We start from the raw sequence: 57671 nt of genomic DNA on the forward strand, positions 1-57671 counted from the left end.
CCTCCGATCAGCGGGCCGCCTGATCTTCACCCAACGCCATCATAGCGCTCTCGAGACCCGCGCGCATGCTTCGATCGGGCGGCCCTCGTCGTGTGCGTACTTTGTTCGTCCCCGGAGGTCTGTCTCTTCGAAAAGGTCACGTTCGGGCAGAATGTCCTGAAGAGGCTCGCGAAAGGTTACGTCATGGATGGTTATTCGACGTTCGCCTCGCTGCCGTTGAGTCCGGTTGCTTTGCAAACGCGGCACAGTTGATCGTGTTGGGTTGCGTTTCTTGAGCAAAAGCAGCAGTCGAATTTCCGGATTGAAACGTGTGCTCAGGTTGGACCGCGGTCGCGAGCGTGCAAGCAGTAACATGCCCGTAAGATCGTGGTGACGCGTTCCACCCGGGGAAGAGCGCGAAGGAGCAGCATCGTTAGCGTTTGCTAAAGCGGCGTCATAGGACTCGGGCGTGCAAAATGAAGACCACGTATATTGTCCCTCGTGTGCATTTTGTCAGGTAAGCGTCCATTACGATCGCTACTAAAAGTGCGATTATAGCCAATATCGATATCGGACCGATCCAATTCATTCTTGCAGACGAATTAGTCGCGTCGCCCTCGTCCTCTCCTGAATCAGGCAAATCTAGCAGTGCGGCCATCAACGGCGACTGCAATGACAACAAAATGCATCAAAAAGACCCGACCGCAGCCCTCGATCCATTAGAGTTTGCGTAGCTCAATTGTCGTGGCCCATTTGGGCTATAAGCTCGAATTCTCAGCTGGCCGGCGCGCTGTGCTTCCCCCAATGGCCGAAGTAACCTAGGTTGTTGACGGTATTGTTCCGCACTTGGTGTGCTCATATAGAGACGTTTCATTTTGCGGTCACAAAGGGGGCGACCGAGGTGTTTGTTGAGTTATTCTTGCCGGCGGCGGCCGGCGTTGGGCTGGGTTACTGGCTGGGTTATCGACTTGGATACACGCGCGGCATCCATGCCGCCGCCTGCATCTTCTCGAACAAAGTTGTCCGATCGAATGATGCCACATAGTCTGTGAAGCACGCGGCTGTCTGGTTGCAGGTTTGTTCGTGACCGGAGCGGTCAGCCCAGTCTTCTTGAATCATGGCCTAAACGGCGTATGACGCACAGAGGTCGGATCTCTATCGTTGCCGCGTTGCGAGCGACACAGACGTTCTCTTGGGTATGGTGTTGGTGGCACTGATCTGTTCGACATATCGAATTTCGGAAAGGGGCCAACAGCACTGAACCTCGGATAGCCACGCAGTTTGGGCCGGTAGCGATCTCTGACAACGTTGATGCGCGATGAGCTATTGCACCAGTTCGAATGATCGAGCATGCCCCCTTGAGCTTGTGTGCGAAAAGCCGTTGCAAGGCCGAGAAAGCGAAGGCAGATTTCAGTTAAACATTGAAAAGAGCAGGGCTTCTGATGAAGAATATTTTGGGTGGCGATCTTTTCATAGCCGATGGTTTTGGCTCGGCTGATCTGGGTGATCCCATATCAAGCCCAACGTCTGACAAGACGATCAGCCAAGCGGGTATCCAGATCACCCGAGATAACTATCACTGGGGCACCACCCTTGGAGTCGCAACCGGCCCCATTACATTCGGGTTCGCGCCGTCCGCAGCTGGCTATTCCGTTACTGGCCACAACGTCAGTGGGTTTTCCGCGTTTACGGCTTCAGAACAGGCGGCCGCGCGAGCAGCTTTGGCATTTTGGTCCAGTGTCTCCGGAATCACGTTTTCCGATCAGGGCAACACCAACAACGCAACTATTCTCTTCCGGAATTATAACGATCCAAATGATAGCTCCGAGGCTTTCGCGTTTTACCCTAGTTCAAACAACCAGGTGGCTACGAGTTCGGACGGCGACGTCTTCTTCAATCTAGCTTTCGCAAACGCGAATGCCATCAACCCAGGTACGTACGAATGGGAATCGATGATCCACGAGATCGGTCATGCGCTCGGGTTGGAGCACCCAGGGGCGTACAACGCGGGACCTGGCCAAACAATTACCTACAATAGCAATGCGGCATACATTGAGGATACCCGACAATACTCGGTGATGAGCTATTTCAGCGAAGTTAACACAGGGGGGGCGTTTTCTGTCTACAACGAAACGCCCGCTCTTGATGATATTGCGGCGATCCAGCGGCTCTACGGCTCAAATTATTCCACTCGAGCCGGCGACGACGTGTATGGATTCAATTCAACTGTCGGAGGCGTGTACAGCATCACATCGTCAAGTCAGCATACCGTCTTCGCGGTATGGGATGCGGGCGGTACTGATACCTTCGACTTTTCGGGTTATTCGCAAAATCAAGTCATCGATCTACGAGTAAACAACAGTACTGATATTGGTTATTTTTCGAGTACTGGCGGCGACACTGACAACATTGCCATTGCCGCGGGAGTGCTCATTGAAAACGCGGTAGGCGGAAGCGGAAACGACACGCTCTATGGCAACACAATCAACAATATACTTTCGGGAAACGGCGGATTCGATGCCGTCGTTTTTGCCGGGTCACTGAGTCAGTTCGCGATCACTGAAGGCGATAATCACCACTATGCGGTCTCTGGCAATGCCCAAGGGACTGATACGTTGAATAGCATCGAAGAGTTCATCTTTAGCGACGTTACTATCGTGGATGACGGAGTTGGCGGTCCTAGTACAACAGCGTCCCTAAACTCGAATAGCGCATTCTTAATCGGCAGCACGCAATTCGTTGGCGATCATGATTGGTTCAGCACTACGTTAAGCGCAGGACAGTCCTACACAATCCGTGAGAGCGGCACGGCAACCGGGACGGGCACCTTGTCGGACCCACTCCTAAATCTTCATGATGCGTCAGGGATCTTGGTTGCGACAGATGATGACAGTGGACCCGGGCTAAATTCCCGTATCATCTTCAATCCAAGTACAACCGGACTATACTACGTCGATGCGAGCGCGTTTGGTTCGAATACAGGCACCTACGGCGTATTCGTCGAGCCTACGCAATTTCACTACGGTGGCGCGTGGACGTCAGTCGACAATGATGGTCGTTGGTACGTCGGTGATTTCAATGGCGATAGTCTAGACGACATCTTTTCCTACTCTGCAGGGGTATCAGGGGCGGAAGTTCAGTTAAATGCCTCAGCGAACTTTGGAAGCGCAAAAAGTTGGACGCCGGCGGGTAATGGCAGCGAGGGATGGTTCGTTGGTGATTTTAACGGTGACGAAAAAAGCGACGTGCTCCGGTATGATCCAGGCATCTCCGGTGCTGAGGTTCTGCTCTCCAATGGCAGCTCGTTTGGTAGTCCGACCAATTGGACGCCAGCGGGCAATGACGGGAAATGGTACGTTGGCGACTTCAACGGCGACGGCAAGGACGACATATTCCGATACGAAGCCGGCGTCTCGGGAGCGGAGGTGCTGCTTTCAAACGGTACCGATTTCGCTAATCCGATCGATTGGACACCCGCTGGCAACGGTAGTGAGGGATGGTTCGTCGGCGATTTCAATGGTGACGGTAAGTCGGATATTCTCCGGTACGAGCCGGGAGTATCCGGCGCACACGTCTTCTTGTCGACTGGTTCCTCATTCGTCGACGCTGGTAGTTGGACTGGTGCCGGAAATAGCGGAAAGTGGTACGTTGGCGATTTCAGCGGTGATGGAAAGGACGATATTTTCAGGTATCTCCCCGGAGTATCTGGGGCAGATGTGTTTTTGTCGACCGGCTCCTCGTTCGTGTACGCCGGCAGCTGGGCGACCGCTGGCGTCGATGTGCAAGGTTGGTACGTTGGCGACTTCGATCAGGAGCCAGGTGCCGACATCTTGAGGCATGGAGGAGTTGGCGTGGGCGATATGTTTCATATTTGAGGCGTACCAGAAATCCATCGAATCTCTGGTCTGGAACAACACACTAAGTAATCTAAGCAAGGGATCGTCGTTTCGGAGAACCCTTCCAATTGAGAGACGAAGCTCCGCATAAAACAGAAATGCCGTCGCTGGTCTTGATGGGCAGCTCAAGTTAACAGTTTTGATTTAGCTCATTTCGTCACCTGGCCGCGGATCTCACCGCCCGGGTTGGCCGCGGTGTGAACGTTGACATAGTACTTGCCGGCGAGGAGATCGGCGGCCTGCGCGTCGGTCAGTGTTGCGCTGCCTTCGACAGGGCTCGACGTCGCGTTCGGGATCGCGACCGCGACACCGGAATTCTTGCCGGCCTCGGCGGGGCCGTGGAAATGCGCGGCGGTGACCGGGCCCGAGAGGCCGGAATAGGTCAGCTTCCAGCTCAACTTCTTGCTGGCGGCATCGTAGTCGATGTCGGCGGTGCCGGTGCCGGCGCTGGTATTCGGCGGCACTTCGCTCTTGCTATCCAGCTTCGCCGTGAACTTCTCGGCAAAGGCCGGACCGGCGAGGGCGATGGCGGCGCCGAGCGTCAGCGTGGCAAGCAAGGTCTTGTTCGACATGGTTCTCTCCCCTTTGACGTCACAGGATGGTTGCAATCTTCAAACAGCGGCTTTTCGGATTTATTCCCCAAATGATCGTGGGTGCGGCAAATTTGATGCGAGCTTGTCCGACTGGTTGCCATCATACTGGTCCATGAACTGACGCGACCAATGACGGATCGGTGAATGCTGCGACGAATTTTCCTCCTGGCGATACTGGCCGGCGTAATCGGCGTCGGCGTGTTCTGGTGGCTGACGATCCCCGCGACCGTTGCCGCCGGCGCGCTGCCAGCCTATCAGCCTGACCTGGCCAACGGCCTCACAACGTTCAATGCTGGAGGATGTTCCTCCTGCCATGCCGTGCCGAAGCAGGACGACCGCACGAGGCTCGGCGGCGGGCTCGCGATCACCTCGCCGTTCGGTACATTCTATGCGCCGAATATCTCGCCCGACCCGAACGACGGCATCGGCCGCTGGAGCGAGGCCGATTTCGTCACGGCGGTCATGAAGGGCACCTCGCCATCGGGCGCGCACTATTTCCCGGCGTTTCCGTACCCGTCCTATCAGCACGCCAAGGTCAGCGATGTGCGCGACCTGTTCGCCTATCTGAAGACCTTGCCGCCGGTCGCCGGCAAGGTGCGCGACCACGATTTGCCGTTTCCGTTCAACATCAGGCGCAATGTCGGCGTCTGGAAATTCCTGTTCATGAACGGCAAGCCGTTCATCGCGGATGCAAGCCGCTCGGCGCATTGGTATCGCGGCGCCTATCTCGTCAACAGCTTCGGCCATTGCGCCGAGTGCCACAGCCCGCGCAATGTCCTCGGCGGCATCGTCACCGCGCAGCGCTTCGCCGGTGGTCCGAATCCGGAGGGCGAAGGCTGGGTGCCCAACATCACGCCGAGGGGGATCTCGGACTGGAGTGTGAAGGATATCGCCTATTTCCTCGAGAGCGGCCAGACGCCGGACGGCGATAGCGCGGGCGGATCCATGGTGCGCGTGATCCGCAATACCTCGCAACTCTCGTCGTCCGACCGCGACGCGATCGCCGAGTACATCAAGTCGCTGCCGCCGGTCGAGGGACCGCCGAAGCCGGTGAAGAAGGAGAAGGAGTCAGCGGGATGAGCTTTGGTTGAACCGGCTCGCCGCGGTTTCGGTTCACCTCTCCCAAGGGAGAGGTGAACTTTCGACGCCGTTCAAGCTCGACCCAATCTCATCATGCTCTCGTGGGCGCGATCTACTTCGCGCCGAACGCCTTGAAGGTGATGATGGTGAGAGTGTCCTGGATGCCCGGGATCACCTGAACCTTCTCGTTGATGAAATGGCCGATGTCGGTGTCGTGGTCGACGTAGAACTTGACCAGGAGGTCGTAGTTGCCCGCGGTGGAATAGATCTCGGACGCAATCTCGGCCTCCGCCAGCGCGTTGGCGACGGTGTAGGACTGGCCGAGCTTGCATTTGATCTGGACGAAGAAAGGAACCATCAAAGTCGTCTCCGGGGATTTCCGCGACTATAGGCCAAAAACGGGCGGCCAAGGCAAGGGGACAAGAAGGGGCAAGGCAGCGTCAAGGCAAGGCCAACCCGCGGTAAAGTCAGGCGAACTTGCCGTCGATCCGCGGCCGGGCTAGGACAGGCCATGGTCTTGTTCGCGATGGTCGCATTCGTATCAACCGCCGGTGCTGCACGATGACGCCGGTCGCGCTCACCATTGCCGGCTCGGACTCCTCGGGCGGGGCGGGCATCCAGGCCGACCTCAAGAGCTTTGCCGCGCTCGGGGTCTATGGCGCCTCCGCGATCACGGCGCTGACCGCGCAGAACACCACGGGGGTCAGCGGCATCCATCCGGTGCCAGCGTCATTCGTCACCGCCCAGATCGATGCGGTGTTCTCCGACCTCGAGGTCGGCGCGGTCAAGATCGGGATGGTGGCACAGGCCGAGACGATTGCGGCGATCGCCGATGGGCTGACGCGCTGGGCGCCGCGCCATGTCGTGCTCGATCCGGTGATGGTCGCAACCTCGGGCGATCGGCTGCTTGCCGCCGAGGCGGTCGATGCGCTGAAGACCCTGCTGTTTCCGCTGGCCTCGCTGATCACGCCGAACCTACCTGAAGCGGCGGCGCTCTTGAGCGAGCCGGTCGCCGAGAGCGAGGCCGACGTCGAGCGACAAGGCAAGCGATTGCTGGCGATGGGATGTCGCGCGGTGCTGGTCAAGGGCGGCCACGGCCACGGCGCCGACAGCATCGACTATCTGATCGACGCCGGGCGCAGCATCGCGCTGGCTGCGCCGCGGATTGCGACCGCCAATACGCATGGCACCGGCTGCTCGCTGTCCTCGGCAATCGCAGCAGGGCTCGCGAAGGGCGAGAGCATGGAGACCTCCGTACGCCACGCCAAGGCCTGGATCACCGAAGCAATCGCCGCTGCCGATCGTTTTGCCGTCGGCCACGGCCATGGGCCGGTGCATCACTTTCACAAATATTATTGAGGCTCTTGTAGCCCGGATGGAGCCAACGGGTCGCGCGAACGCGCGCCCGATGACAGGCTCCGCGAAATCCGGGGCTGCACTTTCCGCGGATGCAGAACCCCGGATTACGCTTCGCTTCATCCGGGCTACGCATTCATCGCCGCTTCGAATTCGCGTCGTTCCATCGCGTTACGCAGGCAACACAACGCCTCTTCCACACAGCCGCGGCCGCCGATGTCGCCAGATTGTCGCACGCTGCTGTTATCCGCAGGGCAGGGGCGTACTGCTGATTCTCGTTAACTGTTTGTGGGGCCTTGGGTCGCGGGGATCGTCATCGCCTTGTCACAGGAATCTGTTAGGTGCACAGGCATGGGAAGTGACTCCTTGAGTGAAGAAAGTCCCGAGCGGCACTTTCGCACTTTGTTTATCTCCGATGTCCATCTCGGAGCCCGCGGTTCGCAAGCCGACCGCCTGCTGGACTTCCTCCGCTTCCACGATGCCGACACGATCTACCTCGTTGGTGATATCGTCGACGGCTGGGCGCTGAAGTCGAACTGGTACTGGCCGCAGACCCATAACGATTTCGTGCAGAAGATGCTGCGCAAGGCGCGCAAGGGCGCCAAGGTGATCTACGTCCCGGGCAACCACGACGAGTTCCTGCGCAAATATTACGGCACGCATTTCGGCGGCATCGACGTGGTGGAGAACACGGTCCACACCGGCGCCGACGGCAAGCGCTACCTGGTGATCCACGGCGACATTTTCGATCTCGTGGTGCAGAACGCGCGCTGGCTCGCCCATCTCGGCGACAAGGCCTACGACTTCGCGATCCAGATGAATCGCTTCGTCAACTTCTTCCGCAAGATGTTCGGCGTGCCGTACTGGTCGCTGTCGCAATGGGCAAAGCTGAAGGTCAAGAAGGCGGTGAACTATATCGGCGCGTTCGAGGCGACGCTTGCCGGCGAGGCACGACGCCACGGCTGCGACGGCGTGATCTGCGGCCACATCCACTACGCGACGATTCATGACGAGCACGGCATCCGCTACATGAATTGCGGCGACTGGGTGGAGAGCTGCACCGCGCTCGCCGAGCATGAGGACGGCCATTTCGAGATCATCACCTGGACCGACCCGGTGCGCCGGATCGCGCCGGTTCAGCGAGTGACGGCACGCGCTGCATGACGCATATCCTGGTCGCGACCGATGCGTGGCATCCCCAGATCAACGGGGTTGTCCGCACGCTGACCATGATGGCACAGGCGGCGAAATCGCTCGGCGTCGAGGTGAGCTTCCTGACGCCGGACGAGTTCCGCACCTTCGCGATGCCGAGCTATCGCGATCTCCGGCTGGCGCTGCCCTACCGGGCCAAGGTCGCAAGTCTGATCGAGGCGGCGAGGCCCGACAGCATCCATATCGCGACTGAGGGCCCGATCGGGCTTGCGGTGCGCCGCTATTGCCGCAAGCGCGGCCTGCCGTTCACGACGAGCTTCCATACCCGCTTCCCCGAATACGTCTCGGCGCGGACGCCTGTCCCGGAAGCCTGGGTGTGGCGGGCGCTGCGCTGGTTCCACAGGCCGAGCCGGGCGGTGATGGCGGCGACCCCGGCGCTGGCGGCCGAGTTGCGTCAGCGCGGCTTCCGCAACGTGGTGCTCTGGTCGCGCGGCGTCGATACCGCGCTGTTCCATCCGCGCGACGTCGATCTCTGCCTGCCGCAGCCGGTCTATCTCAGCGTCGGCCGGGTGGCGGTGGAGAAGAACCTGGATGCCTTCCTCGATCTCGATTTGCCGGGAACCAAGGTCGTGGTCGGCGACGGCCCGGCGCGGGCGGCACTGGAGCGGAAATATCCGGACGCCGTGTTCCTCGGCGCCCGCCATGGAGAAGAATTGGCTGAGATCTATGCCGCGGCCGATGCGTTCGTTTTCCCGAGCCGGACCGATACGTTCGGTCTGGTGCTGCTTGAAGCGTTGGCGAGCGGCCTGCCGGTTGCCGCTTTTCCGGTCACCGGTCCCCGCGACGTGATCGGCGCGGCGCCGGTCGGTGTGCTCGACGAGGATTTGCGCCATGCCTGCCTCAAGGCGCTCAGCATCCCGCGGCAGGCCTGCGTCGATTTCGCCGCGCTCCACACCTGGCAGGCGTCGGCCCGGGTGTTCATCGACCGTTGCATGAACGTCCGTCCTGCGCCGCCGGATGGCGAGGGGGAGGCGTTCGAATTTGGTGCCGAAGAGCACCATTTCGCCGTCCTGCCGACACCTCAGCCAAACTCGCGCTAGTTGGGTCACGCTAAAGCGTCTTGCCCGCCGGCCCGTCGCCGCGATACAAATCGCGAATGACGGACACCGTTCTCAATCCACCCGTCGCTGCCGCGGACATCGATGCCGCCGCAAGGGTGGTCGCGCCGTTCGCGGTGCGCACGCCGCTCCTGACCTTCCCCGTTCTCAACGAACGCGTCGGCACCCAGGTCTTCCTCAAGCCCGAAATGCTGCAGCGGACCGGATCGTTCAAGTTTCGCGGCGCCTTCAACAAGCTCGCCTCGATCCCGCAGGACAAGCGGAGCGGCGGCGTCGTCGCGTTCTCCTCGGGCAACCACGCCCAGGGCGTCGCCGCTGCGGCCAAGATCCTCAACATGCAGGCGACCATCGTGATGCCTGCGGACTCGCCGATCACAAAGCGCGAGCGCACCAAATCCTATGGCGCCGAAGTCGTGCTCTACGACCGCGATCGCGACGACCGCGAGGCGATCGCCAATGGCATTGCCGGCAAGCGCGGCGCGACCTTGGTGCGCCCCTACGACGATCCCTTCGTGATCGCGGGCCAGGGCACCGCCGGCCGCGAGATCGCCGAGGACATGGCTGCGCTCGGACTGACGCCCGACATCGTGGTCGCGCCGGCTTCAGGTGGCGGATTGATCGCCGGCGTCGCAACCGCGGTGAAGGCGAAATATCCGCAGGCCCAGGTGATCGTCGCCGAGCCCGCGGGCTATGACGATCACGCCCTGTCGCTTAAGGTCGGACATCGCGAAGCGCATCCGGTCGCGGCGCGGACCATCTGCGATGCGCTGATGGCGATGATGCCGGGCGAGCTGACCTTCGCCATCAACAGCAAGCTGCTGGCGAACGGTGTCAACGCCACCGATGACGAGGTCGGCGCCGCCGTCGCCTTCGCCTACCGCGAGCTGAAGCTCGTGGTCGAGCCCGGCGGCGCGGTCGGGCTCGCCGCGCTGCTCGCGGGACGGATCGACACCAAGGGCAAGAACGTCGTCATCGTGCTCTCGGGCGGCAATGTCGACGCCGACCTGTTCGCGAAACTCGTTGCCTGACACCGGGTTAGGCACAGACGCTGCCGCGGTACATGAGCTGGCTCACGTTGCGTGCGCAGGTCCATGGGACATAAATGCTTCGCGCGCCAGTCGTCATGCGCGGGTCAAGCCCGGCAATGAGAGGATATGAAAAGTCGAGGTTACGAGAAGAACGCGATCTTCTCGGCCTGGCTCATGCGGCGGATCGGCGCGAGTGGATCGTTGGCCGCGACGCTTGGCCTTTTCAGAAGACCGCTGGCGATGATCGTCGAGCCGAGTGAGATCTCTGCTGCGGGAACAGGGGCAGGCTCAACGGCGGGCGGGAGAGGCGGCGGCATCACCAGAGTCTCGGCAATCGGCGCCGCCGCTCGCGGTGCCGGCTCCATCCTGACTTCGGCTCTGATCTCGACCTTCGGCGCCGGTGCAGGCTCGGGCTGAATGGCCGGCGCAACCATTTCGGGCTCGGCCGCCATCGCCTCGGCGACACGCATCTCCTCGGCGGCGCGCATTTCCTCCGCGATCGCCTCTTCGTCGATCGGATCGGGCGCACCCATCTCCATCGCGATCAGGTCGAGCACCGCCTCGTCATGGGCGTCGGCCGTCGCTTCGTCGGTGACGCGGGCGAGTTCTGCGGCCTCGGCTTCGGCCAGCGCGGCTTCAGCCTTGATCCAGGCTTCGCTCGGCTGCGGCATCACGGCCGTAGCGGCCTCGGTGACGGGCACGGCGGCGGGAATCGCGGCTTCGACGTTCGGCGTCGCAGCGGCCTCCTGAGGCGGCGCTGGCGGCGTAGCGGCCATATCGGGTGCTGCACTTCCGGCCACCGGTGGCGACGCGGGGGCCGCTGCCGGCGGCTCCGCAACCGGCGCCTCGGCCACATCAGGCTCGGCCGCAGGCGTCGCCGCCTTGTCCGGATTGAACTCGCTCAGGCGGCGTGCCAGCGCAGCGAAGCCGGCATCCAGTACGGCCTTGGCGTCGCCCATCGAGACCTCGGCAGCACCGGCCTCGATCGCGCTGACCTGCGAATCGATGATGTCGCAGATCCGGCCGTCATTGCCGATCTCGCGCAGCCGCCAGGAGATCTCCCTGATCACCCGCACGCCCTTGCGCACCGGCGCGAGGCTCTGCTCGAAGCTGATGCCGTCGAGCGCGGCGATGGCGGAGGCCTGGGCGGCCTCGATTGCGCCGCGCAGGGCGGCCAGCGCCTGCGCCAGCTGCTCGTCCCTGATCGCCGCTGCGGCGGCTTGCCGCTGCGCGCTGAGGCTTTCCTCGATCCGCGCCACGGCATCGAGCACCATGCGGGTATCGGCATTGCGGTTGCGCTTGGCGTATTCGCCGAGGAACCAGCGGCCCCGCGAGGTTTCCATGAAGGCCGCGCTGATCGCAGCATAGTCCTCCTCGCTCGGCAGGGCCGCGCGGGCGGATATCGGCGACAGGGCGAATGCTTCTTCGGCCATCACAATCTCTCCGCGCAAATCACTGCGCGTTACGTTAACGATCACCACGATATCGCGCGAATCGCAATTGAATTGATGTCTTCCGAATCACAAATCCCCATCGCAGCAAAGGTTGCATCGCGGCGATTCGCGAACCGACTCGCGACATTCTACGCCACGCTGTTCGGCATGACCGGGGTCCACCTGCCGTTTTTCACGGTGTGGCTGAAGGCGATCGGCATCGACGCCACCTGGATCGGCATCATCACCGCGGTGCCGCCGGTGACGCGCTTCACCGTGCTGCCGCTGGTCACCGCGGCGGCGGAACGGCGCCAGATGCTGCGCGGCGCGATCATCGCCACCGGATTCGCCACGGCGTTCGGCTTTGCCGTGATCGGCACCCAGCACCAGCCGTTCGTGCTGCTGGCGATCTATGCGCTGACCTGCTGCGTCTGGACGCCGATGGTGCCGCTCACCGACGCCTATGCGCTGCGCGGCGTCAGGCAATTCGGCCTCAACTACGGACCGCTGCGGCTCTGGGGCTCGGCCGCCTTCGCGGTCTGCGCGCTGGTGAGCGGCTTCCTGCTCCGCTATGTCGCGGAGGTCGACCTGATCTGGATCGTCACGGCCGTGACGATGCTCGGCGCGCTGGTCGGGCTGACGCTGCGGCCGCTGGGCCGCCCGGTGGCAGCCGCCACACCTGCGGCCGGCGCGCCAAAACTGCTGCGCAATCCCGCCTTCCTCGCCATCATCGTATCCTCGGCGCTGATCCAGGGCAGCCACGGCGCCTATTACATCTTCGCATCGATCGCCTGGCAGCAGGCCGGCTTCAGCGGCCTGACGATCGCTTGTCTCTGGGTGCTCGGCGTGATCGCCGAGATCGTGCTGTTTGCGGCCTCGCCGCGCTTCACGCTGCCGTCGGCTGTGCTGGTGATGATCGCGGCGTCCAGTGCCGCGGCGCGCTGGGCGATCACCGCGCAGGACCCGCCGCTTGCGGTGCTTGCAGTGGTGCAGCTCGGACACGGGCTGAGCTTCGGCCTGACCCAGGTCGGCATCATGGGCCTGATGGTGCACCACGTGCCGGTTCACGTGATGGCGCGCGCGCAAGGCTATCTCACCGCCTGCGGCGGCATTGTCGCGAGCACCACGGCGATCGTCAGCGGCATGGTCTATGCGCGCTTCGGGCTCGGCGTCTACGACATGATGGCGGCAATGGCGGCCACAGGCGGGCTCGTGATGTGGCTGGCGCGCAAGCGCTTCATAGCGTTTTCAAGCGAAGTGGGGACCGGTTCGCGCTAGGAAAACGCGTCAACAAGAGAGCCGATTAGCCCCAGAGCGCGGCGTCGGGCGGGTAGACCAGGCTGCCCTCGTAGCGCAGGCCGTGGTCGCGGTCCTTCGCCAGCAGCAGCGGGCCGTCGAGGTCGACGAAGCGTGCGGCTTGCGCGATCAGCATCGCCGGTGCCATCGCGAGCGAGGTCGCGACCATGCAGCCGATCATGATCTCGAAGCCGAGCGCACGGGCGGCATCCGCCATCGCAAGCGCTTCGGTCAGGCCGCCGGTCTTGTCGAGCTTGATGTTGACGGCGTCATAGCGGCCGCGCAGGCCGGCAAGCGAGGCGCGGTCGTGCACGCTCTCGTCGGCGCAGATCGCAACCGGGCGCCCGATCCGCGCCAGCGCCTCGTCCTTGCCCGCCGGCAGCGGCTGCTCGATCAGGGTGACGCCGGCATCGGCGCAGGCCGCGAGATTGGCGGCGAGGTTATCCTCGGTCCAGGCTTCGTTGGCGTCGACGATCAGCTCGGATCGAGGCGCCGCTTTGCGCACGGCGGCGATCCGTGCGCCATCGCCATCACCGCCGAGCTTGATCTTGAGCAACTGGCGATGCGCAGCCTTCGCGGTGGCCTCCGCCATCGCCTCGGGCGTCCCGAGCGAGATCGTATAGGCGGTGGTGCGCGGCTCCGGCGCGGGCCGGCCGAGCAGGTTCCAGATCCGTTTGTCGGCGCGTTTGGCCTCAAGGTCCGCCAGCGCACAATCCAGCGCATTGCGGGCGGCGCCGGCAGGCATCCGGGCCTGCAAGGCGATGCGGTCCATGCCGCCTGCGAGCGGCGCCTGCATCGCCTGGATCGCCTGCAGCGTCGCCTCGGGCGTTTCGCCATAGCGCGGGTAGGGCACGCATTCGCCGCGGCCAATGAGGCCGCCCTGGCTTAGCTCGGCGACCACGACGATGGCCTCGGTTTTGGCGCCGCGGCTGATCGTGAAGGTCCCCGCGATCGGCCAGCGCTCGATCCGACTGGTCAGGGAAATTGCTCCGGATGGGGTGGAAGTCATTTTAAAGTCTACTATTTCCTGAACCGTAGCTTGCGACGCGCAGCCAACTATGGCTGTTTAGCGGCAGATTCGACAAGCCGATCCGGCAGCGCCGGAGATCAGCGTTAGCGGCAGCCAGCCGGCTTGAGGGGTAGGCAAAAGGTGAGCGGCGACCCGACACTGGAGCGGATAGCCCAAGGCGAAGGACTGGCGTTGTGTGCGGCGGGCAACTGGACCGCCCGCTTTGCCCCTGCGCTCGAGCGGATCGTCTCCGACGCGGAGAAGCTGCGCGGCAGCCGGCCGCACATCTTCATCGACGTGTCGCAGGTCGCGAGCCTCGACACCTTCGGCGCCTGGCTGATCGAGCGGTTGCGCCGCAGCCTCAGCGACGCCAGCGCGGAAGCCGAGATCGCGGGCCTGTCGGCCAATTATTCCAGCCTAGTCGACGAGGTCCGCCGCGTCGGTCCCGCGCCCAGGGTCGTCAGCGACCCGCTGTCGATATCGGGCATGCTCGAGCAGATCGGGCGCACCGTGGCCGGGATCGGCGGCACGATCGTCGGTCTCGTCGACATGCTCGGCGCGGTGCTGGTGGCCGCGGGCAAGGTGCTGATCCATCCGCGCAGCTTCCGCCTAACCTCGACGGTGCATCACCTCGAGCAGGTGTGCTGGCGCGCGGTGCCGATCGTGGTGCTGATCACCTTCCTGATCGGCTGCATCATCTCGCAGCAGGGCATCTTCCACTTCCGCAGGTTCGGCGCCGACATCTTCGTCGTCGACATGCTGGGCGTCTTGGTGCTGCGCGAGATCGGCGTGCTGCTGGTCGCGATCATGGTCGCGGGCCGTTCCGGCTCGGCCTATACCGCCGAGCTCGGCTCGATGAAGATGCGCGAGGAGATCGACGCGCTGCGCACCATGGGCTTCGATCCGATCGAGGTCTTGATCCTGCCGCGCATGCTGGCGCTGGTGCTGGCGCTGCCGATCCTGGCCTTCCTCGGCGCGATGGCCGCGCTCTATGGCGGCGGCCTGGTGGCCTGGCTCTATGGCGGCGTCGATCCGGAGGCCTTCCTGCTCCGCCTTCGTGATGCCATATCGATCGACCATTTCATCGTCGGCATGGTCAAGGCGCCCGTCATGGCGGCGGTGATCGGCATCGTCGCCTGCGTCGAGGGGCTTGCGGTGCAGGGCTCGGCGGAGTCGCTCGGCCAGCACACCACCGCGTCGGTGGTGAAAGGGATCTTCTTCGTGATCGTGATGGACGGCGTGTTCGCGATCTTCTTCGCCTCGATCGGGATGTGATCATGGCGGAAGAGGACAACGATGCCATCATCCGGGTCCGCGACATCACCGTTCAATTCGGCAACACGCGGGTGCTCGACGGCCTCAACCTCGACGTCAGGCGCGGCGAGATCCTCGGCTTCGTCGGACCCTCGGGCGCCGGCAAGTCGGTGCTGACGCGCACCATCATCGGGCTCGTGCCGAAAGTCGCCGGCCGCATCGAGGTGTTCGGTATCGATCTCGACGCCGCGAGCACCTCGCAGCGCCGTGCCGTCGAGCGGCGCTGGGGCATCCTGTTCCAGCAGGGCGCGCTGTTCTCCTCGCTCACGGTGCGCCAGAACATCCAGTTTCCGGCGCGCGAATATCTGCGCGTCTCGCAGCGGCTGCTCGACGAGATCATGGTGGCGAAACTCGTGATGGTCGGGCTGAAGCCGGAAGTCGCCGATCGTTATCCGTCGGAATTGTCGGGCGGCATGATCAAGCGCGTCGCGCTGGCGCGGGCACTCGCGCTCGATCCAGAGCTCGTGTTTCTCGACGAGCCGACCTCGGGTCTCGATCCGATCGGCGCCGGCGAGTTTGACGAGCTGGTGCGCACCCTGCAGCGCACTTTGGGGCTGACCGTTTTCATGGTAACGCACGATCTCGACAGTCTTTACACCGCGTGCGACCGTATCGCCGTTTTAGGGAACGGTAAGATCATTGCTGCAGGATCGATCGCCGACATGAAGGCATCGCAGCATCCATGGCTGCAGCAATATTTCAACGGCAAGCGCGCCCGTGCCGTTGTGGCCTAGCCCATGATCCCGAAACCTGGAGCCGATTTTCGGACGAGATCATGCGCCAACAGGGAATTCGACGGGCTCGAGCGCAGCCGGCTGCGCGAGGGCCCAAGAGTGATCAACGCGAGTAATTGATGGAAACGCGGGCGAACTACGTCTTGATCGGGGCTTTCACGCTGGCGGTGATCGCCGCCGCGTTCGGCTTCGTGCTGTGGTTCCAGAGCCTGCACACCACCAAGCAGCGCAGTCCCTTGCGGGTGATCTTCGAAGGGCCGGCGTCAGGCCTGCGCAACGGCGGCAATGTCAATTTTAACGGTATTCGGATAGGGGAAGTGGTCTCGGTGAAGCTCGACAACCCGCGCCGCGTGGTCGCGCTGGCGATGATCGAGAACAACGCACCGCTCCGCAAGGACACCCTGGTCGGTCTCGAGTTCCAGGGTCTCACCGGCGTCGCCGCGATTTCGCTCAAGGGCGGCGAGGAGGCCGCCCCGCCGGTGCCGCTGGACGAGGACGGCATCCCGGTTCTGACCGCCGACCCGAATGCGCTGCAGGACGTCACCGAGGCGATCCGCGCCACCCTGCAAAACGTCAACCGCATCGTCGCCGACAATCAGCAGTCGGTGAAGAACTCGCTGAAGAATCTCGAGGTCTTCACCCAGGCGCTGGCGCGCAATTCCGAGAAGATCGACAATGTCATGCTCAAGGTCGACGGCGTGATGGGCAAGGCCGACAGCCTGATGCTGGGCCTCAATGCGATCGCGGGCGGCAACAATGGCAGCGAGCTGAACCTGATGGTGAAGTCGATCCGCGAGCTCGCCGAGGATCTCGACAAGCGCTCCAATCTCCTGATCAACGACGGCCGCAGGACGCTGTCCGACATCAGCCGCGCGGTGAACAATTTCGACCGCAACCCGAGCCGGGTGATCTTCGGCGGCAGCAACAACGCCGCACCCGAGCCCGCGCCGGCACCGGCCGCGCCCGGGCCGCGGCGGCGGCAGTAGGCCGCGCGGCCCTTCTTGTACCGACGACCGCCGCACCTCCTACTGGGGCGCCTGTGATGGCTCGAGTGTTTCCGGAGCGAAGCGGCGATAGCGGTCGTCTGGATCCGTCTGCTCCGAGTGGATCCTCAAGCTGCGGATCTGGTGGGGATTGGATGCGGGACTGATGAGGCCCTGTGTTACCGGCCATTCGCGGCCGGTCGCATCGTGGGCCTGATCGTGCTCCGGCCTGACAGGCGTCGCTCGAACGACATGCGCATTGGCCGCAGGCTTGCTGTCTTCCGTTATTCTGACGGTCCGGATTTTGGACGGCTGGATCGGATCCGCCGTCGCAACCGCGGCCAACCCAATTGTCCCGAGTAGCGTCAGCGCGACGAAGGGGCGCCGGCTTGCGCGCAGCATCTGAACCCTCTCAGCTCGTTCCGCAATCTTAGTCCGGCGTCGCTCAAAAGCAAAACGGAGGCATCGCTGCCTCCGTTTCTTGTCTCGCGATCGGTACGAACGCTTATCCCAGCCGTCCCGCGGCGTGCGCGAGCAGGGTGTAGACCAGCCCGGTCTCCGAGGTGAGGTGGCTGCTCAGCTCCTGCTGGCCGCGGCCGTCGCGGGCGACTTCGTCGAGCAGGCGCTCGAACTCCGCGATGTAGCGGTCGACCGTCTGCTTGAAGCCGCGGTCGGAGCGGTACTTGCGGGCCACCTCATCGAAGGCCTTCTGGCCGGCCGGCGTGTAGAGGCGCTTGGAGAACGCCTTGTTCTCGCCGCGCTGGTAGCGATCCCACATCTCGGCCGCAAGCGTGCGGTCCATCAGCCGGCCGATGTCGAGCGACAGCGACTCCAGCGGATTGACCGGCTGCTGCTGCGGACGCGGGCGCTGCTGGGCGTCGCGGCTCTGCGGGGCAGGCGGCGGCGCGTCGCTGCGGTTGAGCAGGTCGGACAGCCAGCCGTCACCGTTGTTGTTGGGGCCTGCCGGGCTGACCGGCGGGGCCTCGGTGCGGCGCGAGCTCGCCATGCCGAGATCCGGCGGCGGCAGCGTCGAGGCGCTGTTGCCGTTGTCCCGCATGCGCACATCGCCGCGGCCGCCGGCGGCAGCCATCACCGGCTCCTCCTGGCGAACGCTGGCGCGGTTGGTGCTGACCACGTCGAGTCCGCGGCCGTGATGAGCGACGATGCGGTTCAGCTCGGCCAGCGCCTCGATCTGGTCGACGATCACCTTGCGCATCTGCGCGGTGTTCTCGGCGGCCTCCTGCGGCATCTCGAGCACGCCGCGGCGCAGCTCGTTGCGGGTGGACTCGAGCTCGTTGTGCATCTCGCTCGCCATCTGCTTCATCGCCGTGACCATCGCGGAGAACTTCTCCGTCGATTCCTTGAACATCGCATCGGTCTCGGCATTGCTCTGCTGGTAGAGGTCGTTCATGGCGTCGACGGTCTGCTGACGCTCGTTCTCGGCTGCCTGGCGCACCGCCTCGAACTGCCTGCTGATCGCAGCTGAACCGGCGCCCGCGGTCTCCGCCACCACGCGGGCGATGTCGCGGGCACGTTCCTCGGCCGCTCCGAGCGATTCATCGAGCAGCCCGGTGAAGCGCGACAGCCGCTGGTCGAGATCGGTGGTGCGCAGGTCGATGGTCGTGACCAGCGCTTCCAGCGCCGACTTGCGCTCGCTGACGGAGGCCGTCGTCGAGCGGTTGGCCTGCTCGACCACGGCAGCCGCATCGATCAGCGCCTTGCCATGGGTCTCGAACTGGCTCGACAGCGCGCCGAGATCTTCCAGCGCCTTGCCGGTCTTGCTGTTGAACACCGTGAGCTGGTCTTCCAGCGTCTGGGTTGCCACGCCGTTGCGCGAGGTGACGTCGTTCATGGCGGACACGAAGTCGGCCACGCGGGTCACCAGCGCGCGCTCCAGCGAGTTGAGGTTGTCGTGGGCGCCGGTCAACACTTCCTGCAAGAGGATGTTGCCTTCGCGCAGCCGCTCGAACAGCGCGACCGTATCGGTGCGCAGGATCTTGCTGGTCTCCTGCATCTCCGTGACGGCCGAGATCGAGACTTGGCGCGACTGGTCGATCGCCGCGCGCGAGGCGTGCTCGAGTTCCTTGAGCGACTTCGCCACCGCGCCGGTCGCCTGATCGCCGGCCGAGGTGATGTTGCGCGCGACATCGCTGCCGTGGGCCGACATCGTCTGCGAGAAGGCGAGGCCGCGGGTTTCGATCGCCTTCAGCGCGTCCGCGGTGGCGCGATCCATGTCGCTCGACAGCTGCGTGGTCTTGGCGGTCAGCGCCTCGACCAGCGAGCCGCGGCGGCCATCGACCATCTGCGACAGACGCTCGGTCTGCTGCTGCACATAGGTGACGATCTCGTCGGTCTTGCCGGTCATCGCCGAGCCGAAGGCGCTGGAGGCCGACAGCACCGAACGTTCGATGTCGGCGGAGGTCGTCTTGACCTTGGTCGAGACCTCGTTGGACATGGTGATCAGCGCGGCCTGCGCGTTCTGCGCCGAGGTCTGGATGTTGTCGGTGGTCTTGGCCGTGACCGCACCCAGCGCGCGCTCGATATCGGTCGAGAGCGTGCGGATTTGGGCGGCGGCATCGGCGGAGGTCGCCGCAAACGAGCCCTGGGCCTCGCGGGCGCTGCCCAGGATGGTCTGCGCAGTCTCCGCGCTGGCCGTGGTCAGCGAGCGCTCGATCTCGGCGGAGATCTCGCGGATCTGGCTTGCGGCCTCGCTGGAGGTTGCCACGAACGAGCTTTGGGCATCGCGGGCGCTGCCGAGGATCGCCTGCGCGGTGTTGGTTCCGACCGAGGTCAGGGTGCGCTCGACATCGACGGCCAGCGACTTGACGTGGTTGGCTGCCTCCGTCGACGCGGTGACGAGGGTGTTCTGCGCCTCGCGGGCGCCGGCCGTCAGCATCTCGACGGTGCCGGAGCCGGCCATCGACAATGCATGCTGGATGTCGGCGGCGAGCGCCGACACCTTGGTCGCAGCCTCGGTCGACGCGTTGACCAGCGTGCTCTGGGCTTCACGCGCACCTGACGTGATCGATTCCGCGGTGGCGGAGCCGGCCATCGACAGCGAACGCTCCATGTCGGCCGCCAGCGAGCGGACCAGGTTGGTGGCGTCGGTCGACGCGCCGGCGAGCGTGCTCTGGGCCTCGCGGGCGGAGGCGACGACGGCTTCTGCGGTGGCGGAGCCTGCCATCGACAGCGAGCGCTCGATGTCGGCCGACAGTGTCCGGACCAGGTTGGTGGCGTCGGTCGACGCGCCGGCGAGCGTGCTCTGGGCCTCGCGGGCGGAGGCGACGACGGCTTCTGCGGTGGCGGAGCCGGCGGTCGAGAGCGAGTGCTGCACGTCGGCCGCGAGCGTGCGGACCAGGTTGGCGGCTTCGGTGGATGCACCGGCAAGCGTGCTCTGGGCCTCGCGAGCGGAGGCGACGACGGCTTCGGCGGTCGCGGTGCCGGCCATCGAGAGCGAACGCTCGACGTCGCTGGCGAGCGACTTGACCTGGCCGGTGACGTCGGTCGAGGTCGCGATCAGCGTGGTCTGGGCCTCGCGCGCACCGGTCATGATCGCTTCGGCAGCGGCGGAGCCGGACATCGACAGCGACTGCTCGACATCGGCGGCCAGCGACTTGACCTGGCTTGCGGCTTCGACCGAGGCGCTGACCAGCGTGGTCTGCGCGTCGCGGGCGCCGGACAGCACAGAGGCTGCGGTGGCGGTGCCGGCCGCCTGCAGCGTGCGTTCGACATCCTCGGACAGCGACTTGATCTGCGAGGCGACGTCGCCGGAGGCCGAGACCAGCGACACCTGGGCGTCGCGGGCACTGGTGAGGATCGAATTGGCGGCGCTGGTGCCGACGGCGGTCAGCACGCTCTCGACCTCGGCCGAGCTCAGCTTGAGCTGGTTGCCGACATCAGCGGACACGGTGAGCAGCGCCTGCTGCGCGGTGCGCGCGCCGGTCTGGATGGTTTCGCTGGTGTTGACCACGAGGTTGGTCAGCGAGCGCTCGGCGTCCTCGACATGGGACTTGATGCTCGACGACAACAGCTCGGCGCGGGACATCAGGTCCTCGCTCGCCTGGCGGCCGCTGCTCTCGATGCGGCCGGCGACGGCCTCGACGCGCGAGCCCAGCAGGTCCTCGAACTGCGCGACGCGGGTGTCGATGTCGCCGGCGATGACGCCGACGCGGCTCTCGATGCCCTGCTGGATGTCGGCGAAGCGCGCCGAGATGGTGTCGGTCAGGTTGGCGCTGTGACCATTGATGGTGTCGGCGAGGCGGGTGCTGTGGCCGTTGAGGGTGTCGACCAGGCGGACGCTGTGGCCGTCGATGGTTTCGGTAACGCCGTTGATGCGATGGTCGACCGCGGCGATCGCCTGCACGGTGCCTTCGGTCAGGGTGGTGGTGAGCAGGCCAAGCCGCGAGTCGATCGACTGGATCGCCTGGGTGGCGCCGTCGGTCAGCTGGGTCGCGAGCGTGCCGAGATGGCCGTCGATGGTGTCGGTGACCGACTTGGCGCGGGTCTCGAAGGTGACCTCGAGGGACTTCATGCGACCGTCGATCGCGTCATCCAGCGACTGCAGGCGGCCGTCGAACGAGCCGATCTTGCCGGCGAGCGAACTATCGAACGACGACAGCTTGTCGGTCAGCGAGGCGTCGAGATTGGTGACGCGGCTGCCGAGCGTGGTCTCGAACTGCAGCAGGCGCTGGTCGAGCGAGGCGGTGATCTCGCCGCTGTTCGTGGTCACGCGATGGTCGAAGGTGTCGACATAGGTCTTCAGGCTGTCGGCGATGTCCTGGGTCCGCTGGCCCATGCGCTCGACGATGTCGCCGCCGAAGGTCTTCACCGTGCGGTCGAATTCCGAGATGTGGCGGGTGATCAGGGCGCCGAGCGTACCTGAGTCGCGGGCGAATTTCTCGGCGAGCTCGCTGCCATGGTTTTTCACCAGGTCGTCGAACGCGCTCATCTGCAGCGACAGCGAGTCGTGCGCGGTCTCGGTCTGGCCCACCACCTTGGCGACCAGCGAGTTGACGGTGACGTCGAGCGCCTCGCTCGCCTTGTCGCCGGACGTCAGGATCTGGCCGGCGAGCCGGTTGCCGGCGTCGTCGATCTTGCTGACGAGGTCGTTGCTGCGCAGCTCGAGCTCGAGCAGCAGCGAGTCCGCGGAGTTCTTCAGGGAGTCGTGGACCTCTTCGGTGCGGTCGGAGATGCCGTCGACGATGACGGACGAACGCTGCTCGAACTCGCCGGTGATGCGGTCGATGCGCTCGTTCAGCAGCTCGTGGACGCGATCGGCCAGATCGACGAACTCGTCATGGACGTGGCCGGTCTTGAAGTTGAGGCTGGTGGTCAGCCGCTCGGAGGCATCCATCACCGCGCGCGTGGTCTCGGCGCTGGCTTCCTCGAGGCGGTCGAGCAGGTCGCCGCCGCGCTCGCCGAGCGCGAGGATCATGTTGTCGCCGGCATGGCTCAGCGCGGTCGTGATGTGCTGGCCGCGCTCTTCCAGCGCGCCGGTGATGCTCTTGGCGACCTCGTCGACGCGCGAGGCGATGGCGTCCGAGATCAGCGCGATGTCGTGGCGCAGGTCGATCTGCACGCCGGAGATCGCGCTGCGCACCTGCTCGGCCTGGCCGACAAGGTTGTCGCGCTGGTGGGCGATGTCCTGCAGCAGCGCGCGGATGCGCACCTCGTTGTCGGAATAGGCGCGTTCCAGCGCCGCGACCTCGTTGGCAACGAGGGTCTCGAGTTCGCCGGCGCGCGCGATCGCGCGCTCGACGCCGTCGCCCATCGCCGCGACCTCGCGGCGGATCGCCTGGCCGACCGTCACCATGGAATCGGCGGCGGCGTTTTCCGGCTCGGAGAATCGCATCGCGACCTGCGCCATCGATTGCGCGATCATCTGCATGCGCTGACCGTGCGAGGCGAGGCTGGCAAGATAGTAGAACAGCAGGATCGGCACGGCGAACAGCGCGGCGAGGCCGGCGAGCACCAGGACGCCGGTGCCCTGGGCCATCGAGGCCTGCAGGGCCGGCCAGAACGCGATGGTGAGAATCACGCCGCCCAGCAGCCAGGCGCCGGAGCAGACAAAGAACAGCGTGAAGGCGTTGCGCGCGCGTCCTCCCTGCAGCGTCTGCAGCATCTGGCCGATGGTTTCGCGATCGTCATTGGCGGCGCGGCGCGGCGCGCGCGGTTCTTCGATCGGCTCGAACGCCGAACGATCGGTATTATTCGGACGGGACTCGAACGATGCGGCTGAAAAATCGGCAGCGGGCGGCAGGTTCGGCGGCGCGGCGCCATCGTTGAGGGGGCTGCGATTCTCCGCGCCCTGTTCGCTGATGTTGAGGGCTTCCTGGATGGCAGAAAGCGCGACTTCGGTGGGATCTTTGACCTTCTTGGGAGTGTTCGCCATGTTCAGTCTGAGCCCTCTCACTATTTTACGCGTCGGCGAGCCTGCGATCGTCCCCACGCAAGCTCGAAGCCGGTGCCCACAAGCGGAGCGCAAGCCGGCCCCCTGGGCGGCTTGTCCGCTACATCCGCAAACATCCTATTGGGAGAGCGATGCGAATGAAATGCTTGCGATTAATACTTTCTTAATCATCGTTAACAGCTTTGCGCCATAAGGCCTTATGGGTACTCGAAATTCCGGCCGCAGAGCGTCGATTGTGTCCAGAAATTGTCCAGAATCGGGCGGTTTTGCCGATCATCCCGACAACAATCCGTTAACCAGTTTCGTGATTGGCTGGGCCAACGATCCGCCGGCGAGGCCCGGCGGAGACGACAGGGACAGGCCATGCCGCTTCATCTCGAACGGATCGAATGGACGCAATCGCCGCCGCTGGCGCCCGGCGCCGGGCCGATCGACGTCGATCATCTTCAGCGCATGACGCTGGGCGATCCGGGCCTCGAGCGGGAAGTGCTTGCCATGTTCGCGGCCCAGTCGGCCCGGATCCTCGGTGAACTGGCCGCCTTGCCGCCCGAGGCGGCGACCCACGCCCACACCCTGAAAGGATCGGCGCGGGCAATCGGCGCCTTCGGCGTCGCCGACGCTGCGGCCCAGCTGGAGACCGCGCTGACCGGCGGTTCCGATGCGGCCCAGCCGCTTGCCGCGCTCGGCGCCGCGATTGCCGAGGCGCGCACGGCGATCGAGCTGATCCTGGGCCGCTGCTAGGCGTCCGGCGTCTCGGCGGCGCGCCGCGGCAGCTTGGGCGGCTTCCCAACCGGCGGGCAGGTTTTCGGTCTCCGCGCTAGCGCTGTGCGGATCGACCCGTTATACGACTGCCCGGGACCTTTCCATCCATCGTCCGGCGCATTCCGGCAGCACGAGCAATCATGGCCAAAATCCACTTTATCGACCATTCCGGCGAGAAACGCACAGTTGAGATCGAGAACGGCGCGACGGTGATGGAAGGTGCGATCCGCAACGCCATTCCCGGCATTGAAGCCGAATGCGGCGGCGCCTGCGCCTGTGCGACCTGCCATGTCTATGTCGATGAAGCCTGGCGCGAGAAGGTCGGCGCGCCGTCGCCGATGGAAGAGGACATGCTGGATTTCGGCTTCGACGTGCGTCCGAATTCGCGGCTGTCCTGCCAGATCAAGGTAACCGACGATCTCGACGGACTGGTCGTGTCGACGCCGGAGCGGCAGGCCTAAGATTCTTTCATTCGCCGTCCGGATTCACACCGCGACGGATCCAGCGGCGGAAGTTCTGCTTGACCTCCGCCGGCAGCGGCGTCGGCCTGCGCGTGGCCTCATCGATCATCACCGTGACCGCCTTCGCCGACGCCACGCATCTGCCTTCCGAAAACACCACCTGGTCGAAGGTGGTCGATGTGCGTCCAAACTTGACGAGACCGAGCCCGAGCTCGATCTGACCCGGCCAGTGCAGCTCGGCGCGGAAATGGATGTCGAGGCGCACCATGATCCAGCCGAGCCCCGCCGGCATCAGCCCCATGCTGCGGTCCTTCACCAGCGTGACGCGGCCGGTTTCAAAATAGCTCGCATAGACGGCGTTGTTGACGTGCCCGTTGGGGTCGAGATCGGCAAAGCGCACATTGTCGGACAGGCAATAGGGAAAGTCTTCCAGGCGCGGCGCATCGTCAGCACGGACAGGGGCATTCACGAGGGGGATCTCCGTCGGTTTCCCGCCCATACAGCCGAGTTGCGCAGGCTCGGCAAGGGGTTGCCGCGCCAGCCGCTGTCCCTATTATGCATGTCGCGATCCGGCCCACTTGGCTGGACAGGCGAAAAAGCCGTCCAGTCGACCTCAACTGAAAAGAAGCGGACATGAGCGAAGCGATCAAGACCGATGTGCTGATTATTGGCGCGGGCCCCTGCGGACTGTTCGCCGTGTTCGAACTGGGCCTGCTCGACATGAAGGTGCATCTGGTCGACATCCTCGACAAGATCGGCGGGCAGTGCGCCGAGCTCTATCCCGAGAAACCGATCTACGACATTCCCGGAATTCCCTTCGTCACCGGCCAGGGCCTCACCGAGCAGCTGCTGGAGCAGATCAAGCCGTTCAATCCGACCTTCCATCTCAACGAGATGGTGGAGAGCATCGAGAAGATCGGCGATCCCTTGTTCCGCGTGAAGACCGATGCCGGCAAGGAGTTCGAGTGCAAGGTCGTGGTGATCTCGGCCGGTGGCGGCTCGTTCCAGCCGAAGCGTCCGCCGGTGCCGGGCATCGAGGCCTATGAAGGCACGTCGGTGTTCTATGCCGTGCGCAAGATGGAGCAATTCCGCGACAAGAACATCCTGATCGTCGGCGGCGGCGACTCCGCGCTCGACTGGACGCTCAATCTGCATCCGATCGCCCAGCGCATCACGCTGCTGCACCGGCGTGACGATTTCCGCGCGGCGCCGCACAGCGTCGAGCAGATGCGTGCGCTGGTTGCCGACGGCAAGATGGATCTGAAGATCGGCCAGGTCACGGGGCTCGAAGGCGCCAACGGTCAGCTCTCGGGCGCCGCGCTCAAGGGTAACGACAATGCGGTCTCGACGATCGCCTGCGATACGATGCTGCCGTTCTTCGGGCTCACCATGAAGCTCGGCCCGGTCGCGAACTGGGGCGTGGCGCTGGAGAACAATCTGGTGCCGGTCGACACTGCGGCGTTCGAGACCAACGTGTCCGGCATCTTCGCGATCGGCGACATCAACACCTATCCGGGCAAGCTCAAGCTCATTCTCTCCGGCTTCCACGAGGGTGCGTTGATGGCGCAGAAGGCGCACCGCTACGTGTATCCGGACAAGCGGCTGGTGTTCCAGTACACAACCTCGTCATCGAGTCTGCAGAAGAAGCTTGGGGTGCACTGATTCCACTCGAGCAGAGACCAATGCCAGGGGCATGGGCCATTTGCTGCGCGGCGCGGGTACTGGAACCCTCCGTGAAATGGCCGTAGTCTGCTTGTACTCGAGTTGGTCGATCGATCAGGTGATGATGATGCGGAACACGCTATCCAGACTTCGGCTGATCCTCGCGATCGCCACGGCCTTTGCGCTAGCTGCTCCGCTTGCGGCCTCGGCGGCCGACCCGTCGGCGGCCGGCCTGTGGCAAAAGGTCGAAGACGGCAAGCCCGAGGGCTGGTTCCTCGTGATCGAGCGCAATGGTCTGTTCGAAGGCATGATCGCAAAGATGTTTTCATCGCCCGGCGATCCGCCCAATCCGGTCTGCTCGAAATGCACCGACGATCGCAAGGACATGCCGTGGCTCGGCATTCCCCTCATCCGCGACATGAAGCGCAACGGGCTCGCCTATGAAGGCGGCAACGTGCTCGATCCGCGCAACGGCAAGGTCTACAAGGCCAAGATGACGTTGAGCGCCGATGGTCAGACGCTGACGATGCGCGGCTTTCTCGGCATCTCGCTGTTCGGCAAGGATGAGGTCTGGACCCGGCTGCCTGACACCGCGGTGGCCCAGCTCGATCCCGCGATCGTCGCCAAATATCTGCCGGCGCAAGCCGCGGTGGCGAAGCCGGCGGCGCCGGTGCCCGCGACGAAGCGGCACTAACACTTCTCTCTCGCTAACGCTCCGATCTGCGCGCGCTCACGCTCCGCTCTTGCGTGGCAGCGTGAGCGTTCAGCGCTGTCCCGTCGGTGCAATCGGCATCGGCAGTGGCGCGACCGGCTCGGAAATCACTTCAGGCACGGCGGTGTTCAATTGCAGCACGGTGGCGGCCGCGGGGACCGCGGCATCGGCCATCGCCGCATGGCCTTCGGCGCTCGGATGCACCGCGCCGCCATACACCGCCGACAGGATGCCCCATGTCGCGTCGTGGATGTCGCTTGGCTGCATCGAGGACGGCAGGCCCTGCGGGTAGGTCATCGCGGTGAAGTAGCTGTCATTGGCGTCGCGGATCCAGCGCGCGCGCGGCAGATAGGCGCGGTATTCGCCGGCGCTGCGGCCGCATTTGAGCGGCTGGTTGGCCGCGGCGACGATGTCCGACACGAAGCTGTCGCCATTGGCGGCGAAGCAGTCGCGGTCGAATTCCGGATCGGTCGACGCGCGTGCGCAGAAGCCATGGCTCGCAAACGCGTCCTGATGCGCATCGACGAAGGTCATGCGGTCGGCCTGCGGATTGCGGCAGATGATGCCGGACTGGCACTGCGCGATCGCCTTGAGCTGCGGCAGGAACTCGTTCTGCACGAAGCTCGAGACCGACGCGAGGCGTTTGGGATCGGCGTTGAAAGAGGGATGGATCTCGAAGCCGGCGCGGCCGCCGGGGCAGGGTGCGCCGCCATTGGCCAGCGCCGGATTGGCATAGGCCGTGTAGATCACGTGCGAGAGATCGCCGCCGACCAGCGGCTTCAGCGCATCGCGCAGCTTGGCAAAATCGGCCGGCAGGTCGCGCGCCAGTGCCGAACGGGCATCGTCGACGCTGGCCATCGAGCCGCCGCGGCTGAACAGCGTGCGCTCGGTCGGCGTGTCGACGATCACGTTGGCGACGAGGCCGGAGAAGTAGATGTCGTTGGCGCCGACCGACAGCAGCACGAGGTCGAGGGTGCGGTCGGGCTGACGGCGCTTGGCGGCGGCGAGTGCCGTGCGCAGCTCCGCGATCTGGCCGTTGACGGTGCCCGAGCAGGTGTTGGCTGTCTTCGTTGGCAGACATTCGCGCGCCTGCTGCGAGCCGAGCAGGCCGTCGGCGATGGTGGCCCCGGTGCAGGCCAGCGGCAGATAGGTCACCGCGATGTGCGGATATTGCACGGCGAGCGCGAGCGCCGTGCGGGTCTGGTAGCTGTACAACGACCGGTGACAGGCCGAGTTGAGCCACAGCGCGCTCTGGCGCTGCCAGTTGGTCAGGGTGTCCGGTGCTTCGCAGGCGCGGCCGCCTTTGTAGCCGGCACGGCTCGGCCGGTAATATTGCGCCCCGCCGAGATAGGAGCGGAAGCAGAACCCCTCGTCGGAGAGCGCAATCGCGCGGTCGGGATTGCCCTCGCCGGATGCGATGCTGTCGCCGAGGCCCGCGATCAGCAAGTCGCGCACCTCGATCGGCGTCGTCACGCGCTGGTTGGCGTCCGAGCCGCTCGCGACGTCGACGGTCGCGACCGTGGCGCGGCCGTAGCGGACGCGAAGATTGACCGGTTCGGCGCAATCGAATGTCGAGGATTGGGGCCCGTCGCCGTCGTCGAACGACCAGGCGCAGGTCGCGCCGACCGGAACCGGTCCGGTGAGCCGTACGACGATCGGATGATCGATCGGCGTCAGATAGCTTTCCTTGACGTTGTCGCGCATGCAGGGCTCGCTGACGCGGCCCTGCAGGTCGATGCAGAGCCGGTTCACGGTGTTGCGCGCCCAGCCGCGGCCGTCGCTTTGCAGTTCCAGCGCCTGTTCCGACGCCAGCACGCTGCGGCCAAGCCCGCTTTCGACATGCAGGCGGAAGTCGCGTTCCTCGCGGAACAGGCGGAAGCGGTTGCGGACCTCCCAGGAGATCTGCAGCTGGTTGTCCTGCGCGTCCGCGGCTGATGCGAATACCGCTGCCAGCGCGCTGCCGAGCAGCACGCTGCAGACCGTCACCCGAAACGAAAATCGAACCAAAAAGCCAATCATGGCGCGGTTTGACGCGAGCGGTACGGCGAAAATAAGAGAAGCGGCTGCGAGGATCGAAAATCCGGGGTCGAGGGGCCCGCACGAGGGCCGATAACGTTGCCTGTTACCGTTTCAGCTGCCTGACCCGCTGCTGCCGGCTTTCGATCGGTTGCCGCACGGTCGCCGAAGCCGTGCAGGCTTGGCTTAGTCGTTTCCGCTCTTGCCAGGGCTGCACCACGTTGAGCCAGAGCTCGCGCATGCCCATTATCGAGATCGAAATCCCGAACGGGATCAGGAAGTAGAGGATGCGGAACACGACCAGCGTCGCCAGCAATTGTTCCTTGCTGAACTCCGGCAGCGCCACCAGCATCGCGGCGTCGAACACGCCGATCGAGCCGGGGGCGTGGCTGGCGAAGCCGAGCAGCGTCGCCAGGATGAACACGACCGCCAGCGAGACGAAGTCGATATGCGGCTCGGTCGGCATCAGCAGGTACATTGCGAGCGCGCAGAAGCCGAGATCGACCACGCCGATCAGGATCTGCAACAGCGTCAGCTTGGCCGACGGCAGCACCACCTTCCAGCCGTTCTGGCCGAGCTCGCGGCGCTTCTCGCCGGTCAGGAGCCAGACGAAATAGGCGCCGATGCCGGCAAGGCAGCCGAGCGCGATCAGCCGGTTCATCGCCGGCGGCAGCAGGTCCATCGCCGACGCCGCGGCCGGGTGCCAGGCCATGCCGAAGCCGAGCACGAACAAATTGCCGAGCCAGAAGGTCAGGCCCGACAGGAAGCAGATCTTGGCGACGTCGATCGCCGAGAGGCCGTAATCGGAATAGATCCGGAAGCGGATCGCGCCGCCGGTGAAGACCGTGGCGCCGATATTGTGGCCGATCGTGTAGCTCGTGAAGCTCGACAGCGCTGCGATGCGGTAGGGGACATGGATCTTGCCGATCGTGCGCAGCGCGAAGAAGTCGTAGAAGGTCAGCGTGCAGAACGCCCCGACCACGCAGAGCGCCGCCAGCGCGATCCGATGCGGCGCGATGTTGGTGAGCGCGGTGAGAATGATGCCGGTATCGACGCCCTTCAGGGTGTGAACAAGCGACGTGATCGCGAACGCGATGATCAACACACTCGCGGCGATCCCGAGCCGTTTCCAGCCGATCTTTTCCTTGAAACCACGCCCAAGCGTGGTCAGCAGCCGAAGCATTCATCCTCCCGGCGGGGCGGCAATTTCAGTGGGACCCGGTCACGGACGGCGACGGGTGACGGGCAAACGCACCGTACGCGATGACCCATAAGGCAAAACCGATGCGTTGTGCAGCCCTTGACAAGCCAAGCTTCGGCCCTCGTCCAGCGTCATTGTCATATTGGCTACATATGTTCTCGCTCTGCGGAATGTGAGTCGCAGGACAGCGACGGGGCCACTGCATGTTCCGCCGTTCCAGGCGATTTCGTCGGCCTTTTTGCCGATTTTGCGGCCGTCCCGGCGTCGATGCGGGTTAGTTGGCGCGAGGCGAATAGACGATATGCATCAGCATGGGGACGCCTGAGCCCGCTGTGGCGTTTACCAAAGTGTGAAGTCGACGCGCGCATGCGCATGATCCGCCCTGCGCTCCGGCCGGGTCAGGCGCGCGAGGGCGGTCCGTAGGTCTATTGAGGCAAAACGCCGCGCAAGCGGGCCGCCGTCGGGTGGGCCGGCCAGGCAATCGATTCCACACTTCGATCGGTGGCGAAGTGTTGCGGCGAAACGAAGGCCTATGTCTCGCATTGGTTGCCGAGAGCAAGGACAAGACCATGCAACAGACATCCCTGGACGTCCGGCAAATGCCGCCGGACCGGCGCGCAGCGTCGCATCAGCAAACGAGCGGGCTTGCGGCGACGTTGACGCTCGCCGCGATGAGTCTCGGCTATGGCGTCGTGCAGCTCGACGTCACCATCGTCAACACGGCGCTCAATGCGATCGGCGCCTCGCTCGGCGGCGGCGTTGCCGAACTGCAATGGGTGGTCAGCGCCTACACGATTGCCTTTGCGGCCTTCATCCTGACCGCGGGCGCGCTCGGTGACCGGATCGGCGCCAAGCGCATCTTCATGGCCGGGTTTGCGATCTTCACCGCGGCATCGGTTGCCTGCGCGGTCGCGCCTGATGCGGCGACGCTGATCGCCGCCCGCTGCGTGCAGGGGCTGGCCGCGGCCATCCTGGTGCCGAACTCGCTGGCGTTGCTCCGCCATGCCTATGAAGACGAGAAGGTGCGGGGACGCGCGGTCGGGGTCTGGGCCGCGGGCGCGAGCCTTGCGCTGACCGCCGGCCCGTTCGTCGGCGGCGGACTGATCGCGCTGGTCGGCTGGCGCGCGATCTTTCTGGTCAACCTGCCGATCGGCCTGGCCGGCTTGTGGCTCGCTTGGCGCTTCGCCAACGAAACCACGCGTCATCAGCAACACCGGCTCGATCTGCCGGGTCAGGTCGCGGCGATCGCCGCGCTCGGCACGCTGGCCGGCGCGCTGATCGAGGGCGGCGCGCTCGGCTGGTGCAACCCGTTCGTGATCGCGGGCTTCGTTCTCGCCGCCGTCTTCTCCGTGCTGTTCGTCTGGCGTGAGGCGCGCGCGCCGCAGCCGATGCTGCCGCTCTCGCTGTTCCGCCACCGGATGTTTGCCCTGACCTCGCTGGTCGGCCTCCTGGTCAATGTCGCGTTCTACGGCCTGATCTTCGTGCTCAGCCTCTACTTCCAGCAGGTCAACGGGCTGTCGGCGTTCGCCACCGGCCTCGCGTTCGTGCCGATGCTCGGCGCCGTGCTGCCCGCCAACCTGATCGCGCCGCATGTCGCGGAGCGGATCGGCGCGCCGGCGACAATCGCGCTCGGCGCCACGCTCTCGGCCGCCGGATGCCTGGCGCTGCTGTTCATCGGCCCCGGCACGAGCTATCTCGCGATCTGCCTGCAACTGCTGGCCATGAGCGGCGGCCTCGGCCTGCTGGTGCCGCCGCTGACATCGGCGCTGCTCGGCAGTGCCGAGCCGCAGCATGCCGGCATCGCGGCCGGGGTGTTGAACGCGACCCGGCAGACCGGCAGCGTGCTCGGTGTCGCGCTGTTCGGCTCGATGGTCAGCCGGTCCGCGGCCTTCATCGCCGGCCTGCACGCGGCGCTCTTCATCTCCGCCGCCGTGCTGCTTGCGGCCGCTGCGCTGATCTGGATCGGTTCATGGTCAGAGGCTCGGCGTTGAGACGAACTGCAGCGAGGCATCTCCGCTTTGCACTGGCCCGATCGCCTGCATTCAAGGCTTCTTCACCATGCGTGGAACCTTGCTGCAGTGCGGTTACCGTTCGTACACGAATGCGTCTGTTCTTATAGGTCCATAAAGGGGGCCTATATGTATCGCGTTCTGACCTGTCTCACTTTGGAGCATGACTGGCGGTTGGTCGTCCTTGGCGGGGTGATCTGCCTGCTCGCCAGCGCCGTCGCGATCAGCCTGTTTCACCGTGCCCGCGCTGCACAGGGTCGTGCCCGCGAGATCTGGATCGGTCTCGATGCGGCGGTCGGCGGTTGCGGTATCTGGGCCACCCATTTCGTCGCCATGCTGGCATACGATCCCGGCATCGAGGCCGGGTACAACATTCCCATCACGCTGCTGTCGCTGGTGCTCGCGGTTGCGATCCTGGCCGTCGGATTGGCGGTCGCCACGCTCGACGAACGCTGGCGGACGGTTGCGGCCGGCGGCGCGATCGTCGGCGCCGGTGTCGCGGCGATGCATTACACCGGCATGCTCGGGCTGGAGCTGCCCGCGCGCATCGTCTGGTCGCCCGGCATCGTCGCCTCGTCGATCGCGTTCGGAAGCCTGTTTGGCGCGCTCGCGCTCGTCGTTGCCACGCGTGGCGAACGTTTCGGCACCACCGCCGCCGCGACCGGTCTTCTGACCGTCGCGATCGTCTCACATCATTTCACCGCGATGGGCGCGGTGACGCTCGTCCCGGATCCGACGATCGTTTCCGGCGGACTTACGGTCTCGCCGCGCGTGCTCTCATTCATGACCGCCGTTGCGGCCTTCGCGATTCTCGGCCTCTCGCTGATCGCCTCGATCCTCGACCGTCGCGCCAAGACCGAGCTTCACAAGCAGAAGGTGGTGCTCGATACCGCGCTCGAGAACATGTCGCAGGGGCTGTGCATGTTCGATGCCGACGGCCGCATCATGCTGTTCAACGAGCGCTACAGCGAGATGATGGGGCGCAGTCGCGTGCCGCTGCAGGGACGCCTGCTGATCGACGTCCTGCAGGACCTCCATTCCATCGGCGAGTGGGACGGCGATCCCGAGGAGTTCTGCAATGCTCTCGTCGCCGAGGCAAAGGCCGGCCACAGCGCGACGCGGATCGTCAGCCGCAACGAGCGCGCGATCCGTGTCGTCGACCAGCCGATGAAGGGCGGCGGCTGGGTCGCGACCTTCGAAGACATCACCGAATGGCAGCAGGCCCAGGAACAGATTTCGCACATGGCGCGGCATGACGCGCTGACCAATTTGCCGAACCGGACGCTGTTCCGCGAGCAGCTCGAGAAGGCCTCGAGACTGGCCAAGCGCTCCGACCAACTGGCCGTGCTCTGTCTCGATCTCGATCATTTCAAGGAAATCAACGACACGCTCGGGCATCCGATCGGCGATGCGCTGTTGCGCGAAGTCGCGCGCCGGCTGGGCGAATGCGTGACCGAGCACGACACCGTGGCGCGGCTCGGCGGCGACGAATTCGCCATCGTGCAGTTCTGCAGCAATTGCGAGCCGTCCGTCGTGGCGTCGCTGGCAAGTCTCGTGGTCGAGCGGATTGCCGCGCCCTACGAGATCGGCGGCCATCAGCTCGTGATCGGCGTCAGCATCGGCATCTCGCTCGCGCCCGAGGACGGCAAGGATCCAGACGAATTGCTGCAAAAGGCCGATCTTGCGCTGTACCGCGCCAAGGCCGACGGCCGCGGCACCTATCGGTTCTTCGAGACCGGGATGGATGCGCGTGCGCAGGCGCGCCGCCTGCTGGAGCGCGACCTGCGGCTCGCGCTCGAGCATGACGAGTTCGAGGTCTACTATCAGCCGATCCGTGATCTCGCGGGCGATCAGATCGTCGCCTTCGAGGCGCTGGCGCGCTGGAACCATTCGTTGCGTGGCCTGATCGCGCCGAACAATTTCATTCCTGTCGCCGAGGAAACCGGGCTGATCGTCCCGCTTGGCGAGATCGTGTTGCGCAAGGCCTGCGCGGATGCCGCGGGCTGGCCCGAAGCTGTCGCGGTTGCCGTCAATCTCTCGCCGGTGCAGTTCAAGAACCCGAACCTGGTGTCGTCGGTGAAGGCGGCGCTGCAAGCATCCGGCCTGTCGGCGGACCGGCTTGAGCTCGAGATCACCGAATCGGTGCTGCTGCAGAACAGCGAGGCGACGCTCGCGGTGCTGCATGAGCTGCGCGGCTTCGGCGTCCGCATCTCGCTGGACGATTTCGGCACCGGCTATTCCTCGCTGAGCTATCTGCGCAGCTTCCCGTTCGACAAGATCAAGATCGACCGTTCCTTCGTCACCGATCTTGCGACGCGCGAGGACTCGATGGCGATCGTGCGCGCGGTCACCGGCCTCGGCAAGAGCCTCGGCATCGTCACCACAGCCGAAGGGGTCGAGACCGATACCCAGTTCGACCTGCTGCGTCAGGAGGGCTGCACGCAGGCGCAGGGCTATCTGTTCAGCCCGCCTCGGCCGGCAGCCGACGTCGCCAAGATGTTGCGCAGGGCGCCGGAGCGGTCGGTCGCCTGAGTTGGAAGGCTAGCTCAGCTCTTGCGCAGGGCAAAATAGGCGCCGCAGAACGCCATCACCGCGCCGAGGCACAGGGCGGCAAGGCCAGCGAGCACGGCGGAAATGGTCGAGACCGTGCTCGGCGCCGACGCGGCCTGGCCTGCGCCGGCCAGCATCAGCACGCCGACGACGATCAGGAAGTTGCGCATCCGTTGCGGAATCTGGCCGGCCACCGCGCTGTGCATCAGATTGGCGGTGAAGTAGCCGCCCGAAAATCCGACGGTCGCGATCAGCCACCACGCGATCGCCGCGCCCGCCGGCATGAACTCGTGGCTGTCGGAGCGCCACAGGCCGCCGAGATCGAGGCCGTAGCGCGCGCCGAGCATGTGCACGGCAAGCGCCAGCAGCACGCCGGATATCATCGCGCCGCCGAGGATGAGGTAACGCGGAAAATAGGTCGTCTCGGGCATGGCTCGCTTGTAGGATAGGCGCGACAGGCTGCGCAAGCTTGCGCGTATGTTTGAACAGGTGGAACGGCGAATTGCCAACAACGTTGCAGGATCGATCGGAGGCAGGCGAGGGCACGGCGGTGCGCTACGCCTACAAGGCCTCCTTGATCGGCTCGGCGCACCAGTTCGAACTAACCGGGGACGGGCTGGCGTGGCGTATCGCCGGCCGGTCCGGCGTGTGGGACTATGCCGACATCTCCGCGGTGAAACTGTCCTATCGCCCGGTCTCGATGCAGCAGCAGCGGTTTCGCGCCGACATCGACAACGCCAAAGGCGGGCGGATCGCGATCCTCTCGACCACCTGGCAGACCGCGACGCTGGTGGCGCCGCAAGGCCATCTCTACCGCGACTTCATCGTCGAACTGCATCGCCGGATGCAGGCGGCGGGCAGCAACGCCAGGCTGGTCGGAGGCCTTGGACCGAAGACGTACACCGCCGCGCTGGCGCTGCTGGCCTGCCTTGCGGTGGCAATGATCGGATTGCTGCTCATGGCGCTGCTGACGGCGAACTGGATGGGCGCGCTGTTCCTGGTCGGCTTTGCCGCGCTGTTCACCTGGCAGGTCGGCGGCTTCGTCACGCGCAACCGGCCGCGGCGCTACAGCTTCGATCAATTGCCCGATGCGCTGCTGCCGAAGGCGGTTCGCAATCAGTGACGGCGGTTCGCGCAGCCGGACTGTAAGCGGGTTGTAAGCAACGCGCTGTAAACTCGGCGACGGATTTGCTTTTGGCTGGAGGGTCAGATGACAATCCGGGCTCCATTTTTGGCTCTATGCCTTGTGCTCCTGAGCATCCCGCCGGCTCTTTCCAAGGGCAGCGTGGGCAACAAACATGATCCGCTTGATCACAATCACGTCGACAATCTGCCGCCCGATGTGCGGCACTACGTTGCCGGAATCTGCAAGGGAACGCCGGTCGCGCAGCACGACTTTGCGACCTACTCGCCGCAAGAAAAGCGCTGGCGGATAAACCTCGAATATCTGCAGTGCGGCGTGATCGGGGAATATCGCAGAGGCAACCAGTGCATGGATGTGGACTTCGTGGCCGAGGGCGCGCATTTTCGTCTCGTGAGAAAGACGTATGCGGCCTGTGGCTTTTGATGCCCTGGCGCCAGGATCACTGGAAACAGGCCGCTGAGAGTGCCGCGATCGCGCGTGCCACTCGTATCCAATTCTGGACTGCTGCGCCGCTTCGGAGTGAACGTGCGATGTCACTCCGTCGAGTCAAAATCCTCTTCGGTCGCGCTCAGCATGCCTGCGAGAGTCCGCAGGCCGAGGTCGAGTTGCTCCAACGGCGGTGCGGCGAGTGCGAGCCGCACCGCATTGGGCGCGTGCCCCGGCGTGGCGGCAAAGGTCGTCGACGGCGTCAGCGCGATGTCGCGGCGCGCGGCGGCGGCGACCAGGGTCTGCGAGCGCCAGTGCGGCGGCAAGGTCAGCCAGAGATGATAGGACTTCGGATTGGTCTGGATTTCGAAATCGGCCAGATGCTTCGCCGCCAGAAGCTGGCGGCGGCCGGCATCGATCCGCTTCAGCCGTGACAATTCGGCGGCGGTGCCGTCGGCCATCAGCCGCTGCCCCGCGGCGAACGCGTAGCCCGACGCGGTCCAGCCGCCCGAGCGCACCGCGGCCATGATGCTCTCGCGCAGCCGCGGCGGCGACACGATGAAGCCGAGCGCGAGGCCCGGCGCCACCTTCTTCGACAGGCTGTCGAGCATGATGCAGCTGTCGGGCGCCAGTGCCGCGAGCGGCGCCTCGTCGTCGAGGAAGCCGTAGACGCCGTCCTCGATGACGACGAGGCCGAGCTTCTCCACCACGCGCAACAGCTCGGCGCGGCGCTCGGGCGGCATGGTGATGCTGAGCGGGTTCTGGATCGTCGGCTGGACGTAGATCGCGGACAGATGCGCCTCGCGATGCGCTTTCTGCACCGCATCCGGTCGCACGCCGTGTTCGTCCATCGCGAGCGGCACCAGCGAGATGCCGAGCCGCGCGGCGATGCCTTTGACGAACGGGTAGGTCAGCGCCTCGACGCCGCAGCGTCCGCCGGGCGGCACGACGGCGGCGAGCGCGGCGGCGATGCATTGCCGGCCATTGGCGGTGAACACGATCTGGTCGGGATCTGGCGTCCAGTTCTTGCGCGCCAGAAATTCCGAGGAGATGGTTCGTGCCGCCCGCGTGCCAAAACTGGTCGCCGGCCGCAGCGCGCCCTCGAGCACCTCGGGCCGCTCCAGCCCTTCGAGGCTCTTGGCGATCATCGTCGCCTGGTGCGGCAGCAGCGGGTAGTTGAACTCGAGGTCGATGCGGGCGCCGCGTGGCTCGGTCGGGGCCGCGATGCCGCGGCGTGCCTCGCCGGAGACGAAGGTGCCGCGGCCGACTTCACCGACCACCAGCCCGCGCCGCAACAGCTCGGTGTAGACCCGGCTCGCCGTCGAGACGGCGATGTTGCGGTCATAGGCGAAATGACGCTGCGGCGGCAGCCGGTCGCCCGCCTTCAGCGCGCCGCTGGCGATCTCGGCGGCCACCGCGTCCGCCAGCTTCAGATATTCGAACCTCGACATTATTGCACCGAGAGCAATGTTTTACTTGCTCCGAGCAATGTACCGGATCATTTAAGAGGGAACAAGCCCATGATTGCACCGAGGAGCGCGCAAGCAATCCGAGGTCCCGACGGCGCAGGCGCTGAAACGGCATCTGTGTCAACGGCATAGCTTTGCCCATGGGCAGCGAAGGAGATGACAATGTCAGCGATATCCTCAGCCGCCGCAGCGCCCGCGCGGTCCAGCATGTTGGGCGGATTGCTCCGATTGCTCCGAGTGTGGGGCGATGCACTCGCGACCCATTGGGTGCGCCGCGAGGCGATCAAGACGCTGCGCCAGCTCGACGACCGGGCGCTGCGCGATATCGGACTCTCGCGCTGCCAGATCGAGACTGCCGTCACCGGCGACTTCGACCTCGAGCTGGTGCGGATCCGTTAAGATACCGGTGCTGCGCTAAAACATGATCCGGAAAAGTGCGAAGCGGTTTTCCCTCGCGACAAACGCGGGACGCGTTTGCGCCGGAGATCATGCTCAAACAAAGAGCTAAAGCGCGATGACGATTCAACCCAATCACGTCGCGCTTTAGGGCCGGGCGCCGACTGCCGGTTGCAGAATTCACCGAAACTACACCAAAGAAGCGGAAGAACCCCATCTCCTCACCGCCGTCGCTCCAAGGTTGTGAGGCTCTATGCTAGCCTGTTAGCTGCGTACGCTAGCGTTGAGTTGGGGACCGATGGCCGCTCGCAAATTGTCGCAAGGGCAGGCCCCGACCCGGGAAGCGCGTCGCCGCTGGCATGAGGAGCGATCGCTGCGCTGTGCGATCCGGTTGGCCCGCATGGGCTACTGGGAGTCGCAGAGTGCCGCCGCGACCGATGTCTGGATATCGCCTGAGCTCGCCGCATTCTACGAATTCGAGACGGCCGACGGCTACGTCCCCATCGCCACGGTGCGCGAGCGCTATTTGCCTGAAAGCCGGAAGCTGCTGGAGGCGCATTACGCGGCCTGCTGGGCGGAGGGGCGGCCCTATGCGGTGCGGACGAGACTCCGCGGTCCCGATGGCAGCCTGCTCGACTGCGTGGTGCACGGCGAGCCGGAATTCGACGCGCGCGGTCAGGTCCGACGCGTGTCCGGCATTGTCCGCGACGTCACGGAGGAGACCTCCGCGCTGCGGCGCCTGGCGGAGAGCGAGCAACGGCTGGCCGATTTTGTCTCTACCGCCTCGGACTGGTGCTGGGAGAGCGACGCCGAGCATCGGCTGCTGCCCTATCCCAAATCGCTTGCCGGCAATGCGGCGTTCCAGACCGTGGCCGCCGGCAGGAAGGCGCGCTGGGAACTGACTTATGCGCCCGAGGATGGGGAGGCCATGGCGCGGCACCGGGCCGATATGGAGGCCCATCGCCCTTTTCGCGACTTCACCTATACGCTGATCGGCAAGGACGGCTCCCGCGTCAGCATCTGCACCAGCGGCAAGCCGATCTTCGCCGATGACGGCAGCTTTCTCGGTTACCGCGGCACCTCCAGCGACATCACTCAGCTCAGGGCGGCCAAGGCGCTGCTCGACCAGCGCACGCGGGCGCTGGAGGAGGCCCACCGCCTCGGCAAGATCGGCACCTGGAGCCACCGGCTGGACAGCGGCCGCACGATCTGGGCGCCCGAGCTCTACCAGCTTCTCGGCTTGCCCGACACGTTCGAGCCGACCGATGAGACCATGAGGCCCTATTTCCTGGACGGCGACGCCGACCGCTTCCGGGAGGTGCAGAAACGGGTGCTGCGCACCCGCCGGACCGAGGCCACGGACCTGCGCATCCTGCACGCCGACGGCGCGGCCCGCGATCTGGCTGTGATCTGCAAGGCGGAGGTTGCCCACGACAAGGTCATCGGCATCATCGGCACCGTGCAGGACGTCACCGAGCGCAAGGAAGCCGAGCGCCAGCTCGAGCAGCTCGCGTACAGCGATCCGTTGACCGGCCTTGCCAATCGCGCGCTGTTCACGCGCCAACTCGCCGCCCTGACCGAAGGCTGCTCCCAGGGAGGCCGGAGCGGTGCGCTGCTGCTCATCGACCTCGATCGCTTCAAGGAGGTCAATGATTCCCTCGGCCATGCCGCCGGTGACGAATTGCTGATCAAGGTGGCGGCTGCGTTGCGGCAGGACCTGGGACCGCGCGCCTTCATCGCCCGGCTCGGCGGCGACGAATTCGCCGTGCTGGCGGATGAATGCGACACGTCCGACGCCGCGCTGACCGGGCTTGCCGATCGGCTCATCGGCAAACTGTCCGGCCCCGTCGATCTCGCCGAGGGCGAGGCCTCGGTCGGCGCCACCATCGGCATCGCCCGCCTGCCGGAGCATGGCGCGACGGCGGAGACCGCCGTGCGCAACGCGGACCTCGCGCTCTACATGGCCAAGGAGGCCGGGCGCGGCCGAGCCCAACTGTTCGAGCCGGTCTATGCGCAGGCGGTCGATGAAAGGCTCGATCTCGGCCGGCATCTGCGCCACGCCGTGGAGGCCGGTGCCCTCGAGGCGCATTACCAGCCGCAGGTGGACCTGAAGACCGGCCGCGTCATCGGTTTCGAGGCGCTGCTGCGCTGGGCCCATCCCGAGCGCGGGCCGATCTCGCCGGCGGAGTTCATCCCGATTGCCGAAAGCTCCGGGCTCATCGTCGACCTCGGCCTGTGGGTGCTGCGCGAGGCCTGCCGGCAGGGCCGCGCCTGGCTGGATGCCGGGCTGCCGCCGCGCTCCATCTCGGTCAATGTCTCGCCGGCGCAGATCTGGAGCGTGGATTTCGAGACCGCGGTCTCGGCCATCCTGGCAGAGACCGGCTTTCCGGCGGAGCTGCTCTGCCTGGAGCTGACCGAAAGCCTGTTCGTGGATCATACCGAGCAACGGATCAGCCGCACGCTGACGGCGCTGTCCGGCTTGGGCGCCCGGCTGGCGCTGGACGATTTCGGCTCGGGCTATTCCTCGCTCGGCTATCTGACGCGCCTGCCTTTCGACTGCCTGAAAGTGGACCGGGCCTTCGTGGATGGCATTTCCACCGCGCCGGAGAAGCGCAAGCTGCTCGGCGGCATCATCGCCCTGTCGCACGGGCTGGGCATGACGGTCGTGGCGGAGGGCGCCGAATTGTCCGCCGAACTGGACGTGCTCGGCGGGCTCGATTGCGATGTGGTGCAGGGCTTCGTGTTTTCCCCGCCCATCGCCGCCGACAAGGCGCCGCTGGTCGCCGCCAGCATCGAGCGCGAGGCGCGCCGGATGCAGCCGAAACGGAATCGCCTCTAGCCGAACACCGCTTTGGCGGCATTCATTGCCCGTGGCTTTGCCTCGATGGTGGCGCTGACCCATTGGCTAGGCCGTGTACTCACACACGGGCGTTGGGGCGAGGGGCGCTTGACGCCCGCTCTCACCTGACAGCGGCGGGAAGGCGGACCTCGCCGGAGGTTCGAGAAGGGCCGACAACAGACATGGATGTCGATAGCGGAATCTTCGCGGGGAGGACGCGGCCCACCACAGTTATTTTCATGAAACAGCGAAACCGGGCTCGCCTGGTTGGACAGTTTGATGGGTAGCAGAAAATCTTGGCTTTAACGTCAATCGTCGTTTCCAACCAGGATCGCCAACGTGATCTCGCCATCGGTAACGTAGTGATTGACGCGTTCGGCGAGAAGATTTTCCCCGGCCCGATAGACTTTCACCGCTTCGATGGTTCGAATCCTCTTCAACTCACCGACAATATGATCGCGCTCTGCATTCGTATCCGAATCTGTGGCGTGCGTGATTTGAAATGAAAGGCGAGTGAGGGATAGGCCGGTGTCCCTGGTGCCAGCTCCTATCCAAAGAACGCATTCGTTTTCTGGCGGGCGTTCGGTGTTTAGCCAGAAATCTGCTGTTCCCCAGGTTGCCTGGGCACGCGTTTGACTCAAAGCCCAGAACCGTACGTGGTGGCGCTTTCGCGGGCTGTTATCGATCGCCTTTTGAAAACCGATGTCCTGGCCCCGCCCGAAAAGATGGAGGGTGCTGAACGGGGCGGTGGGGTATGGAGTATTGAGCACAAAGGCTCGGACCATGCCCCATGAACTGGCTAAACTAAGCCGATCTGCCTCCGACCAGCCGAGCGCTGCGAAGGCCCCGCGAAGCTGCTGGAGCGTGCCGACGAGCACGACGTTCACGGGATCTCCAGGCAGTCCGTCGCCCGTAATCGTGTAACTCGGCACGCGTTTGCTTTGCAGAATCTTCAAGCCCATCCGAATGGCACGTGGCAAAACGATATATGCGGCAATTCCGTAGGTCGCACTGACCGCCAGGATCCAAGGTAGCCTGCGGTCCGCAGTTTCAAAAACAACAAAGACAATCAACCAGACACAGAAGATTCCCAATCCAAAGATCAGCACACGCTGCACGAGAAGCTTGAGCAATCTCATGATCCTGCACGGCCTCGTTGAAAGCCCCTCAGTCCAACAGCTTTCCCTGAGGGGACCGGATTCAGAAAGATACGTCTGTATTGCTGTTTGGACAAATTGCTCGTCTCGAAATCCTTGGGAATTTCAAGAACAGGTCGGACAAGCTCCCATTGAGTAGCGACGACAATCGAAGTCGCCTTCGGGTCAGAAGCTGAAGAACTCGATGTGAGCACAATGCGTCGGCTTTCGGGTGCATAGCGACCAATCGCCGTCGGTCAGCGCCTCATGTCCTGCCCCCGCGCGTTCGCCGAGACTATGCTGGAAGGCCGGCCTTTCGCAGCCCGTCGACCAGGTGCTCCAAATCTTCGGCGCGTTTGAGAATGGATACCTGCTGCTGGGTGCCGCTGATGCTGTACCTTGGATTTAAGCGTAGAACCTCGTTTGCCTCTGCACGAGCATCTTCCATTCGTCCCAGCTGAGCGTACGTCGCGGCCAGGAAGGCGTGGCCATACTGGTGATTGGGCGCGCGGCTAATGGCTTCAGTCAACCAATGTTGGGCATCGTGGTATTCTTTGAGGTGGTAGTGAGCTACGCCGACCATCAACGGCGCAAAATGCGGATGGAATGGATCAAGGCGCATTTGCAACTTGGCGATGGCAATAGCTCTGGTCGGGTCTCCCACCGAGTAAAATATTTGCGCGAGGCGGTAATCCGCGAAATTGGGGTTTAGCGCCAGCGCTCTTTCGGCGGCGCCAGTCGCTGCGTCGAAGTCACGCTTCCGGATGATGTTATAGCCCAACTCGGCATAGGCTTCGGGCAGGCTCGGATTGTGGGCAATTGCCGTGCGCGCCAATTTGATGGCCAGGTCAAGGATGGTCGGGCTCAAATATTCATCATTCAGCGGATTGAGCCAAGCCACCCGGTGAGTGCTGGCCAGCATTGTATAGCAACGGGCATATTTCGGATCGATGGCCAGCGAATCTGCGAGGTGCCCTCGTGTCCTCAATAATTCCGCCATTTGCCACGAGGACTGGAACGCTATCCACGCCGCACTTGCGCGCATGTAGTGATCGTAGGCCTGCCAAGTCTTGGGCGGCTTGAGCAAGGTGCGTTCAGCTTCCGCCATGTTCACATGCGCGACCAGAATTGCGGCGATCGTCCGCGCCACGTCGTCCTGGATCGCAAATACATCCTTTAACTTCTGGTCATAGCGCTCGGCCCAGCGGTGGACGCCACTTGCAGCATCAATCAGCTGCGCCGTGATCCGAACTCGGTCATTGCCCCGACGAACGCTACCCTCCAGAACATAGCGCACGCCGAGTTCTCGGCCCACCAGACGCAAATCAACCGCTCTGCCCTTGTATCGAAAACTCGAATTGCGTGCGATCACGAACAAGTCCGAGAAGCGGGACAACTCGGTGATGATGTCTTCCGAAATTCCATCCGCAAAGTACTCCTGCTCTGGGTCGCGACTCATATTCTCAAAAGCCAGGACGGCGACCGATGGCTTGTCGGGAAGCGCAAGCGCCGGTCGCGCCGGAGCGTTGCCGAACGACACGCGATAGACCCGCACCGGCCGTGCAATGTTCTTCAGTTGATGCTCGCCACTATCTTCGAATTCGACGTCAAGCTTATCCTGCGTATCTTCGCGTACGCGTTGCGATACACAGATGTCGCCCGGCTCGCAAAGCGCCTCGAGCCGAGCTGCAACATTTACCCCGTCCCCAAAGATATCGCCGTCTTCTATGATGATGTCGCCGGCATTGATGCCAATGCGGAACTCGATCCGCTTTTCAATTCGCACATCGGTGTTTCGAGTGATCATGCCGCGCTGTATCGCAACGGCGCATCGCATAGCACCGACTACGCTGGCAAACTCCACCAAGATTCCGTCGCCAGCGCTTCTGATGAGCCGCCCGCCGTGCTTTTCGATCTCGGGATAGAGGAGCGCAGACAGATGTTCGTTCAGCCGGGCGTGCGTACCCTCCTCATCAGCACCCATGAGGCGGCTGTAGCCAGCCACATCGGCCACGAAAATAGCACTCAGTCGCCGTTCCACACGGTCTGCGGCCATAAAAGCTCGCCCTGATCCGATCCGACCCGATCTTTAGTCAAAGACTATTGTCAGAAGAAGGAGGTGTCTATCGGGCTCCGAACACCGGTGTCCTTCAGATAGTGCCAGCCCTCGTGCAGATAGTGCCAGCCCGCGTGCGAGCTTGGCGAGATCGACCCCGGTATCGAATTCTGCCCGCTTCGATGGCGAACCGCGTGCGAGGTACGGACGGATGGGCGCGCCCGCAGCGCGCCGGAGAGCCAAGCCGTTCAGATGACGTTCTTTCGGAGGTTGCGCCCTCGAAGGGAACGTGGTCCAGCTGTCCTTGAAAATCGCGATCCTCGTTGAAAAAGGGAATCAGCGAATGACGAGATTCACGCCGCTTTTTCTCGCTGCGCTTGTCATGCTCTCCAGTCCCGCACTTCCGAATGATGGACAGATTACATTGGTTGTGGGATTCGCGGCAGGGGGAACCTCTTCAACCGCAGCCAGAATCGTTGCTGAAGCAGCAGAGCAGATCGCGCGAACGTCGACGATCGTGGAAAATCGACCTGGCGCGGGAGGAGCAATAGCGGCGGATTGGGTAGTTCGGCAAAAGGGGACTCAGACACTCTTGTTCATGTCCTCCACGTCGTCGCTCAGAACGTCACCCCAAAGCGGGCTCGTGCCGATCGGAGTTTTGGCGACCTTCTCATACGTTGCAGTCACGAGAAAAGACGCTGCCGCGCATCTTGCTGAATACATGCAGGAGGCCTCGCGCGAGGAGAAATATCGCACCGTGGCCACCGCAGGCGCCGGGAGCATTCCCCATCTCATAGGTACAAAGCTTTTCAACGACTCCGGAGTGCCGATGGTGCACGTACCCTATCAAGGGTCGGCGCCAGCGATCCTCAGTGTCCTTGGGGGGCATGTCGCGGTTGCGATTGTTCCTTTTCCGGACTTTCTCCCGTTTCAAGATTCACTTCACATTCTTGCACAGACCGGCAGCGGGATTGAGACAGAAGGATGGGTCGGCATCTTGGCCCCGCCGGGAACATCAGCGGAGGAAGTCTCCCGACTCTCCGAGATTTTTCGGCAAGCATCGCAGCGTGCTCAGGAGAAACTGCAGAATGTCGGATTTAAGCAAGTATGGCGATCCGGTGCAGAGGCACGAGCGATGCATGAGAAAGATTACACCCAGTGGACGCCGATACTTAAGGTGCTCGGAATTCAACCCTGAGACGGCCGCGACGGCGACCGGCCATGACGTGACCAGGGGCTTCACACCCTGCCGTCTGGAGCAGCGTCGATTTTACGTGCCCTTTGGTTAGGCCCTCCGCTGTCTTTTCCGCATTCGGCGGCGCCCCTGCGCGGATGAAGCGCGGAGGCCAGGCTGCAGCCTTGTCGGGCGCTGACGGCCCGGGCGCTAACGGCGCTTTGATACTTTCTGGACCGTTTTGAGCGCTTGATTGACGCCCTTCAGCGATTCATTGACCCCCTCCAGCTGCGCTTGCAGAGCATCCCTGCGCTTCTGTAGGTCCTTCAGCAGTGCTTTCCTTTGCGCCGCGGTCAATTCCTCAAAGTCGATGAGATCCACTGCAAATCTACACATCGCCGCCTCCAAAGTGGCAAAACTAGATTTGATTAATCCCTTGTCCAATACACGGCAGAATTGTCGACAATTTCTAGTGGATAATCAAGCGGGATGATACTCGGCTCCGACGAATTCTGGGCGACCTTGCGCGCGGCGTGACACCGGCACAAAGCGTTGCACTTTTGGCACCGGCTTGGTGCGACTGACCTGATCGTTTCAAGGATCAATCAATCGGCCAAGCTGCGCGTTAGGGTTTGCGGCCGCATTGGCCAGGATTGCCGTGTAGTCGGCAATCCAATTCTGGACGGTGTTCGGCTCGAGCAACTCGTCCTTACGCCCGCACATGCCGGTCATTCCCGACGGGGTGTCCTTGAGGGTCATCGAAAGCCAGGCGCGGTCAATCGGCATGGCAGACCGTTCCTCCTGGTAGCCGAACGGGCGAACCGTCAGATCGGGCAGCCCGAGCGCTCGGCGGAACGCAACCTGGAGAACGAAATAAACTTGAACGAGTGATGCCGGGCACAGGCCGGTTTCTTCCGCCAGTCGGCTGGCAATGATATCGAATGGAAGTTCTTGTCTGGCGTAAGCCTCCAGGACGGCTCGGCGCACGCGATTGAGCGCTTCGCCAAAGGTCAGATCAGCATCAAGTTGGGTGCGGATGATCGTGGTGTTCGCGAACGGACCGATCACGCGTTCTGTCCGGAGTTGAGACCGATTGGCCATCAAGGTCGCGACGCAAATGTCGTTGCGCTCGCTCCGGAGCAGCAGCAGGGTCTTGAAACCGGCGAGTAAGCTCATGAACAGCGTTGCGCCCCGGTCGCGGCTCATGGCGCTGAGCTGCGTCACCAGATTGTTGGATATTTGAAAAGGCTCCTGGACAACGCGCGAGGTCAATTCACCTCCAACGCTGCTTTTCGGGGCCGCAAATGGAGGTGAAGCTTTGTCGAGGCACCGCTTCCAATAAGCGAACTGCTTGTTTGCTTCCTCAGTGCCGGACCACAAACGCTGCCGGCGAGCGAAATCGGAAAACTGAAGCGACGGTTCGGGCAGTTGCACCTTCGCACCGGAAATCGCAGCGGCATAGATCTTCAGAAGCTCTTCCATGAAGATTGCCATCGACCAGCCATCGATGATGATGTCGTGCATGACCAGAAGCAAAACATGGTCCCTGGCATCGAGCCGGAAGACATAGGCCCGGAACAGTGGCGCATTGTTCATGTCGATCGGCGCCAGGGAGCTCCGTTCGGCTTCCAACTTCGCCTTTACCAGCAGAAGTTCCTTGGCACGGGTATCTCCGGTATGCGCCGGGGCTGCATAATCCTTCACAGCCAGGATTGATCTGACATCGACGTCCGGCACGACGCGAGCGAGGGGGACCTCATCCTGCCAGATAAACGCCGTGCGCAGCATGTCATGCCGACGCACGACCTCGGCAAGGCTCCGCTCGAGCACGGGAATGCTTAGTCGGCCCTGCAATCGATAAGCGAACGGCAGGTTGAACTGGGGTAACCCGGGTAATTTTCGCTCGATGCGTAGCATGCGCTCCTGCACGACGGAGATTGACTGTGCGCCATCTGCATCAGCGGGCGAGATCTGCGATGGCGGATCGTGCGGGCGCGCCAACGAGCCCTCTTTTGATGATTCAAGGCGAAGCGCAAGCGCCGCAACGGTCGACGAATTGAAGATATCCTCGAACGACAGCGTGATGCCGAAGCGCTCTTCCACACGCAAAGTCAACTGGGTCATGGCAAGAGAATCCACGCCGAGCGCGAAGACATCCTGATCAACGCTGATCCGATCGATGTCCAGGATGTCCTTCCAGATACCGGCCAATTGACGCTCCAATTCCGAGCTGGGCGCAACTCCTTTGCCGTCGTCCTGGATTGGTCGAATCTTTGAAAAGCCGGCCGCAAGTTCATTGCGCTTGATCTTCCCGCCGGGGCCTTTCGGAATCTCCGGTACGATCACGATGAGGCCAGGGACCTTGAACCCGGCCAGGCGTCCGCGGGCAAAGTCTCGGAGACTCTGTACGCTCACCTTTGCGTCCTGACGCAGCACGATAGCGGCGGCGACGTCCGCGCCTAGTCGCTCGTGGGGAACAGGGAAAACAGCGGCTTCGATCACAGCCGGGTGGCTCAGCAAAGCGCCCTCTACCTCGGCGGGGGCAACCTTCTGGCCGCCCTTATGGATGATCTCCTTGATGCGACCGACGATAAAGAGATACCGGTCGGCGTCCAGGTATCCGAGGTCGCCGGTCCGGAACCAGCCGTCCTGAAATGCGGACGCTGTAGCGGCGGCATCATTGTCGTACCCCCTGGTTATGGTGGGACCTCGCAGCGCGATCTCTCCACGTTTGCCGGATGGCAGGCGACGGCCTCCTCTGTCCAGTATCCCGATCTCCGGGCCGGCCGGCCGGCCGACTGAACCGCGCTTTCGCCGCTGCAAGGGATTAGCAGCGATCTGGGTCGCGGCCTCCGTCATGCCGTAGGTGTCTATAACGGGAACGCCAAACAGCGCTTCTAGTCCGTCGAGCACTTCCGACGACAGAGATGTCGAAGCCGAACGAACGAGCCGCAGTGAGGACTGCTGCGCAGCCTGCCTGTAGGGATCCGCCGCCGCCAATAGTGCGCGATGGATTGCCGGTACCGCCGTGTACCAGGTTGGTCGGAACTCCGTCAGCCAGCCGAAGAACGCTGTTGCATCGAAGCCAGGCGGACAGACCGTACTGGAGCCTGCCGCAAGCGCGGCCAGAAGTCCCGAGATCAAGCCATGCCCATGAAAGAGAGGCAGTACGCTTAGCAATCGGTCGCGAGCCTCCAGCTCCAGGGCGGCGCCAACGTTGTCGGCCGACAGACAGACGCTCGCATGGGTCAGAGGGACCGTTTTGGGCCGCGACGTGCTGCCAGATGTCATCAGGATGAACGCGTCGTCAGCGCTGGACGCAAACTCGTCGTCAACCAGGAGCTGCGGTGCCCGACCGGCAACACTGAACGCACCGGCTCCCTCGTTCGGCCGAATCGACACATCGATCACGGGCACGCCCTGGATTTGGGCGGCGCCTCGGCTGGCCGAATTCAAGTCAGCGTGCGTCAATAGCGCCGCGAGCTGCAATTCGCCGAAATAACGCTGGTATTCGTCACAGGTGAAACCCGGATTGAGAGGCACGCAAACCGCGCCGGCCGCAACCGTGATCGCCGCTACTGCAGCCTCTGGTCCGTCCGGCAACACGACCGCGACCCTGTCAGTTCGGCGCACGCCGACGTTCCGTAACCCGAAAACCACTTCATTTGCCTGCGTCCATAGCGCGCCATACGTCATCGGGCGGCGCGCCGGGGCCAGAATGGCATAGCGCTCCGGCGCAGTTTCCGCATGGTCGGCGAGGAGGTCTCGAACGCACGGAAAGGGGCGTCTTCCGGCGCTCTTGCGTGCGTTACCTTTCCGCAATTCCTTGACAATATTCGACAACGCCGCCCCTCTTCGTCAATGTCGCTCCGTATGCTGAACTGGTGAAGTCAATTCCCAGAACCCTCAAACACATCGAAGACGAGAATACGCGGATAGCATCGTCGGGCAATCGACCGCGGGCGCCTCGGCTGCGCTCAGGCAAGTTGCCCGTTCTGACAGTGTGGGGAGGGGATGTATGCGCAATTTCGGAATATTAGAAGAATATCCCTGAGTTGCCCGACGTGTCAAGTTGCCTGGTCGACCCCGGCAGCCGCCGACTCCTTTGCATGGGGTTGTTTTCGATATTTTGGCAGCGCCGCCTGCCACGGCCCCATAACTCATCCCGCTTTAGTGCCGCACCACCAGCACCGAGCATTTGGCGTAGCGCACCACGTGGCCGGCATTTGAGCCGAGGAAGTAGGTGCGCATCGCCGGGCGGTGCGAGGTCATCACGATGAGGTCGGCCTTCATGGTCGCGGCCTCCTCGAGGATCTCATGATAGATGCCGCCCTGACGCACCACGCCCGAGATGCGGGAGGGCGCGATGCCGGATTCGCGCGCGACGATCGCAAGCGCTTCTTCCGACGTTTCGCGCTGCTGGCTGTCGAAATCCGCCGGCACATATTCGGCGAGCATCACCGGCGTCATCGGCAGCACGTTGAGCAGACGCACCGTCCCGTTCCATGTTTGCGACAATGTTGCAGCGGTTGCGATCGCCGGCTTCGCCAGATCGGTGTCGGCGAGGTCGATCGGCACGAGAATGGACTTGTACATCTGCGCCTCCTGTCCGCGATTGGTCTGGAGCCGTTTGGTCCCTGTGCCGGGACGCGCGCCTTCTTGTTCTTGAAGTCGTTCCGTATCGACGCGAACCGGTCCCCCTGTCGCGCAGACGTCAATATAGCATGGCGGAGCGGCGCTGTCCGCTTGCGTCAGCTGCGCGAGGCTTGCTTCAACAGTTTAGGGCTGACGAACAGGACGAGCTTGCCGCGCCGGAACGAGACGTCGTTCCAGTCGTCGGTCGCGAAGTCGAAAGCGGCGAGCCCCGAGGTCGGCAGATTGTCGCCGAGCGCGCGTTTTGCGGCCTCGTCGCCGCTGCCGGTGAGCGTCAGCGCGAGCTCGTGCATGCCGGGGTTATGGCCGATCAGCATCAGCCGCTTCGGATCGGTGACCGAAGCCATCCGGATCGCGGTCAGCAATTGCACCGGATCGGCGCCGTAGAGGTCCGGCACGAATTCGACTTTCGGCGCAGGTCCGGCGCCCTTCAGCGCCTCGCGCACGATGTCCCAGGTCTGCGTGGTGCGGACTGCCGGCGAGACCAGTGCCAGATTGGGCAGGGGCGGATGACGGGCGATCCAGCCGCCGATCTCCGCCGCATCGCGGTGGCCGCGCTCGTCGAGGCGGCGGTCCTGGTCGTGCCCCGAAGGCGCGTCGTGTTCGGTCTTGGCGTGACGCAGCAGCAGCAAACGGCGCATGGACTTCCATTCTCGATTCGGTCAGGTCGAATTAATCTACAGGCTCATGCCCTGGACAAGGTGACAAGCGCCGCAGCGGTTCGTAAGAAACGCCATGAGCGAGAGTTCCACAAGTGCGGCAGACGGCCCCGATCAGGCGGACTCGCCGTTCGGCGACCGTCTGGCGTTCGACCTCGACGTCGACATTTGCGTGGTCGGGGCCGGCCTGGCAGGCCTGACCGTGGCGCGGGAGGCGGCGCGGCTCGGGGCGAGCGTCGCGGTGCTCGAGGGCCGCCAGATCGGCTGGAACGCCTCCGGTCACCATCTCGGCACCGTGATGCCGGGATTCGGCCTGCCGATGACAGACGTGATCGAGCGCGTCGGCCTCGACGATGCCCGCGAATTGTGGGCATTGTCGAAGGAGGGCGCCGATTATGTCCGCGCCACCGCTACCGAAGATTTGATCCCGGGCATCGAGCCGAGCGATGGCGCGCTGGAGGTCTCCAATGTCGATGTCGGCGAGGCGCTGATCGGCCGCCTGCAGACCCTGGGCGAGGATTTCGCGACCGAGGTCGAGGGCTGGCAGGTCGATCGCGTGCGCAGCGTGCTCAGGACCGGCCGCTATTTCCACGGCATCTACTATCCGAAGGCGTTCCAGATCGATGGCCGCAAATATGTGCATGGCCTCGCCGCGCTGGCGATGCTGGCGGGCGTGCGGATCTTCGAGGAGACGCCGGTCGTCAGCATCGATTTTTCGGGCATCCGCAAACGCATCGTGACGCCGACGGCGCGGCTGCGCGCCAATCATATTGTCCTCGCCGGCAATATCCATCTCGGCGCGCCGTTGAAGCGCCTGTCCGATACGCTGCTGCCGGTGTGGCGCTACGCGGCATTGACCGAGCCGCTCGGGGAGCGGCTGGCGGAGACCATCGCGTTTCCCGGCTCGGTCGTCGACAGCAACGGCATCGACCATTTCCGTGTCGTCGATGGCGATCGGCTGTTGTGGGCGAGCCCCGAAACCACCTGGGACGCACGGCCGAAGCGGCTTGGCGGGGCGGTGCAGCGCCGCATCGCCACGGTGTTTCCGCAACTCGGCAAGGTTCCCATCGCGGAGATGTTCGGTGGCGCGGTCGGCGTTACCGTGCACGGCATGCCGCAGATCGGCCAGTTGCGCCGGGGCCTGTGGGTGGCGAGCGGCTTCGGCCGGCAGGGACTCAACACCTCGGCGCTCGCCGGGCAGCTGATCGCGCGCAGCATCCTGTGGGGCGACGATCGCTGGCGGCTGTTTTCGCCGTTCGAGCTGGTCTGGGCCGGTGGCACCACCGGCCGCGTCGCCGGCCATTTCGTCAGCCTGTGGGCGAGGGGCGCCGCGTCCGCGGCGGGTGTTCTGGCGCGCTACCGCGAGGGTGCACGTGCGAAGGAGCGCCTGCGCGAGGCGCGGCTCGCCGAGGCCAATCTCAGGGCGGGAACCAGGGGACCCGCACCCCGCCGTCCGCCCCCGTCGGCCGTGCGGCCGGCGCGGCCGCCCGCGCCGAGGCCGATCGAGGACGGCGAGGCGCCGTATCCGGATGCCTCGCAAGAAAGTGAGCGGATCTCCGACGGGCGGATGTAACGTCCGTCGGCGGGGTTCGTATCTGTTGACGAACCTCGGGCGCGCCCCCTGAGCCGTCCGCACCGGAGATGATTGATGATCGATCGCCGCATCCTGCTTGCTTCCGTCGCCGGCCTGTTCGGCTTCGCCGCCTTTCGCTGGCTGCGCGCCTCGCCGGCGCAGGCCGCCGAGAAATTCGAGATCGAGAAGACCGACGCCGAATGGCGCGCGCAGCTGACGCCGCAGCAATACGAGATCCTGCGCAACCAGGGCACCGAGCGGCCGGGATCGAGCCCGCTGCTCAAGGAGCACCGCAAGGGCACCTTCGCCTGCGCCGGCTGCGACCTGCCGCTGTTCTCGTCCGAGACCAAGTATGAGAGCGGCACCGGCTGGCCGAGCTTCTACAAGCCGCTGGACAATGCGGTCGGCACGACGTCGGACCGCACTTTCGGCATGGTGCGCACCGAGGTGCATTGCCGCCGCTGCGGCGGCCATCTCGGCCACGTCTTCGACGACGGCCCGAAACCGACCGGGCTGCGCTACTGCATGGACGGTTTCGCGCTGGTGTTTCACCCGGCGGCGCCGTCGGCGACCTGACATTCCTTCCCGGCAATTGTTGCCGCTCCCGGCAAATGTGCCCCGGTCGAACGACCGGGGCATTTTTTTCAAGCGGATGATTTTGTTACGTTTTGTTTCGTGGCACGACCTTTGCGACATGCTCCGCCGATGCGGCCATTCCTGTGATTGCCAGCCGCCGGGAATCGAATTGGAGAACATGTCATGGGTATCTTCGGCGCTCTCACGACGGCTGTCGGTGGCTTGCGCGCGGGGTCTTACGCGCTCGAAAACATCTCGGGCAACATCGCCAACTCGCAGACCACCGCCTTCAAGCGCATCGATACCTCGTTCCTCGACCTCGTCCCGCAGACCGCGCTGACTGCGCAGCTCGCCGGCGGCGTCACCGCGCAGTCTCGCTCGACCAACTCGGTGCAGGGCGACGTGCAGTCGGCATCGGTCGCGACCTTCATGGCGATCAACGGCAACGGTTTTTTCGCGGTGCAGAAGCCTGGCAGCTTCACCGACGGCGCGCCGGTGTTCGACGGCGTCGACCGCTATACCCGCCGCGGCGATTTCCAGCTCAACAAGGACGGCTATCTCGTCAACGGCGCCGGCTACTATCTCGAGGGCGTGCCGATCGACCCGACCACCGGCAACCCGGCGGGCTCATCGCCGCAGGTGCTGCAATTCAAGAACGACTTCCTGCCGGCGCAGCAGACCACCAAGATCGACTATCGCGCCAACCTCGCGTCCTATCCCTTGACCACGGCGCATGACACTTCGGTTCCCGGTTCCGAGCTGATCCGGCCGGGCGCGTTCAGCAGTGGAAATAATCCGTTGGTGCTGGGCACGCCGGCTGCGCCGTATACCGATTCCGCCATCACCGGCACCGCGCAAAACAACAAGGCGACGCCGTCGGTGGCCATTACCGCCGCGACCCTGCTTTCGGGCGCAGCCGGCACCGATTCGATCAATACCAACTTCAGCGCCGGCTCTGCCGGCCCGCCCGTCGTGCCCGCCGACACGATCACGGTCAACGGGACCGTCATCACCTTCGTGGCTTCGGGGGCGACCGGCAACCAGCTCAACGTCACCGACAGCATCGGAACGCTGCTCGCGAAGATCGACTCCATTACCGGTACCACGACGTCATCGACGATCAGCGGCGGCAAGATCACCTTGCACTCCGGCAAATTGGCCGACCTCAACGTGACGAGTTCGAACGCGACCGCCTTCGCAGCGCTCGGCTTCACCGGCTCGGCGGTTGCGGTTCGCGGCGGCGGCGGCACGGTCGGCACCGGCCAGGTTGTCGGCAACGACAACTCGACCTTCCTGAACGAATCCGTCTCGGGCGGCGCCGTCACGGCTTACGACGTGTCGGGCGCGCCGGTGAACCTGCAATTCCGCTGGGCCAAGACCGACAGCTCCTCGCTGGGCAGCGGACATACCGACACCTGGAACCTGTTCTATCAGGTCAATCCCAATGCGACCGGCACGCAGGTCTCCTGGCAGAACGTCAACGTCAACTTCACCTTCGCCTCGAACGGCCAGATGTCGCCGGCGATCTCCTCGGTGGCGCTCACCAATGCCGTCGTCAACGGCGTGTCGCTCGGCAGCCCTGTGATCAATTTCGGCTCCGGCGGCGTGACCCAGTTTGCTGACGCCAACGGCAACGTTCAGGTCAACCAGATCCAGCAGGACGGCTTCCCCGCCGGCCAGCTGCAGTCGGTCAGCGTGTCCACCAACGGCCGCATCGTCGGCAACTACACCAACGGCCGCAACATCGACCTCGCTGAAATCTCGGTGGCGACCTTCAACGGCACCAACTTCCTCAAGCGCATCGACGGCGGTGCGTTCGAGGCGACCGACGAGTCCGGCGCGGCGCTGTTCGGCAAGGCCGGCACCATCGTCGGTTCCTCGCTCGAGAGCTCGAACACCGATATTGCCGACGAATTCACCAAGCTGATCGTGACCCAGCAGGCCTATTCGGCGAACACCAAGGTGATCACCACAACCAATTCGATGGTGCAGGATCTCCTGAACGTGGTGCGCTGATCGCATCACTGCTGCACGTGTGAAGAAGTAAAGGCGAGTACACATCATGGGTTTGAGCCAAGCCCTTTCCACCGCGATGTCGGGCCTGCGCGCCACGCAGGCCTCGCTCTCGCTCGTGTCGTCGAACGTCGCCAACGCGGAGACGCCCGGCTATGTCAGGAAGACGCTCAACCAGGTCACCGGAACCACCGGCCAGTACGGATCGAGCGTCCTCATCACCGGCGTCAACCGCCAGCTCGACGAATTCCTGCAGACCCAGCTTCGCACCGAGACGTCGGGAGCGGCCTACGCCGACGTCCGCTCGGACTTCCTGGCCAATCTGCAGGGCGTGTACGGCAATCCCGACTCCACCGGCACGATCGAGGACGCCTACAACAAGTTCCTGACCGCGCTGCAGGGGCTGTCGACCAGCCCGGAATCGCAGTCGGCCCGCATCGGCGTGATCAATGCCGCGCAATCGATGGCGCAGCAGCTCAACGCGACCTCGCAGGGAATCCAGACGCTGCGCGCCAACGCCGAGGCCGGCATCAGCGACTCCATCAACAGCGCCAACAATGCGATGCAGCAGATTGCGCGCCTCAATGTCCAGCTGGCGGCCAATGGCGGCACGACCGATGCCTCGACCGCGGCATTGCTCGATCAGCGCGACCGCTACGTCACGCAGCTCTCGCAGCTGATGGACATCCGCACCGTCACCAACAGCCAGAACCAGGTGAGCGTGTTCACCAATTCCGGCGTGCAGCTGGTCGGCACCGAGGCCGCGACGCTCAGCTTCAACGCCCAGGGCACGATGACGCCCAACACGTTGTACAATACCGACCCGACCAAGAGCACGGTCGGCACCATCACCATCACGTTCCCGCATGGCGGCACCTATGACATGGTGTCGACCAACTCGATTCGCTCCGGCAAGATCGCCGCCTATCTCGAGTTGCGCGACAACACGCTGGCGCAGGCCCAGACACAGATCGATCAGTTCGCCGCCGCGATGTCGAGCGCGCTGTCGGACAAGACCACCACGGGCACCGCGGCGACGGCGGGAGCGCAGTCCGGCTTCGACCTCGACCTCTCGGGGCTGCAGAACGGCAACACCATCCACGTCTCCTATAAGGACAACACCACCGGCCTCACGCATAATCTGTCGATCATTCGCGTCGACGATCCGAGCGTGCTGCCGCTGAGCAACACCGCGACCGTCGATCCGAACGACGAGGTGCTGGGCATCGATTTCTCCGGCGGCATGAGCTCGGTGCTGTCTCAGCTCAACGGCGCACTCGGCGGAACCGGCCTGCAATTCTCCAATCCGTCGGGGTCGACGCTGCGCGTGCTCGACGACGGCGCCGTCAACAAGGCCGATGTGACCGCGGCGTCGGTCACCTCGACAGTTTCGTCGCTGACCTCGGGCGATCCGCACCTTCCGCTGTTCACCGACAATGGCGGGCTCTACACCGGCGCGATCACCGCGAACGGCTCGCAGACGACCGGCCTTGCCGCGCGCATCAGCGTCAACACCGGCCTGATCGGCGATCCCTCGCGCATGGTGGTGTACTCGACCAATCCGCAGACGCCGGCCGGCGACACCACGCGCGCCAACCTCGTTCTGAACCAGCTGTCGAACGCCTCGTACAGCTATTCGCCGCAGACCGGCCTTGGCACGTCAGGCGCACCGTTTACCGGCACGCTGCTCAACTTTGCCAAGCAGTTCATCAGCCAGCAGGGCGAGTCGGCGACCGCTGCCAAGCAACTGGCTGACGGCCAGGATGTCGTGCTCAACACGCTGCAGACCAAGATGGACTCGACCTCCGGCGTCAACATGGACGAGGAGATGGCGCATCTGCTTTCGCTGCAGAATGCCTATTCCGCCAATGCGCGCGTCATGTCGTCGATCAAGCAGATGTACGACGCGCTGCTGCAGCTCACGTGAGGGTAACATGTCGATCGACGGCGTAAGCGGCAGAACTTCCTATATCGGCACCACGATCCTCAACCTGCGGAATCAGCTCAATGACCTGACCACGCAGCTTGCGACCGGCAAGGTATCGACGACCTATGCGGGGCAGGGGCTCGATCGCGGTTTTGCGCTCAGCCTGCGCGCGCAGATCAGCGGCATCAACGCGTTCTCCGATACCGCCACCAACCTCAACACGCGCCTGAGTGTCGCGAATCTCACCTTGCAGGGCCTGTCCGACGTCGGGACCCAGGTGAAGAACGCCGCGACGACGGCGACGCTGACGCTCAACGACAGCGGCCAGACCTCGGGCCAGATCACGGCGCAGGCGGCCTTCGCCAACGCGGTCGCGATGCTGAACAGCCAGTCGGGCGACCGCTATCTGTTTTCCGGCCGCGCGATGGATACGCCGGCCACGGTGTCCGCCGATACCATGCTCAAGGGCACGGCAACCCAGGCCGGGCTCACCCAGCTCATCAATGAGCGCAAGCAGGCCGATCAGGGCGCCGGCATGATGGGCCGCCTGAGCGTCTCGTCGCCGCCGGCGACCACGACGGTCACGAGTATCGCCGAGGACGGCTCGCCGTTCGGCCTGAAGCTTTTGTCGGTGCAGTCGTCGTTGACGGGCGGCGCCACGGTGACGCAGCCGGCCGGCACGCCGAAGTCGGCTTCGGTCGATCTCGGCGCCGTCAATCCGAAGGAAGGCGACAAGATCAAGTTCAACTTCACGCTGCCCGATGGCACCACCGATGCGATCGAGCTCACGGCGACCACGACGAACCCGCCGCCCGCCGGCTCGTTCCTGATCGGCGCCGACACCGCGGCGACGACGGCCAACCTGCAGTCGACGCTG

Annotated in this window: 43 protein-coding genes (1 of these 43 running past the window's edge); 26 read left to right on the forward strand and 17 right to left on the reverse strand. The window is 64.2% G+C overall.

Features of this window, described 5'->3' with window-relative positions:
- The first annotated feature begins 1421 nt into the window (after positions 1 to 1421).
- Positions 1422 to 3854, forward strand: coding sequence for a M10 family metallopeptidase C-terminal domain-containing protein (locus AC1VNY_RS28470; RefSeq protein WP_018272607.1), 2433 nt, complete (start codon positions 1422 to 1424; stop codon positions 3852 to 3854).
- A gap of 170 nt (positions 3855 to 4024) precedes the next feature.
- Here the strand turns inward: AC1VNY_RS28470 and AC1VNY_RS28475 are convergent, their stop codons facing one another.
- Positions 4025 to 4447: a CHRD domain-containing protein gene (locus AC1VNY_RS28475; protein WP_018272606.1), complete on the reverse strand. Its 423-nt coding sequence runs from the start codon at positions 4445 to 4447 to the stop codon at positions 4025 to 4027.
- Between the two features lie 165 nt (positions 4448 to 4612).
- On the opposite strand from AC1VNY_RS28475, the gene AC1VNY_RS28480 reads away from it, so the two are divergent.
- A complete protein-coding gene (locus tag AC1VNY_RS28480; protein WP_038385536.1) occupies positions 4613 to 5548 on the forward strand; it encodes a c-type cytochrome in 936 nt (311 codons plus the stop codon).
- Between the two features lie 112 nt (positions 5549 to 5660).
- Here AC1VNY_RS28480 and AC1VNY_RS28485 read toward each other — a convergent pair whose 3' ends face one another.
- Positions 5661 to 5906: an Lrp/AsnC ligand binding domain-containing protein gene (locus AC1VNY_RS28485; protein WP_016845986.1), complete on the reverse strand. Its 246-nt coding sequence runs from the start codon at positions 5904 to 5906 to the stop codon at positions 5661 to 5663.
- Positions 5907 to 6109: 203 nt separating this feature from the next.
- Between AC1VNY_RS28485 and thiD the strand changes: the two genes are divergently transcribed.
- The 4 genes from thiD to AC1VNY_RS28505 all read left to right on the forward strand — a co-directional run bounded on the left by thiD (position 6110) and on the right by AC1VNY_RS28505 (position 10202).
- Positions 6110 to 6907 (forward strand): bifunctional hydroxymethylpyrimidine kinase/phosphomethylpyrimidine kinase, encoded by a 798-nt coding sequence (gene thiD, locus AC1VNY_RS28490; protein WP_482407684.1) that lies wholly within the window; start codon positions 6110 to 6112, stop codon positions 6905 to 6907.
- A gap of 348 nt (positions 6908 to 7255) precedes the next feature.
- Entirely contained in the window at positions 7256 to 8068 is an 813-nt protein-coding gene (locus AC1VNY_RS28495; RefSeq protein ID WP_482407685.1) for a UDP-2,3-diacylglucosamine diphosphatase, read from the forward strand.
- Positions 8065 to 9156, forward strand: a complete 1092-nt coding sequence (locus tag AC1VNY_RS28500; RefSeq protein WP_482407686.1) for a glycosyltransferase family 4 protein — start codon at positions 8065 to 8067, stop codon at positions 9154 to 9156. The genes AC1VNY_RS28495 and AC1VNY_RS28500 overlap by 4 nt, the downstream gene beginning before the upstream one ends.
- A 56-nt stretch (positions 9157 to 9212) precedes the next feature.
- Positions 9213 to 10202, forward strand: a complete 990-nt coding sequence (locus tag AC1VNY_RS28505; protein ID WP_482407687.1) for a threonine/serine dehydratase family protein — start codon at positions 9213 to 9215, stop codon at positions 10200 to 10202.
- A 140-nt stretch (positions 10203 to 10342) separates the two neighbouring features.
- On the opposite strand, the gene AC1VNY_RS28510 is transcribed toward AC1VNY_RS28505, so the two are convergent.
- The gene (locus AC1VNY_RS28510) at positions 10343 to 11635 is read right to left on the reverse strand and encodes a hypothetical protein (protein ID WP_482407688.1); all 1293 of its coding nucleotides are present in this window, start codon (positions 11633 to 11635) and stop codon (positions 10343 to 10345) included.
- A 75-nt stretch (positions 11636 to 11710) separates the two neighbouring features.
- On the opposite strand from AC1VNY_RS28510, the gene AC1VNY_RS28515 reads away from it, so the two are divergent.
- Entirely contained in the window at positions 11711 to 12913 is a 1203-nt protein-coding gene (locus tag AC1VNY_RS28515; protein WP_482407689.1) for an MFS transporter, read from the forward strand.
- 25 nt (positions 12914 to 12938) lie between these two features.
- Here the strand turns inward: AC1VNY_RS28515 and dgcA are convergent, their stop codons facing one another.
- Positions 12939 to 13940, reverse strand: coding sequence for an N-acetyl-D-Glu racemase DgcA (dgcA, locus tag AC1VNY_RS28520; protein WP_482407690.1), 1002 nt, complete (start codon positions 13938 to 13940; stop codon positions 12939 to 12941).
- A gap of 141 nt (positions 13941 to 14081) precedes the next feature.
- On the opposite strand from dgcA, the gene AC1VNY_RS28525 reads away from it, so the two are divergent.
- The 3 genes from AC1VNY_RS28525 (at position 14082) to AC1VNY_RS28535 (ending at position 16974) form a co-directional block, all read left to right on the forward strand.
- Positions 14082 to 15215, forward strand: coding sequence for an MlaE family ABC transporter permease (locus AC1VNY_RS28525; RefSeq protein WP_482407691.1), 1134 nt, complete (start codon positions 14082 to 14084; stop codon positions 15213 to 15215).
- A gap of 2 nt (positions 15216 to 15217) precedes the next feature.
- Positions 15218 to 15988: an ABC transporter ATP-binding protein gene (locus AC1VNY_RS28530; protein ID WP_429036888.1), complete on the forward strand. Its 771-nt coding sequence runs from the start codon at positions 15218 to 15220 to the stop codon at positions 15986 to 15988.
- Positions 15989 to 16107: 119 nt separating this feature from the next.
- Positions 16108 to 16974, forward strand: a complete 867-nt coding sequence (locus AC1VNY_RS28535) for an MlaD family protein (protein WP_018272595.1) — start codon at positions 16108 to 16110, stop codon at positions 16972 to 16974.
- Between the two features lie 39 nt (positions 16975 to 17013).
- On the opposite strand, the gene AC1VNY_RS28540 is transcribed toward AC1VNY_RS28535, so the two are convergent.
- Positions 17014 to 17373: a hypothetical protein gene (locus AC1VNY_RS28540; protein ID WP_482407692.1), complete on the reverse strand. Its 360-nt coding sequence runs from the start codon at positions 17371 to 17373 to the stop codon at positions 17014 to 17016.
- A gap of 103 nt (positions 17374 to 17476) precedes the next feature.
- On the reverse strand, positions 17477 to 23362 hold the full coding sequence (locus AC1VNY_RS28545) for an apolipoprotein A-IV repeat region-like domain-containing protein (RefSeq protein WP_482407693.1): 5886 nt from the start codon (positions 23360 to 23362) through the stop codon (positions 17477 to 17479).
- A 381-nt stretch (positions 23363 to 23743) separates the two neighbouring features.
- Between AC1VNY_RS28545 and AC1VNY_RS28550 the strand changes: the two genes are divergently transcribed.
- Together AC1VNY_RS28550 and AC1VNY_RS28555 are read left to right on the forward strand one after the other, a co-directional pair.
- A complete protein-coding gene (locus tag AC1VNY_RS28550; RefSeq protein WP_482407694.1) occupies positions 23744 to 24121 on the forward strand; it encodes an Hpt domain-containing protein in 378 nt (125 codons plus the stop codon).
- A gap of 161 nt (positions 24122 to 24282) precedes the next feature.
- On the forward strand, positions 24283 to 24603 hold the full coding sequence (locus AC1VNY_RS28555) for a 2Fe-2S iron-sulfur cluster-binding protein (RefSeq protein WP_018272592.1): 321 nt from the start codon (positions 24283 to 24285) through the stop codon (positions 24601 to 24603).
- A 7-nt stretch (positions 24604 to 24610) separates the two neighbouring features.
- Here AC1VNY_RS28555 and AC1VNY_RS28560 read toward each other — a convergent pair whose 3' ends face one another.
- Positions 24611 to 25072 (reverse strand): acyl-CoA thioesterase, encoded by a 462-nt coding sequence (locus AC1VNY_RS28560; RefSeq protein ID WP_482407695.1) that lies wholly within the window; start codon positions 25070 to 25072, stop codon positions 24611 to 24613.
- A gap of 164 nt (positions 25073 to 25236) precedes the next feature.
- Here AC1VNY_RS28560 and AC1VNY_RS28565 point away from each other — a divergent pair, with 164 nt between their 5' ends.
- Positions 25237 to 26265 (forward strand): NAD(P)/FAD-dependent oxidoreductase, encoded by a 1029-nt coding sequence (locus tag AC1VNY_RS28565; RefSeq protein WP_482407696.1) that lies wholly within the window; start codon positions 25237 to 25239, stop codon positions 26263 to 26265.
- A gap of 127 nt (positions 26266 to 26392) precedes the next feature.
- Positions 26393 to 26959, forward strand: coding sequence for a DUF2147 domain-containing protein (locus AC1VNY_RS28570; RefSeq protein ID WP_026193022.1), 567 nt, complete (start codon positions 26393 to 26395; stop codon positions 26957 to 26959).
- A 69-nt stretch (positions 26960 to 27028) separates the two neighbouring features.
- On the opposite strand, the gene AC1VNY_RS28575 is transcribed toward AC1VNY_RS28570, so the two are convergent.
- Both AC1VNY_RS28575 and AC1VNY_RS28580 read right to left on the reverse strand, forming a co-directional pair.
- Positions 27029 to 28996: an SGNH/GDSL hydrolase family protein gene (locus AC1VNY_RS28575; protein WP_482407697.1), complete on the reverse strand. Its 1968-nt coding sequence runs from the start codon at positions 28994 to 28996 to the stop codon at positions 27029 to 27031.
- Between the two features lie 103 nt (positions 28997 to 29099).
- A complete protein-coding gene (locus tag AC1VNY_RS28580) occupies positions 29100 to 30176 on the reverse strand; it encodes a lysylphosphatidylglycerol synthase transmembrane domain-containing protein (protein ID WP_028337716.1) in 1077 nt (358 codons plus the stop codon).
- A 617-nt stretch (positions 30177 to 30793) separates the two neighbouring features.
- On the opposite strand from AC1VNY_RS28580, the gene AC1VNY_RS28585 reads away from it, so the two are divergent.
- Both AC1VNY_RS28585 and AC1VNY_RS28590 read left to right on the forward strand, forming a co-directional pair.
- Positions 30794 to 32185, forward strand: coding sequence for an MFS transporter (locus tag AC1VNY_RS28585; RefSeq protein ID WP_482407718.1), 1392 nt, complete (start codon positions 30794 to 30796; stop codon positions 32183 to 32185).
- Positions 32186 to 32332: 147 nt separating this feature from the next.
- The gene (locus AC1VNY_RS28590; protein ID WP_482407698.1) at positions 32333 to 34735 is read left to right on the forward strand and encodes an EAL domain-containing protein; all 2403 of its coding nucleotides are present in this window, start codon (positions 32333 to 32335) and stop codon (positions 34733 to 34735) included.
- A 14-nt stretch (positions 34736 to 34749) separates the two neighbouring features.
- Here the strand turns inward: AC1VNY_RS28590 and AC1VNY_RS28595 are convergent, their stop codons facing one another.
- Entirely contained in the window at positions 34750 to 35184 is a 435-nt protein-coding gene (locus AC1VNY_RS28595; protein WP_016840859.1) for a hypothetical protein, read from the reverse strand.
- 71 nt (positions 35185 to 35255) lie between these two features.
- Between AC1VNY_RS28595 and AC1VNY_RS28600 the strand changes: the two genes are divergently transcribed.
- The gene (locus AC1VNY_RS28600; RefSeq protein WP_482407699.1) at positions 35256 to 35876 is read left to right on the forward strand and encodes a hypothetical protein; all 621 of its coding nucleotides are present in this window, start codon (positions 35256 to 35258) and stop codon (positions 35874 to 35876) included.
- Positions 35877 to 35963: 87 nt separating this feature from the next.
- Positions 35964 to 36320, forward strand: coding sequence for a hypothetical protein (locus tag AC1VNY_RS28605; protein WP_482407700.1), 357 nt, complete (start codon positions 35964 to 35966; stop codon positions 36318 to 36320).
- Between the two features lie 110 nt (positions 36321 to 36430).
- On the opposite strand, the gene AC1VNY_RS28610 is transcribed toward AC1VNY_RS28605, so the two are convergent.
- Positions 36431 to 37774, reverse strand: coding sequence for an aminotransferase-like domain-containing protein (locus tag AC1VNY_RS28610; RefSeq protein WP_482407701.1), 1344 nt, complete (start codon positions 37772 to 37774; stop codon positions 36431 to 36433).
- 180 nt (positions 37775 to 37954) lie between these two features.
- Between AC1VNY_RS28610 and AC1VNY_RS28615 the strand changes: the two genes are divergently transcribed.
- Both AC1VNY_RS28615 and AC1VNY_RS28620 read left to right on the forward strand, forming a co-directional pair.
- On the forward strand, positions 37955 to 38191 hold the full coding sequence (locus AC1VNY_RS28615; protein ID WP_035631854.1) for a DUF1127 domain-containing protein: 237 nt from the start codon (positions 37955 to 37957) through the stop codon (positions 38189 to 38191).
- Positions 38192 to 38486: 295 nt separating this feature from the next.
- On the forward strand, positions 38487 to 41027 hold the full coding sequence (locus AC1VNY_RS28620; RefSeq protein ID WP_482407702.1) for a sensor domain-containing protein: 2541 nt from the start codon (positions 38487 to 38489) through the stop codon (positions 41025 to 41027).
- A gap of 308 nt (positions 41028 to 41335) precedes the next feature.
- Here the strand turns inward: AC1VNY_RS28620 and AC1VNY_RS28625 are convergent, their stop codons facing one another.
- Positions 41336 to 42166, reverse strand: a complete 831-nt coding sequence (locus AC1VNY_RS28625; RefSeq protein ID WP_482407703.1) for an LssY C-terminal domain-containing protein — start codon at positions 42164 to 42166, stop codon at positions 41336 to 41338.
- Between the two features lie 292 nt (positions 42167 to 42458).
- A complete protein-coding gene (locus AC1VNY_RS28630; RefSeq protein ID WP_482407704.1) occupies positions 42459 to 44219 on the reverse strand; it encodes an adenylate/guanylate cyclase domain-containing protein in 1761 nt (586 codons plus the stop codon).
- 289 nt (positions 44220 to 44508) lie between these two features.
- Here AC1VNY_RS28630 and AC1VNY_RS28635 point away from each other — a divergent pair, with 289 nt between their 5' ends.
- A complete protein-coding gene (locus tag AC1VNY_RS28635) occupies positions 44509 to 45417 on the forward strand; it encodes a Bug family tripartite tricarboxylate transporter substrate binding protein (protein WP_482407705.1) in 909 nt (302 codons plus the stop codon).
- A 186-nt stretch (positions 45418 to 45603) separates the two neighbouring features.
- Here the strand turns inward: AC1VNY_RS28635 and AC1VNY_RS28640 are convergent, their stop codons facing one another.
- The 4 genes from AC1VNY_RS28640 to AC1VNY_RS28655 form a co-directional block, all read right to left on the reverse strand.
- Positions 45604 to 45774 (reverse strand): hypothetical protein, encoded by a 171-nt coding sequence (locus AC1VNY_RS28640; RefSeq protein WP_193395257.1) that lies wholly within the window; start codon positions 45772 to 45774, stop codon positions 45604 to 45606.
- A gap of 213 nt (positions 45775 to 45987) precedes the next feature.
- Positions 45988 to 49236, reverse strand: coding sequence for an AMP-binding protein (locus AC1VNY_RS28645; RefSeq protein WP_482407706.1), 3249 nt, complete (start codon positions 49234 to 49236; stop codon positions 45988 to 45990).
- A 327-nt stretch (positions 49237 to 49563) separates the two neighbouring features.
- A complete protein-coding gene (locus AC1VNY_RS28650; RefSeq protein ID WP_016840840.1) occupies positions 49564 to 49989 on the reverse strand; it encodes a universal stress protein in 426 nt (141 codons plus the stop codon).
- Positions 49990 to 50144: 155 nt separating this feature from the next.
- Entirely contained in the window at positions 50145 to 50687 is a 543-nt protein-coding gene (locus tag AC1VNY_RS28655) for a SixA phosphatase family protein (RefSeq protein ID WP_482407707.1), read from the reverse strand.
- A 94-nt stretch (positions 50688 to 50781) separates the two neighbouring features.
- Between AC1VNY_RS28655 and AC1VNY_RS28660 the strand changes: the two genes are divergently transcribed.
- The 5 genes from AC1VNY_RS28660 to AC1VNY_RS28680 form a co-directional block, all read left to right on the forward strand.
- On the forward strand, positions 50782 to 52278 hold the full coding sequence (locus AC1VNY_RS28660) for an NAD(P)/FAD-dependent oxidoreductase (RefSeq protein ID WP_482407708.1): 1497 nt from the start codon (positions 50782 to 50784) through the stop codon (positions 52276 to 52278).
- A 75-nt stretch (positions 52279 to 52353) separates the two neighbouring features.
- The gene (gene msrB, locus AC1VNY_RS28665) at positions 52354 to 52854 is read left to right on the forward strand and encodes a peptide-methionine (R)-S-oxide reductase MsrB (protein WP_057016674.1); all 501 of its coding nucleotides are present in this window, start codon (positions 52354 to 52356) and stop codon (positions 52852 to 52854) included.
- A 183-nt stretch (positions 52855 to 53037) separates the two neighbouring features.
- On the forward strand, positions 53038 to 54870 hold the full coding sequence (locus AC1VNY_RS28670) for a flagellar hook protein FlgE (protein ID WP_482407709.1): 1833 nt from the start codon (positions 53038 to 53040) through the stop codon (positions 54868 to 54870).
- Between the two features lie 46 nt (positions 54871 to 54916).
- Positions 54917 to 56794 (forward strand): flagellar hook-associated protein FlgK, encoded by a 1878-nt coding sequence (gene flgK, locus AC1VNY_RS28675; protein ID WP_482407710.1) that lies wholly within the window; start codon positions 54917 to 54919, stop codon positions 56792 to 56794.
- 7 nt (positions 56795 to 56801) lie between these two features.
- Positions 56802 to 57671, forward strand: the start of a protein-coding gene (locus AC1VNY_RS28680; protein ID WP_482407711.1) for a flagellar protein. Its footprint extends 1014 nt past the window's final position; 870 of the gene's 1884 nt are visible here — the first part of the coding sequence; its start codon is at positions 56802 to 56804; its stop codon lies off the right edge, out of view.

The sequence above is a fragment of the Bradyrhizobium ferriligni genome (assembly GCF_056837965.1).

Bases quoted from the DNA above. Each gene is read 5' to 3' on its own strand.
- AC1VNY_RS28470 (WP_018272607.1), top strand. From the start codon at position 1,422: ATGAAGAATATTTTGGGTGGCGATCTTTTCATAGCCGATGGTTTTGGC.
- AC1VNY_RS28475 (WP_018272606.1), bottom strand. From the start codon at position 4,447: ATGTCGAACAAGACCTTGCTTGCCACGCTGACGCTCGGCGCCGCCATC.
- AC1VNY_RS28480 (WP_038385536.1), top strand. From the start codon at position 4,613: ATGCTGCGACGAATTTTCCTCCTGGCGATACTGGCCGGCGTAATCGGC.
- AC1VNY_RS28485 (WP_016845986.1), bottom strand. From the start codon at position 5,906: ATGGTTCCTTTCTTCGTCCAGATCAAATGCAAGCTCGGCCAGTCCTAC.
- thiD (WP_482407684.1), top strand. From the start codon at position 6,110: ATGACGCCGGTCGCGCTCACCATTGCCGGCTCGGACTCCTCGGGCGGG.
- AC1VNY_RS28495 (WP_482407685.1), top strand. From the start codon at position 7,256: ATGGGAAGTGACTCCTTGAGTGAAGAAAGTCCCGAGCGGCACTTTCGC.
- AC1VNY_RS28500 (WP_482407686.1), top strand. From the start codon at position 8,065: ATGACGCATATCCTGGTCGCGACCGATGCGTGGCATCCCCAGATCAAC.
- AC1VNY_RS28505 (WP_482407687.1), top strand. From the start codon at position 9,213: ATGACGGACACCGTTCTCAATCCACCCGTCGCTGCCGCGGACATCGAT.
- AC1VNY_RS28510 (WP_482407688.1), bottom strand. From the start codon at position 11,635: ATGGCCGAAGAAGCATTCGCCCTGTCGCCGATATCCGCCCGCGCGGCC.
- AC1VNY_RS28515 (WP_482407689.1), top strand. From the start codon at position 11,711: ATGTCTTCCGAATCACAAATCCCCATCGCAGCAAAGGTTGCATCGCGG.
- dgcA (WP_482407690.1), bottom strand. From the start codon at position 13,940: ATGACTTCCACCCCATCCGGAGCAATTTCCCTGACCAGTCGGATCGAG.
- AC1VNY_RS28530 (WP_429036888.1), top strand. From the start codon at position 15,218: ATGGCGGAAGAGGACAACGATGCCATCATCCGGGTCCGCGACATCACC.
- AC1VNY_RS28535 (WP_018272595.1), top strand. From the start codon at position 16,108: ATGGAAACGCGGGCGAACTACGTCTTGATCGGGGCTTTCACGCTGGCG.
- AC1VNY_RS28540 (WP_482407692.1), bottom strand. From the start codon at position 17,373: ATGCTGCGCGCAAGCCGGCGCCCCTTCGTCGCGCTGACGCTACTCGGG.
- AC1VNY_RS28545 (WP_482407693.1), bottom strand. From the start codon at position 23,362: ATGGCGAACACTCCCAAGAAGGTCAAAGATCCCACCGAAGTCGCGCTT.
- AC1VNY_RS28550 (WP_482407694.1), top strand. From the start codon at position 23,744: ATGCCGCTTCATCTCGAACGGATCGAATGGACGCAATCGCCGCCGCTG.
- AC1VNY_RS28555 (WP_018272592.1), top strand. From the start codon at position 24,283: ATGGCCAAAATCCACTTTATCGACCATTCCGGCGAGAAACGCACAGTT.
- AC1VNY_RS28565 (WP_482407696.1), top strand. From the start codon at position 25,237: ATGAGCGAAGCGATCAAGACCGATGTGCTGATTATTGGCGCGGGCCCC.
- AC1VNY_RS28570 (WP_026193022.1), top strand. From the start codon at position 26,393: ATGCGGAACACGCTATCCAGACTTCGGCTGATCCTCGCGATCGCCACG.
- AC1VNY_RS28575 (WP_482407697.1), bottom strand. From the start codon at position 28,996: ATGATTGGCTTTTTGGTTCGATTTTCGTTTCGGGTGACGGTCTGCAGC.
- AC1VNY_RS28580 (WP_028337716.1), bottom strand. From the start codon at position 30,176: ATGCTTCGGCTGCTGACCACGCTTGGGCGTGGTTTCAAGGAAAAGATC.
- AC1VNY_RS28585 (WP_482407718.1), top strand. From the start codon at position 30,794: ATGCCGCCGGACCGGCGCGCAGCGTCGCATCAGCAAACGAGCGGGCTT.
- AC1VNY_RS28590 (WP_482407698.1), top strand. From the start codon at position 32,333: ATGTATCGCGTTCTGACCTGTCTCACTTTGGAGCATGACTGGCGGTTG.
- AC1VNY_RS28595 (WP_016840859.1), bottom strand. From the start codon at position 35,184: ATGCCCGAGACGACCTATTTTCCGCGTTACCTCATCCTCGGCGGCGCG.
- AC1VNY_RS28605 (WP_482407700.1), top strand. From the start codon at position 35,964: ATGACAATCCGGGCTCCATTTTTGGCTCTATGCCTTGTGCTCCTGAGC.
- AC1VNY_RS28610 (WP_482407701.1), bottom strand. From the start codon at position 37,774: ATGTCGAGGTTCGAATATCTGAAGCTGGCGGACGCGGTGGCCGCCGAG.
- AC1VNY_RS28615 (WP_035631854.1), top strand. From the start codon at position 37,955: ATGTCAGCGATATCCTCAGCCGCCGCAGCGCCCGCGCGGTCCAGCATG.
- AC1VNY_RS28620 (WP_482407702.1), top strand. From the start codon at position 38,487: ATGGCCGCTCGCAAATTGTCGCAAGGGCAGGCCCCGACCCGGGAAGCG.
- AC1VNY_RS28625 (WP_482407703.1), bottom strand. From the start codon at position 42,166: ATGAGATTGCTCAAGCTTCTCGTGCAGCGTGTGCTGATCTTTGGATTG.
- AC1VNY_RS28630 (WP_482407704.1), bottom strand. From the start codon at position 44,219: ATGGCCGCAGACCGTGTGGAACGGCGACTGAGTGCTATTTTCGTGGCC.
- AC1VNY_RS28650 (WP_016840840.1), bottom strand. From the start codon at position 49,989: ATGTACAAGTCCATTCTCGTGCCGATCGACCTCGCCGACACCGATCTG.
- AC1VNY_RS28655 (WP_482407707.1), bottom strand. From the start codon at position 50,687: ATGCGCCGTTTGCTGCTGCTGCGTCACGCCAAGACCGAACACGACGCG.
- AC1VNY_RS28660 (WP_482407708.1), top strand. From the start codon at position 50,782: ATGAGCGAGAGTTCCACAAGTGCGGCAGACGGCCCCGATCAGGCGGAC.
- msrB (WP_057016674.1), top strand. From the start codon at position 52,354: ATGATCGATCGCCGCATCCTGCTTGCTTCCGTCGCCGGCCTGTTCGGC.
- AC1VNY_RS28670 (WP_482407709.1), top strand. From the start codon at position 53,038: ATGGGTATCTTCGGCGCTCTCACGACGGCTGTCGGTGGCTTGCGCGCG.
- flgK (WP_482407710.1), top strand. From the start codon at position 54,917: ATGGGTTTGAGCCAAGCCCTTTCCACCGCGATGTCGGGCCTGCGCGCC.